This is a genomic window from Providencia sp. UF-224, assembly GCF_058245955.1.
Genome location: NZ_JBSICC010000019.1, coordinates 1 through 57671, shown reverse-complemented (window position 1 = coordinate 57671; position 57671 = coordinate 1). Strand labels below are relative to the sequence as shown.

Annotated in this window: 46 protein-coding genes; 18 read left to right on the top strand and 28 right to left on the bottom strand. The window is 40.4% G+C overall.

Translation table 11 applies throughout. From position 1 onward, the window contains the following. The first annotated feature begins 101 nt into the window (after positions 1–101). The 4 genes from AC4IFO_RS16480 to AC4IFO_RS16465 all read left to right on the top strand — a co-directional run bounded on the left by AC4IFO_RS16480 (position 102) and on the right by AC4IFO_RS16465 (position 4987). Complete coding sequence (locus AC4IFO_RS16480; RefSeq protein ID WP_490735988.1) at positions 102–908, top strand: protein bax; 807 nt, start codon at positions 102–104, stop codon at positions 906–908. 309 nt (positions 909–1217) lie between these two features. After that, positions 1218–2636, top strand: coding sequence for an MBOAT family O-acyltransferase (locus AC4IFO_RS16475; RefSeq protein WP_490735986.1), 1419 nt, complete (start codon positions 1218–1220; stop codon positions 2634–2636). Beyond that, complete coding sequence (locus AC4IFO_RS16470) at positions 2623–3789, top strand: SGNH/GDSL hydrolase family protein (protein WP_490735984.1); 1167 nt, start codon at positions 2623–2625, stop codon at positions 3787–3789. Before AC4IFO_RS16475 ends, AC4IFO_RS16470 begins: the two co-directional genes overlap by 14 nt. Further along, positions 3761–4987: an SGNH/GDSL hydrolase family protein gene (locus AC4IFO_RS16465; protein ID WP_490735982.1), complete on the top strand. Its 1227-nt coding sequence runs from the start codon at positions 3761–3763 to the stop codon at positions 4985–4987. The genes AC4IFO_RS16470 and AC4IFO_RS16465 overlap by 29 nt, the downstream gene beginning before the upstream one ends. 239 nt (positions 4988–5226) lie before the next feature. Here AC4IFO_RS16465 and gntU read toward each other — a convergent pair whose 3' ends face one another. The 3 genes from gntU to gntR form a co-directional block, all read right to left on the bottom strand. Next, positions 5227–6582 (bottom strand): gluconate transporter, encoded by a 1356-nt coding sequence (gene gntU / locus AC4IFO_RS16460; protein WP_490735981.1) that lies wholly within the window; start codon positions 6580–6582, stop codon positions 5227–5229. Continuing rightward, positions 6579–7121: a gluconokinase gene (gene gntK / locus AC4IFO_RS16455; RefSeq protein WP_490735979.1), complete on the bottom strand. Its 543-nt coding sequence runs from the start codon at positions 7119–7121 to the stop codon at positions 6579–6581. The genes gntU and gntK overlap by 4 nt, the downstream gene beginning before the upstream one ends. A gap of 469 nt (positions 7122–7590) precedes the next feature. After that, entirely contained in the window at positions 7591–8586 is a 996-nt protein-coding gene (gene gntR, locus AC4IFO_RS16450) for a gluconate operon transcriptional repressor GntR (RefSeq protein ID WP_490735977.1), read from the bottom strand. A 200-nt stretch (positions 8587–8786) separates the two neighbouring features. Between gntR and AC4IFO_RS16445 the strand changes: the two genes are divergently transcribed. From AC4IFO_RS16445 to AC4IFO_RS16410, 8 genes are all read left to right on the top strand, one after another. Next, entirely contained in the window at positions 8787–9824 is a 1038-nt protein-coding gene (locus AC4IFO_RS16445; RefSeq protein ID WP_490735975.1) for an ABC transporter substrate-binding protein, read from the top strand. Positions 9825–9832: 8 nt separating this feature from the next. Beyond that, on the top strand, positions 9833–10837 hold the full coding sequence (locus AC4IFO_RS16440) for a FecCD family ABC transporter permease (protein WP_490736034.1): 1005 nt from the start codon (positions 9833–9835) through the stop codon (positions 10835–10837). Next, positions 10834–11601 (top strand): ABC transporter ATP-binding protein, encoded by a 768-nt coding sequence (locus AC4IFO_RS16435; RefSeq protein ID WP_490735973.1) that lies wholly within the window; start codon positions 10834–10836, stop codon positions 11599–11601. The genes AC4IFO_RS16440 and AC4IFO_RS16435 overlap by 4 nt, the downstream gene beginning before the upstream one ends. An 11-nt stretch (positions 11602–11612) precedes the next feature. Continuing rightward, the gene (locus AC4IFO_RS16430; RefSeq protein ID WP_490735971.1) at positions 11613–12431 is read left to right on the top strand and encodes a class I SAM-dependent methyltransferase; all 819 of its coding nucleotides are present in this window, start codon (positions 11613–11615) and stop codon (positions 12429–12431) included. Beyond that, complete coding sequence (modD, locus tag AC4IFO_RS16425) at positions 12428–13273, top strand: ModD protein (protein WP_490735969.1); 846 nt, start codon at positions 12428–12430, stop codon at positions 13271–13273. The genes AC4IFO_RS16430 and modD overlap by 4 nt, the downstream gene beginning before the upstream one ends. Positions 13274–13406: 133 nt before the next feature. Then, on the top strand, positions 13407–15404 hold the full coding sequence (locus AC4IFO_RS16420) for a TonB-dependent receptor plug domain-containing protein (RefSeq protein WP_490735967.1): 1998 nt from the start codon (positions 13407–13409) through the stop codon (positions 15402–15404). Positions 15405–15844: 440 nt separating this feature from the next. Continuing rightward, positions 15845–16810 carry a winged helix-turn-helix domain-containing protein gene (locus AC4IFO_RS16415; protein ID WP_490735965.1) on the top strand — a complete coding sequence of 322 codons (966 nt, stop codon included), beginning with the start codon at positions 15845–15847 and terminating at the stop codon, positions 16808–16810. Continuing rightward, the gene (locus AC4IFO_RS16410) at positions 16811–17287 is read left to right on the top strand and encodes a FidL-like protein (protein ID WP_490735963.1); all 477 of its coding nucleotides are present in this window, start codon (positions 16811–16813) and stop codon (positions 17285–17287) included. Positions 17288–17391: 104 nt separating this feature from the next. Here AC4IFO_RS16410 and AC4IFO_RS16405 read toward each other — a convergent pair whose 3' ends face one another. The 9 genes from AC4IFO_RS16405 to AC4IFO_RS16365 all read right to left on the bottom strand — a co-directional run bounded on the left by AC4IFO_RS16405 (position 17392) and on the right by AC4IFO_RS16365 (position 26555). Next, positions 17392–18447: an isoaspartyl peptidase/L-asparaginase family protein gene (locus AC4IFO_RS16405; protein WP_490735961.1), complete on the bottom strand. Its 1056-nt coding sequence runs from the start codon at positions 18445–18447 to the stop codon at positions 17392–17394. Between the two features lie 83 nt (positions 18448–18530). Further along, positions 18531–19307: a fimbrial biogenesis chaperone gene (locus AC4IFO_RS16400; protein WP_490735960.1), complete on the bottom strand. Its 777-nt coding sequence runs from the start codon at positions 19305–19307 to the stop codon at positions 18531–18533. A 37-nt stretch (positions 19308–19344) separates the two neighbouring features. Further along, on the bottom strand, positions 19345–20577 hold the full coding sequence (locus tag AC4IFO_RS16395; protein ID WP_490735959.1) for a hypothetical protein: 1233 nt from the start codon (positions 20575–20577) through the stop codon (positions 19345–19347). A gap of 82 nt (positions 20578–20659) precedes the next feature. Beyond that, positions 20660–23215 (bottom strand): fimbria/pilus outer membrane usher protein, encoded by a 2556-nt coding sequence (locus AC4IFO_RS16390; RefSeq protein ID WP_490735957.1) that lies wholly within the window; start codon positions 23213–23215, stop codon positions 20660–20662. A gap of 114 nt (positions 23216–23329) precedes the next feature. Beyond that, positions 23330–24049 (bottom strand): fimbrial biogenesis chaperone, encoded by a 720-nt coding sequence (locus tag AC4IFO_RS16385; protein WP_490735956.1) that lies wholly within the window; start codon positions 24047–24049, stop codon positions 23330–23332. 10 nt (positions 24050–24059) lie between these two features. Then, the gene (locus AC4IFO_RS16380; RefSeq protein ID WP_490735954.1) at positions 24060–24623 is read right to left on the bottom strand and encodes a fimbrial protein; all 564 of its coding nucleotides are present in this window, start codon (positions 24621–24623) and stop codon (positions 24060–24062) included. A 15-nt stretch (positions 24624–24638) separates the two neighbouring features. Next, complete coding sequence (locus AC4IFO_RS16375) at positions 24639–25211, bottom strand: fimbrial protein (protein ID WP_490735952.1); 573 nt, start codon at positions 25209–25211, stop codon at positions 24639–24641. Beyond that, a complete protein-coding gene (locus tag AC4IFO_RS16370; protein WP_490735950.1) occupies positions 25186–25926 on the bottom strand; it encodes a fimbrial biogenesis chaperone in 741 nt (246 codons plus the stop codon). Before AC4IFO_RS16370 ends, AC4IFO_RS16375 begins: the two co-directional genes overlap by 26 nt. Before the next feature lie 77 nt (positions 25927–26003). Next, complete coding sequence (locus tag AC4IFO_RS16365; protein ID WP_490735948.1) at positions 26004–26555, bottom strand: fimbrial protein; 552 nt, start codon at positions 26553–26555, stop codon at positions 26004–26006. Between the two features lie 1100 nt (positions 26556–27655). Here AC4IFO_RS16365 and zur point away from each other — a divergent pair. Continuing rightward, positions 27656–28171, top strand: a complete 516-nt coding sequence (gene zur / locus AC4IFO_RS16360; protein ID WP_490735946.1) for a zinc uptake transcriptional repressor Zur — start codon at positions 27656–27658, stop codon at positions 28169–28171. A gap of 185 nt (positions 28172–28356) precedes the next feature. On the opposite strand, the gene lexA is transcribed toward zur, so the two are convergent. Then, positions 28357–28974, bottom strand: a complete 618-nt coding sequence (gene lexA, locus AC4IFO_RS16355; protein WP_490735944.1) for a transcriptional repressor LexA — start codon at positions 28972–28974, stop codon at positions 28357–28359. 136 nt (positions 28975–29110) lie between these two features. Beyond that, on the bottom strand, positions 29111–29485 hold the full coding sequence (locus AC4IFO_RS16350) for a diacylglycerol kinase (protein ID WP_490735942.1): 375 nt from the start codon (positions 29483–29485) through the stop codon (positions 29111–29113). Positions 29486–29611: 126 nt separating this feature from the next. Here AC4IFO_RS16350 and plsB point away from each other — a divergent pair, with 126 nt between their 5' ends. After that, positions 29612–32113: a glycerol-3-phosphate 1-O-acyltransferase PlsB gene (gene plsB / locus AC4IFO_RS16345; RefSeq protein WP_490735940.1), complete on the top strand. Its 2502-nt coding sequence runs from the start codon at positions 29612–29614 to the stop codon at positions 32111–32113. An 87-nt stretch (positions 32114–32200) separates the two neighbouring features. On the opposite strand, the gene ubiA is transcribed toward plsB, so the two are convergent. From ubiA to pgi, 3 genes are all read right to left on the bottom strand, one after another. Next, positions 32201–33055 (bottom strand): 4-hydroxybenzoate octaprenyltransferase, encoded by an 855-nt coding sequence (ubiA, locus tag AC4IFO_RS16340; protein WP_490735938.1) that lies wholly within the window; start codon positions 33053–33055, stop codon positions 32201–32203. Positions 33056–33204: 149 nt separating this feature from the next. After that, on the bottom strand, positions 33205–33708 hold the full coding sequence (gene ubiC / locus AC4IFO_RS16335; protein ID WP_490735936.1) for a chorismate lyase: 504 nt from the start codon (positions 33706–33708) through the stop codon (positions 33205–33207). A gap of 308 nt (positions 33709–34016) precedes the next feature. Beyond that, positions 34017–35663, bottom strand: a complete 1647-nt coding sequence (gene pgi, locus AC4IFO_RS16330) for a glucose-6-phosphate isomerase (RefSeq protein ID WP_490735934.1) — start codon at positions 35661–35663, stop codon at positions 34017–34019. 405 nt (positions 35664–36068) lie between these two features. Between pgi and lysC the strand changes: the two genes are divergently transcribed. Then, positions 36069–37445: a lysine-sensitive aspartokinase 3 gene (lysC, locus tag AC4IFO_RS16325; protein WP_490735932.1), complete on the top strand. Its 1377-nt coding sequence runs from the start codon at positions 36069–36071 to the stop codon at positions 37443–37445. 61 nt (positions 37446–37506) lie between these two features. Here the strand turns inward: lysC and AC4IFO_RS16320 are convergent, their stop codons facing one another. The 3 genes from AC4IFO_RS16320 to metH all read right to left on the bottom strand — a co-directional run bounded on the left by AC4IFO_RS16320 (position 37507) and on the right by metH (position 43492). Next, on the bottom strand, positions 37507–38976 hold the full coding sequence (locus tag AC4IFO_RS16320) for a tetratricopeptide repeat protein (protein WP_490735930.1): 1470 nt from the start codon (positions 38974–38976) through the stop codon (positions 37507–37509). A 174-nt stretch (positions 38977–39150) separates the two neighbouring features. Beyond that, positions 39151–39741: a hypothetical protein gene (locus tag AC4IFO_RS16315; protein ID WP_369511339.1), complete on the bottom strand. Its 591-nt coding sequence runs from the start codon at positions 39739–39741 to the stop codon at positions 39151–39153. A gap of 67 nt (positions 39742–39808) precedes the next feature. Beyond that, on the bottom strand, positions 39809–43492 hold the full coding sequence (gene metH, locus AC4IFO_RS16310) for a methionine synthase (protein ID WP_490735928.1): 3684 nt from the start codon (positions 43490–43492) through the stop codon (positions 39809–39811). Positions 43493–43698: 206 nt separating this feature from the next. Between metH and iclR the strand changes: the two genes are divergently transcribed. Continuing rightward, positions 43699–44529: a glyoxylate bypass operon transcriptional repressor IclR gene (gene iclR, locus AC4IFO_RS16305; RefSeq protein WP_490735926.1), complete on the top strand. Its 831-nt coding sequence runs from the start codon at positions 43699–43701 to the stop codon at positions 44527–44529. Positions 44530–44610: 81 nt separating this feature from the next. Here the strand turns inward: iclR and AC4IFO_RS16300 are convergent, their stop codons facing one another. From AC4IFO_RS16300 to AC4IFO_RS16290, 3 genes are all read right to left on the bottom strand, one after another. Further along, positions 44611–45504, bottom strand: coding sequence for an N-acetylmuramoyl-L-alanine amidase (locus AC4IFO_RS16300; RefSeq protein ID WP_490735924.1), 894 nt, complete (start codon positions 45502–45504; stop codon positions 44611–44613). Between the two features lie 573 nt (positions 45505–46077). Continuing rightward, positions 46078–46347 carry a helix-turn-helix domain-containing protein gene (locus tag AC4IFO_RS16295; RefSeq protein WP_490735922.1) on the bottom strand — a complete coding sequence of 90 codons (270 nt, stop codon included), beginning with the start codon at positions 46345–46347 and terminating at the stop codon, positions 46078–46080. A 428-nt stretch (positions 46348–46775) separates the two neighbouring features. Beyond that, on the bottom strand, positions 46776–47594 hold the full coding sequence (locus AC4IFO_RS16290; RefSeq protein ID WP_490735920.1) for an N-acetylmuramoyl-L-alanine amidase-like domain-containing protein: 819 nt from the start codon (positions 47592–47594) through the stop codon (positions 46776–46778). A gap of 295 nt (positions 47595–47889) precedes the next feature. Between AC4IFO_RS16290 and edd the strand changes: the two genes are divergently transcribed. After that, positions 47890–49740, top strand: coding sequence for a phosphogluconate dehydratase (edd, locus tag AC4IFO_RS16285; protein WP_490735918.1), 1851 nt, complete (start codon positions 47890–47892; stop codon positions 49738–49740). A 27-nt stretch (positions 49741–49767) separates the two neighbouring features. Continuing rightward, positions 49768–50409, top strand: coding sequence for a bifunctional 4-hydroxy-2-oxoglutarate aldolase/2-dehydro-3-deoxy-phosphogluconate aldolase (locus AC4IFO_RS16280; protein WP_490735916.1), 642 nt, complete (start codon positions 49768–49770; stop codon positions 50407–50409). 66 nt (positions 50410–50475) lie between these two features. Here AC4IFO_RS16280 and aceK read toward each other — a convergent pair whose 3' ends face one another. The 5 genes from aceK to AC4IFO_RS16255 all read right to left on the bottom strand — a co-directional run bounded on the left by aceK (position 50476) and on the right by AC4IFO_RS16255 (position 57619). Beyond that, positions 50476–52215: a bifunctional isocitrate dehydrogenase kinase/phosphatase gene (aceK, locus tag AC4IFO_RS16275; protein WP_490735914.1), complete on the bottom strand. Its 1740-nt coding sequence runs from the start codon at positions 52213–52215 to the stop codon at positions 50476–50478. A gap of 94 nt (positions 52216–52309) precedes the next feature. After that, a complete protein-coding gene (gene aceA / locus AC4IFO_RS16270) occupies positions 52310–53617 on the bottom strand; it encodes an isocitrate lyase (RefSeq protein ID WP_490735912.1) in 1308 nt (435 codons plus the stop codon). A 56-nt stretch (positions 53618–53673) separates the two neighbouring features. Further along, positions 53674–55272: a malate synthase A gene (gene aceB / locus AC4IFO_RS16265; RefSeq protein ID WP_490735910.1), complete on the bottom strand. Its 1599-nt coding sequence runs from the start codon at positions 55270–55272 to the stop codon at positions 53674–53676. A gap of 365 nt (positions 55273–55637) precedes the next feature. Continuing rightward, entirely contained in the window at positions 55638–56567 is a 930-nt protein-coding gene (gene metA / locus AC4IFO_RS16260) for a homoserine O-succinyltransferase MetA (protein ID WP_490735908.1), read from the bottom strand. Between the two features lie 929 nt (positions 56568–57496). Beyond that, positions 57497–57619: a hypothetical protein gene (locus tag AC4IFO_RS16255; RefSeq protein ID WP_490735905.1), complete on the bottom strand. Its 123-nt coding sequence runs from the start codon at positions 57617–57619 to the stop codon at positions 57497–57499. Positions 57620–57671: the final 52 nt, after the last annotated feature.

Here is a 57671-nt window from a genome sequence, read left to right as displayed (position 1 = left end):
TACAGCAGTTTCTCTAATGTCAGCGGGATATATGTAGCTCGTGAAAAATTATTCTGCTACTATTCGCTCGAATTTTGTTCAGAGAAACTTAGGAGAAGCAAATGCCCTCTCGAACGATGAGGACAAAAGCCGTCTTCGCTTTCTTATTTTTATTGTTATTTTCGAGCTTGAGTATCGGCTCCACCAGTACCAGCAAAATGCTCAGTAAAGACTACTCAAGTAGCACTGTGCAAAATGTCAGTCAGGCTAAAACTTCACTGCCTGATTTGCGAAAATATCCCTCTGGTACGCCACGAAAGAAAGCATTTTTGAAAACGGTTGTCCCTGTAATTGAAAAAGTGAACAAGCAAATTTTGGAAGAACGTAACTGGTTGTTATCCGTTCGTGCAAACAAGAAGTGGAGCGCTCAAGAATTGCGCCGTCTTAGCCAAATTTGTGATAGCTATGGTGTGAAATGTAGTAACCCTAAACGCATTAATTGGGACAAGCTACTTAGTCGTGTTGACATCATGCCAACGCACTTAGTTGCAACGCAAGCTGCAACAGAGTCTGGTTGGGGTACATCACAACTGGCTCTACAAAATGGTAATTTATTTGGTATGCGCTGCGGTAGCGGCTGTCAAACCAAACAAGGAAAAGTGAAAGGCTATTCCACATACTCTTCAGTAGAAGACACTGTGACGGCTTATATGAAGAATATGAATACCCACAATGCTTATGAATCTCTGCGCAGTTCGCGAGCAAAGCAACGTCAATCAAAAGATGAGTTAGATACCACTAAACTTATTAATGATATGAAAGGGTACTCAGAGTTAGGTTCATCCTATAACCGTTATCTACAAGAGATGTACGCGAGTAACGAAGAATTGATTACACAAGCTCAAAAAAGAGCATCCACTCGCATCTAAATTTTTGTATCACCAGGTACAAGACATAAAAAATCCACTTCGCTAAGTGGATTTTTTTTATTCTTTTTTTAAGCCGCATTTATTTGATTTTTTCAGATCTCAACAGTTGCTCTAAATAGTTAAAGTGGTGGCAAGGCGGCAAGAGAAGATATCCCTAGGAGCATACATAAGCATGTGACTAGGGTCGCTTTGTGAAGGCAACACCCCTGTAGCTCAAAGTATGACGAGCAAGATTCTGATTGCATACAACCAGATAATAAATATCATATGCTATCTTCTACCAAAATAATTAACATCTTTGAGTCTAATATGAATTTCTTCTCGTTTGAGTTTCTTGGCTCTTTTTTAATTTTTTTTCTTATTTATTGGGGCTGTCAACCCAGTGCAAAACTACAAAATGGCCTTTTAATTACTGCTAGCTATTTTTTTGTTTATTCTTTTAGTCCTGAATTTGCTTATATTTTATTTGGTTATACCCTTTTTATCTATTTATTAACTAACTGGGTAACGAACTGGCTTTCCAATCGTTGGATTTATGTCATTCTCGCCACAGGTATTATTGGGTGTTTTACTTACTTCAAATATTATTCTTTCTTTCAAGAAAGCATCCAACAAACCTTAGATAAATTCGGTTTTAGTGTTGGGCTACCTATTTTAGAAATACTGGCGCCGCTAGGGCTGTCTTTCTATGCCTTTCATTCCGTTAGTTATACGGTTTCTGTGTGCCGAAAAGAAATTCAAAAAGCAGATTTTTTTGACGTAACACTATACCTTGCATTTTTTCCTAGCATTGTTGCGGGTCCAATTAACCGCGCTAAAAACTTTCTTCCACAAATCCAAGCTGAAACTCGCACAATTCTCGATAGCCGCAAAGCAATCCTTTTAATTTCATTAGCCTTGGTAAAACTATTCTTATTTAGTTCTTATTTATCCGAGAATTTTGTGAACCCTGTTTTTGATGCTCCTGTGGGTTATAGCGCTGGTGAGATCCTTGTTGCCACCTACGCCTACGCTTGGAATATCTATTTTAACTTTTCAGGTTATACCAACCTTGTGACTGGGATAGCCTTATTATTAGGGTTCAGAGTACCCGTTAACTTTAATGCCCCGTATTTAGCCGCTAACTTAAAAGAATTTTGGGCGCGCTGGCATATCAGTTTATCCACCTTTATTCGCGATTATATTTACATCCCCCTTGGTGGTAACCGCAAAGGTTTTAGCCGAATGAATACCAACGTCTTCCTTGCGATGGTGATTTCAGGGCTTTGGCACGGTGCAGCAATGACATTCGTTGTATGGGGTGCGATTCATGGCTTAGGGATTGTGTTACTCAACCTTAAGACTTTGTGTATGGAAAAGCTGGGCTGGACAAACGTCATCCCCAATAAAACACTCTCTACTTGGGTTTCACGCATTATTACGTTCCATTTTGTCTGCTTTGCGTGGATCTTTTTCCGTAGCCAATCCTTTGATGATGCAATATTAATGCTTAACCAAATCATTGCACCGGGCTTTATTGCGTCTATTCAAGCCAGCCTTGGTTTATTGATTGCATTCTGGGTCTTATTAATTGCTTATCCTTATTTTGTGCAAGGCTACCATGCTGTCGCGAAACGTTATCAAGACGTGCCTTGGTATTATTACCCTATCCCCCTTGCCATTATTTTAACCATTATGTTTATGCTTTCGCCTTCAGGAATGCCGGGGTTCATTTATGCTAACTTCTGAGTTTAAAAAGACCCTTGTTAGAATGGTTCAGGTGCTGCTGATTGTCTTAGTGGCTGGCTTGCTATTAATTTGGCTCAACCAAGGCTCTCTAGAGCGTTTCTGGCAGCAAAAATACCACCAAGATACGCCATGGGCGAAAATGGCAGGTAACCCTGTCTGGGATTATGGTGCTTATTTGCATGATGGCGCGTTAGAAGCTGGCTCCACATTTGCTTACCATGCCTCAGGGCAAAAAGCCCAAGAAGATAAAGAAGCCGCACAGCTCGCACTGGAAAACCAAGGCAAAAAATTGGTCTTCCCAGCAGATTTCCAAGTGGGTCTGCACTTTCTTCATGGTTACACTTACCCAGCGGAAAGCTTGTCTGTCACTTTCCCTGAATTACTGAAACGCCCGCAAGCAAGAGAAAAAGCGAAAGGGGTGAATTTTGGCGGCTTTACTGTTAAAAAGAACCAGCCGATTGTTGCCAAACACATCGCCAATATCGAAAAAGGCCAGCAGGTTTTATTTGCGGGTGACTCCATGATGCAGGGGGTAGCACCTCATGTAAAAAACATGCTATTAAAAAAATATAATATCGATAGCATTAATTTAAGTAAGCAAAGTACTGGCCTCGCTTATCCACGCTTTTTCAACTGGCCACAAACGATTGCTAAGGCTTTGAATGACAATCCAAATATAAAAGTATTAGTCGTATTTTTAGGGCCTAATGACCCGTGGGATATGCCACCTCAAGCTGGTTATAAATACGTCAAATTTAAGAGTGAAGATTGGGAAAATGTTTACCGCGAACGGATTAGTGATATAATATCCACCGCTCGCCAGCACAATGTTGATGTTATTTGGGTTGGCCCCCCTAATATGCGTAAAAATACGCTATCTGATGGTATGAAATTCTTACGAAGCCTCTACCAATCTGAAGTCGAGAGCAACGGTGAAATTTACTTCTCCGTCAATGATGTCTTTAAATATAAAGGCGATACCTACTCTGACTATATCGGCGACGAAAGCAGCACAATTAAATTACGAAGTGGTGATGGCATTCATTTCAGCGGAAAAGGCCAACAGATCATCGCGGAAAAAGTGTTCTCACTGATCCACTTCGCAGAGGAAGAAAAGGAACCTCATGAAACTGAACAACCTGCGTCAAGCTAAGTCCAAAATTTTGGCTGGCAGCGTTATTGCGCTGCTGTCATTGGGCTTACTGTCTTGCCAGAACACATCAGACAAAGCACGAACACCTAGCTCGACAAAAGGTCAGAGCGCGGTTGAACGTGGGCAATTAGTGAATAATGCAGAACCAAACCTGCGTCAATTCGCCAATAAATTGCGCCAAGGCAACCAGCAAGTGCATATTGTCCAAATTGGTGACTCTCACACAGCGGCTGATTTTTTCAGTGGCAATCTGAGAACGTTATTTCAGCAGCGCTATGGTGATGCAGGCCCCGGCTTTATTCCGCCAATTTCGGTTCCGGGTCAACGCACTGCGACCATCAACCGCATGAGTGAGAAAAAAGAGTGGTCACTATCTTCAAGCCGTAAAGATGAACGCTTCGATTACCCGCTAGGGGGCTTTATTGCAGAGCCACAAGCCGCGAATAGCAATGTGTTATTGAAACCATTACAACCCGCGCTAGGGGCTTATCAGCTACAAGCGCTGTATCAAGGCTCAAGTGATTCACAAATGCGTGTATCTCCTGCGGTTTCCCCGAGTGTGGCATTACCCGCAACAGGGAACCAGTGGCGCTTCTCAACACCGGTCAATACCCAATTACCTGCGCAAGTTTCTGTGAGCAAAGACAACAGCTTGAAAATTGGTGGTTGGTTAGTTCGCTCAACAAAGCCTGGCGTGATGGTGTCTGCACTCGGAATTAACGGCGCAACCTTAACGATGGTCGATAAATGGCAGCCCCAATGGAGCGAAACGTTAGCGCAGATGTCCCCAGATATGGTGATTTTGGCCTACGGTACCAACGAAGCATTTAACGACACGTTAGATTTAACCGCTTATGAGCAAAACTTGCGGGCAAAAATTCGTTTAATCCGCCAGCAAATGCCAAATAGCGTGATTCTATTGGTCGGTCCGAATGATTCACTGAAATTTAGCAATGCAGCCAGCTGCCAAGCTCAAATGCCCGTGAATTTAATGAGTGTGATTCAAATTCAAAAAGCCGTCGCAGCGCAAGAAAATACGCTGTTTTGGGACTGGCAAGCCTTTATGGGCGGTCCATGCTCAATTCGTACGTGGGCAGCGCAAGACTTAGCGCGTCCTGATAACGTGCATTTATCTGTCGAAGGCTACAAGAAGAGCGCACAAGGCTTATACAGCCAGCTCAATCAGCTGTTACAGTAATTGCCTTTCGTGCATAAACAAAAAAAAGGTCAGCCTCATGTGCTGACCTTTAAGGTTGTTGACAAAGCAGGATAAAAGCGTGGTTTTTCCTGCTTTGTGTTATCAGCCAAAAATCAATGAATTGATTTTTCTTGTTTATTTTCAAAACCAATCCAACCTGCAGTCAAACCTAATCGGTTTGTCTGCAGTCTGAAAGGTCAGCCTCATATGCTGACCTTTTACTTTTTATCTAAATGAAATTATAAGAAAACGAAGAAAATCATTCCAACCACTGCCCCTGTTGTACCGAGGATAGTTTCCATTACTGTCCACGTTTTCAGGGTCTGTGCTTCTGTTGCACCGGTAAATTTACCGAATAACCAGAAGCCTGAGTCATTCACATGACTTAAAATAAGCGAGCCACCCGAAATACAAATCGCTAACGCAGCTAGCTGCGCGCCAGAATAGCCAAGCTCACTGATAACAGGTAGCACTAAACCGACCGTTGTTAGACACGCTACTGTTGCAGAGCCTTGGATCACACGCACCGCACCCGCTAATACGAAACATGCCACCGCAATCGGTAAACCCGCACCAATCAAAGAGTCACCCAGCGCAGGGCCGACACCTGAGTCCACCAGGATTTGTTTGAATACCCCACCTGCACCGGTAACCAGTAAGATGATCCCAGCTGGCTGAATCGCTGCCGAGCAGATCTCCATCACTTTTTCTTTATTTAGGCCATAACGGAAACCTAAACCATAGATTGCCACCAAACATGCTAACAATAGCGCAGTGAATGGGTGGCCAATAAATTCTAACCAATGTTCAGCGGTTGAATTCGCCTCAACAAAATGGGTTCCAATGGTTTTTAAACCGACGAGAACGAGTGGGAATAACACTAAACATAAGCTGAATCCAAAACCTGGCATCTTGCCATGCTCTGTTTTCGGCGCTTGGTAATCCGCAGGGATATCAATATGAACAAACTTACTGATAAAACTACCGAATAATGGCCCCGCTAAAATCATACTTGGGATAGCAGCACATAAACCGATTAAGATCATCCAGCCATAATCCGCCCCCATTTGCGATGCAACGAGCATTGGCGTTGGCCCAGGTAGTAAGAAGGCTGCCGCAGCCGCGACCCCAGCAAATAATGGGATTGCCAAGCGAACAACGTTATGGCCAGTACGGTTAGCAACCGCAAAAACAACACCAATCAATAAGACGATTGCCACATCAAAAAACAGAGGTAAGGCACAGATAAGCCCTGCGACACCCACAGCATAGTGCGCACGTTTTTCACCAAACAGGTTAAGTAGTTTATTAGCGACTTGGTCTAATGCGCCTGTTTCATGCAAAATTTTGCCAAACATGGCACCAAGTGCAACTACGATTGCCAAGAAACCTAGAGTCCCAGCCATCCCTTTTTGCATAGTTTCCGTGATTTGCTGCACAGGCATCCCTGAAAATAGACCCGCACCAATGGAGACAATCATTAAGGCCACAAAGGCATGTAAGCGCGCATACATCACTAAAAATAATAATAAGACGACAGAACCTACTGCAGTGAGCACTAACGTCAGTGTGCTAAGGGTTTCAACGGTATTCATACTTTATCTCCCGAAACAATCTGTGTAATCGTTGAGCAGGTATTACCGATGACGTCTTCAAGAGATTGACGAATATCCACAATATGCACATCAGTTTCTGCTTCGTTAGGTTCTTCTAAGGTTGCAAATTGCGTTTTGAGCATTTCAGGTTTGAAAAAGTGCCCTTTACGCGCTTTAAGCCGTTCTTCTATTACGTTAGCATCACCTTTTAAGTAGATAAAAAATAAGTTTTTATTATCTTCTCTTAAAATGTCGCGGTATTTTTTCTTCAGTGCTGAACACACCACTAACGAAATATTATTGGTTCTTTGCATCGCGAAAATGGCTTGGTTCAGTGCCACCAGCCAAGGCTGGCGGTCTTCATCATTAAGGGCATGCCCCGATGCCATTTTTAAAATATTTGATTTAGGGTGCAGAAAGTCACCATCCAAAAAAGCGGCTTGTAATAGTTGTGCAACCCCATTGGCAACCGCTGATTTACCGCTACCCGATACCCCCATTAGGACAAATGTGTAGTTTTGTTTTTGGGTATCACTCATAGGAAACTCCTCAGGCTTTATCGTTGTTCTATTCTTTTCATCATCCGGCAAAATGTTACCGGTAACTTTGTTACGGGTAACATTATTATCAGTACGGGTTTATTGCAATAAAATTGGCGAATAAGAGAACAGATCTGTGATGTTAATCTCAATCTGACTGAGAAAGGAAAATGAACGAAGAAAAGAAGAATGAAAGAGGTATAAAAATAATCAATCCTAGCCAATAATAAAACCTTAGTTATTTCAATGAAATGTATTAATTATCCTATCCCTACTAACTTTCTCAATTATATTATTCTAAGGGTTTCTTTGAATATATTACTTCGATAGATTCCTCTAAATAATTCGTGGTGTCGCTAGGCGGCAATCGAGCCAAGCCCTAGGAGCATACACCAGTATGTGACTAGGGTTGGTGAGTGCAGCCAACAACGCGACAGCGCGAAGTATGACGAGGAGCGACGGGAAATAATTAGATGCTCTCCCCCGAGAGTAGAGAAAACCCCACATCAAAATGCGTCTCTGTCAGTTTCTTACCCGTCATTCGCGCCAGCAATACCTCTGCCGCTTTACGTCCCATTTGGTCTCTTGGGGTAAGAATACTGGCCAACTTCGGTGTCATGACTTGCCCTACGTCGTGCCCGTGGAAACCTGAAATAGCTAAATCTTGCGGAATATTAATCCCCAACCGTTGGCACTCGAATATTGCCCCAATTGCTAAGTCATCATTGGTACAAAACAAGCCATCAGTATCAGGGTATTTTGCGCGGCAATCGTGTAATAATTGTGCACCTAATGAATAGGATGAGCTGACTTGCGTCATCACGTTACGCGGCTCGAGGTTGGCATCTAACATCGCTTGTTCGTAGCCTTTTAAGCGGATAAACGTTCTCTCATCATGCCTCGCCCCGATATACACCACTTTGCGACAGCCTCGCTCAATCATGGCGCGAGTCATTTGGCGAGAAGCTTCAAAGTTATCAATCCCCACCGCAATATCTAAGCAAGGGGAAACACTGTCCATGATTTCAACAACAGGGATACCCGCTGTTTTTAACATCCGCAATGTGCGTTCAGTGTGCGTTCGCTCTGCCAAAATAACGCCATCGATATTATACGATAGCAACGACGTGAGCCTTTCTTCTTCTTTTTCAGGTAAATAACCGTAGTGGGCTAACATAGTTTGATAACCATGGCGGTCTGTGACGGCCTCAATACCACGGATCACTTCCGCAAATACTTGGTTGGTTAATGAAGGAAGTAGAACACCTATCGCATGACTGGTTGCGTTCGACAAAATATCCGGCGCTTTATTAGGAATATAACCCAAGCTTTCGAGCGCTTCGGCAATTTTCTCACGCAGAGGCTCTGAAACTTGCTCTGGGTTGCGTAAAAAACGGCTCACCGTCATTTTTGTGACGCCGACTTGGTCTGCTACATCCTGCAACGAGGGTCTTTTCTTCTTCATAAGTCCAAAGTGATATTTATTAAGTTAACTTTCTCTATGTTCAGCTATCTTTTTATTGATAGCAATGTTTGTTACTGATTTACATCACACAAATGTCGAGTTTTTCTAACAACTCAACTTTTCAGGTTGACTCTCCAGTATGACTCCGCTAATTTTCGCGCTATATAACTATTATCATAACGAGCGTATTCACATTTATTATGGCAATCAATCGTAGACAATTTCTTCAATCCAGTGCCTTACTTGCTGCTTTCTACAGTTTGCCAAGTTTCGCTAGGGGTCAGCGTCTTGTCGAAGAAGCCCTCTTTGGCAAGCTTCCTGCGGCAAACCATATTCAACGCGTTATCAGTTCAGGGCCACCCTCTGATTTACTGATGTTTGCCCTAGCCCCTGAAAAAATGGTGGGGTTTGCCTCGATTTCATTGAAAAAAGGCCATACTGGGCTTTTTGCACAACAATGGCTCGATTTACCCGTTTACGGCCGCTTAGCGGGGCGAGGCAGCACGCTATCGTTAGAACAACTTTTGTCTTATAACCCTGACTTGATTATAGACACAGGTAATATCGATGACACTTATCGCTCACAAGCGGAAAAAGTGGCGAAACAGACCAATGTTCCCTATTTATTGATTGCTGGTGGGTTAAAAGACTCACCTCAGCAACTCACTCAGCTTGGTGAAACGCTTGGTGTTGAACTCCAAGCACAAAAACTCAGCCAGCTTGCCCAACGTTATTTGGATGATGCTGTTGCCTTTGCTCATAAACCGCAACAAAAACCGTTAAGTTTTTACCTCGCTCGAGGGGCAAAAGGGTTGGAAACAGGTGCCAAAGGCTCAATTCACACCGAGGCTATTGAAATGCTCGGTTTACGTAACGTCGTGGATATCCCAAATTTCCGTGGGCTCACCACTGTTTCCATGGAACAGCTCTATCAATGGAACCCTGACATCATTATAACGCAATATGATGAAGCCATTGAATTTATGACGACCTCCCCACTGTGGAAAGGGTTAGATGCCATTGCAAACCAACAGTTACTTGTCTTTACGGGTATGCCATTTGGCTGGTTAGATGGCCCTCCTGGGGTTAATCGCCTTCTTGGCATGCGCCGTTTACAAAGCCACTTTGATGACGGGATTGCCGCGACGATAAAGCAAGATATCGCTGAATTCTTTGAACTTTTCTATCATTCGCCATTAACCGTTGAGCAGGTTGATTTACTGATGGAAAAATCATGAGTGGAATGATGAACAAAGGGGTTAAACCCTTATTATTAATTCTCATTTTATTCGTTAGCTTAGTGATTGCTTTAACGAGTGGTAAGTATTCACTTACCCTCGATGAACTGTACCGCCTATTTGCCAATTTATTTTCTTCTCAAGCTGATGTTAGCGATCCGCGTAATGAAACCGTTTTTTGGCAAATACGTTTCCCTCGTACATTAGCTGCAATTATTATTGGTGGTGGATTATCCATTGCGGGTGCCGCTTACCAAGGCATGTTCCGCAACCCGTTGGTTTCCCCCGATATTTTAGGGGTATCCGCCGGTGCTGGCGTGGGTGCCGTTGTCGGGATTTTCTTCGGTCAATCACTGATTTATATCCAATTAGCCGCCTTTATTGGGGGCTTAATTACTGTGGCTATTGTGTGCTTTATTGCGCGCCTTGCTCGCCAACACGATCCCATTTTATCGCTAGTCCTTGTGGGCGTTGCCATCAGCGCTATTTGTGGCTCCGCCATTTCATTAATGAAAATCTTGGCAGACCCTTATACCCAGTTACCCTCGATTACGTTTTGGTTATTGGGCGGGCTGTCATCCATTACGCAGGAAGACCTTTTGTCTGTCTTGCCATTAATGTTAATAGGCATCATTCCGCTGCTATTATTACGCTGGCGCATGAATTTACTGAGCTTATCCGATGAAGAAGCCAAAAGCTTAGGGGTAAATGTGGGTTTAACACGCGCTATCTTTATCGTCTGTGCCACGTTGCTCACGGCAAGTGCGGTGTCCATTGCCGGTATTATTGGTTGGATAGGGCTGATTGTTCCCCATATTACGCGAATGATAGTGGGCGCTAACTTTCGTTACCAGCTCCCCGCATCACTGGCGATTGGGGCAATTATGCTATTGATAACGGATACCCTCGCTCGAACTATCGCCGCGATTGAATTGCCGCTGGGGATCCTCACCTCTGCGGTGGGTGCGCCGTTCTTTTTAGCAATTTTATTGCAAACAAGGCGGGTCAAATGAGCATAATGACCCTCAATAACGTTGCCATTGGCTATCACAACACCGCAATCATTGACGACATCAATCTTTCCTTGCCTGAAAAGGAAATTACTTGCCTGCTCGGTGCGAATGGTTGTGGCAAAACCACGTTAATGAGAACGATATTAGGTTTACTACCTGCGATCCACGGCGATATCTTACTCAATAATCAGTCTATAAAATCGCTAAAACAGCGGGACATCGCGAAAGTGATTGCTTACGTACCGCAAGCTCACGATACGCCTTTTACCTTTACTGTATTAGATATGGTGATGATGGGCTTAACCCCACATATTTCCCTATTTTCTGTCCCCGGTGACGCCGAAAAAAACCAAGCACTTCAACAACTCGAGCGGTTGAACATCCCTCACCTTGCGACTCGCCTTTACAGCACACTCAGTGGCGGCGAAAAACAATTGGTTTTAATCGCTCGTGCATTAATTCAAAAACCCTTACTACTGATTATGGATGAACCTGCCGCTAGCCTCGATTTTGGTAATCAAATTCGCCTACTTGAGCAAATTGAGAAATTGAAAGCCCATGGCATGACCGTGTTGATGTCGACCCATCACCCACAGCACGCCGCCGCCATCGCCGACAATGTCATTTTGCTGGATAAACAACAAAAAGCACGACAAGGCTTATCAAAAAGTATGTTAACACTTACTAACTTGGCAGCACTTTATAATGTGGATGAGCGCAGTATCCAAGCTCACTTCCAGCTTCCATCAACGTTTTCTTTTTAAGGTCAGGGATCATGTTAATCAACCAAATTGATTTTTCTAAAATGTACCAAGAACATATGCAACAAGCGCATAGAACTCGTAAGGAACCCGAGCATTGGGATAAAAAAGCGCAGCAAATGGCGCAAAATTGTGCCAACCCTAATGACCCCTACTTACTGCGTTTTCGTGAGCTGATGGATTTTACGGGCGCACAAACTTTGTTGGATGTGGGTTGTGGCCCCGGTTCGGTTAGTCTGTGCCTCGCTAATGAGTTTAAAGAGGTTATTGGTATTGATTACAGTGGCGGCATGTTAGAAATGGCGCGACTTCGCGCTAAAGAGCTCGGTATTACCAATGCTCACTTCGAACAACTGGCGTGGGAAGATAGCTGGGATACACTGCCTAAAGTGGATATTTCTGTCGCCTCCCGCTCAACGTTAGTCGATGATTTAAAAGCAGCACTGCTTAAGCTAAATCGCCAAACAAAACTGCGCGTTTATACTACGCATACCATTAATCCAACCTTTATTGATGAACATATTATCCGTGAAATTGGCCGTGAAGTAGTTCGTTTACCAACCTATATTTATGCGGTGAATATCCTGCACCAAATGGGCATCAATGCCCGAGTCGATTTCATTAAAAGCCCAAATAAAGGTGGCTTTGATAGCTTTGAAGCCTTTGTGGATAGCGTCAATTGGTCACTCAAAAATATCACACCAGAAGAAACCGATATTCTTCGCCGTTATTACGATATTCAAACGGCATCAGGTAAGAAAATATCTTACCCATCAAGGGACTGGGCGATGGTCTCGTGGGATGTCGTGGATGAATCGGAACTTACACTATGATTTATCTACCTGATGCATTAATTGACCAGCTTTTGTTAGACGACATTCAATATGGCGATTTAACCACCCGCGCCTTGGGGCTGCACTCCCAACTTGGTGTGATGACATTCGCCTCCAAGCAAGGGGGCTGCGTTAGTGGTATTCACATTGCAAAACGCATGTTAGAAAAACTCGGCATCGCGTGTGAATGTCTCTCTTTTGATGGGCAAATTGTTGAACCACAGAGTGTTTTAATTCGTGCGACAGGGCCGATTGATGCTTTACACCAAGGCTGGAAAGCGGTGCAAAACGTCCTTGAATGGTGCGGTGGTGTCAGCCATTACACCCAGCAAATGGTCGCTATCTTGCGCCAGTATCAGCCCAATGGGCAACTTGCCTGTACACGAAAAACCATTCCAAACACTAAGCCTCTTGCCTTAACTGCGATTTTGGCAGGGGGCGCCATTATTCACCGAACAGGCAGCGCGGAAAGTATTTTACTGTTTACGAACCATCGCCAATGCCTTGAAAACCCAGATGATTGGAATGCGCATGTGCAAGCTTTGCGCCAAAATGCCCCCGAAAAGTTAATCATTGTGGAAGCCGATGATTATCAACAAGCTGAACTTGCTATCAAAGCGCAAGCCGATATTGTGCAGCTCGATAAATTGCCAACAGAGCAAATTCAGCAATTACAGACTCTGGCTAACGCGCAGAATCGGCCTTGTCAGTTATCTTTAGCAGGTGGGATAAATTTGAAAACCATTGAGGAGTTCGCCAAAACAGGTGTGTCATTGTTGGTCACATCAGCACCTTATTATGCAGCGCCTCGAGATATAAAAGTGAAGATTTTTAAGCAGTAACCTAAGAAGTCTGCGTTAAAAAAGCCATTCGCTAAAACAGCCTACCCCCGTAGGTTGCATTAACTTATGGCTAATGACGCACATCGTTATATAAAAAATAATATATCGTAATTAATGAAACTGGAAAGACATAATGAAAATAAAACAAATAACCTATTTGGTTGGGATGGCTTTATTCGCAGCACAGGGGCACGCCGCGTCTGACCCTAAAGCAGAAAAAAACACCGACGTGATGTCTGTTTGGAGTACGCCATTAGCGGCGGATGCCAATGTCATCACGGAAGAACAAATGAAACAACTGAATAAAACCAACGTAGCGCAGGCGCTGAGTACTATGCCTGGGGTTTCTATTCAAAAATCAGGTAACCGTAACGAAACACAGGTTAATGTACGTGGTTTTGATAGCCGCCAAGTGCCTATCTTCTTTGATGGTATTCCGACCTATGTGCCTTATGATGGTACGTTAGACTTAGGCCGCTTTATGACTAGCGAGTTGGCGAGTGTTGAGCTGTCGACGGGTTATACCTCGTTACTGCAAGGGCCAAACTTGATGGGTGGTGCGATTAACTTAACCACCGCAACACCGAAAAAACCATTTGAAGCCAATATCAGCTTAAACCAAGGTTTTGCCCGCGGTGCAGATAATGCCCACAATATCAGTGCTCGCTTGGGTGGCCGCAATGACTTAGGGTTTATTCAAGTCAGTGGTAGTCAGTATAAGCAGCGTTTTATGGGGATCCCGGGATCTGAGAATGACAACCCATTAGCGGGAAGCAATGGACGCCGCCCTAACTCTGCAACAGATGACAAACGGATGATGGTCAAGGTGGGTTGGACACCACGTGAAGCCGATGAGTATGTTGTGACCTATCTTAAACAAGATGGTGACAAGAACAGCGCACCGAGTGTCACGAATAAAAAACAGCAATACTGGCAATGGCCCGCTTACGATAAAGAAAGTATCTATTTTAATGGGACAACTCAAGTCACTGACGGCATAGCCCTACAGAGCCGTTTCTATCACGACACCTTTAAAAATACCTTGCACCAATATAAATCGGTCAAAGATTACGAAAAAGGTATCTATAACTACAGCCGTTACGATGACTACAGCAACGGTGCTGACATGCGCGTTGATTTCACCGTACGTGAACTCGATATGCTGTCATTCGCCGCACACTGGAAAGAAGACGTTCACCGTGCTCGCGCAAGAAAAGATGTGCCTTTCGACCGCTATAAAGACAATACCTATTCCATTGCAACCGAATATCAATGGGTCGCTACAGATAACTTAGATATTATCGGCAGCATTGGTTATGACTGGCGTAAAAGCGCTGATGGTAAGCGTTATGATTATAATAAAGAAAATTTCGAAAAATACGATGGTAATAACCAACATGCCTTCAACTGGGAAGCCATGGCACGTTATCACTTAGCAAACGAAGATACAGTACAATTCTCTATTTCTGAAAGAAGCCGTTTCCCAACACAAAAAGAACGCTATACCAAAGAAAAAATGAAAAGTGACGATACCTTCGTCATTAACCCGCATATCGATGCAGAACGCGCCCTAACCTATGACTTAACCTATAAAGGGCATATCAACCCGAAATGGTCATATACCTCCAGCGTATATTATAACCACGTTACTGATGCCATCATGGCACACCGCGTAGGTGTTAATAAAAATGGCGGCAATATCCTTGAGAACCGCAATAGCGGAAAAGTTGATTATTTTGGCTTAGATTTAGGAACCACGGGTGAAGTAACTGATTGGATGGAAGTTGGTTTAAGCTACGGTTATATCCATGCCGACCCTAAACACTACAGCGTCAAACACGTTACTGAGCTGCCAACCCATAAAGCCTTTGCTTGGGTGAAATTCACCCCTTATGAGCCGTTTAGTATCACGGTGACTGAAGAAGCTAGAAGTTGGGCATTTAACTATGTGGATGATGACAGTAAAGTACGTGGATTTGCCAAAACTGACCTGCGTTTAGATTATGACTTAGGCCAAGGTGTTTCCGTCAATACTTCAGTAAATAACCTATTTGATAAATCCTATGAGTATACAAATGGCTATATTGAAGAAGGCCGTAACTATTGGTTAGGTATTGAATATAAATACTAGCCCATAATATATTAGGCAGAGATTTAATTCTTTGCCTAATATTTATTATCACATCCATAAAACACTGACGTTAATTATTAATTAAAAACCAAATCTATGTGTATATACCTAGGAATTATCCCAACAGGTAAGATAATTCCTATTATTGACAACTTTATAGTTTTTTATCTTTTTTTAACAACAAAAAAGATTTAAAAGCGAAATTAAAAATCAAAATTAAAAAAATACAGTTTTAAATAACAACAACGCGCTCAAATCAATAATTTTGCTAATTAGTAGTAAAATTGCTCATCCTACAATACTTGCAGTTAATTGATTCCCTAATTAGACTATAACAATAATAAAAGTAGATTTTATCTAAAATTAATTTAAGTTAATTTAGCTGCAATTTTTTGTAGCTTTGCTATTTCCATTTAATTAGAGAGAGCAAACGGAATTTTATGAATGAGTTACATGACTATACGATTGATGAAAAATATATTTTCGAACACAAAACAAGTTTAATTTACTTAAAACTTGATCGCAGTCAAAATGTCGAATTATCTAAACCAGCAGCTAGGTTATTTAGTGAAATCATATCGTTAAACCTAAAAAAAGGCATTGCAACCCGTGATGAACTTCTTACTAATGTTTGGGAAGAGCACGGACTTGTGGGTTCAAATAATAATTTAAACACCTATATTAGCGAAATAAGAAAAAAACTTGAGCTAATAGGGATAGACCCTCACTTAATTGTTACAGTTCCAAAGAAAGGCTTTCGCCTTGATGCCCCCGTTTCTTTTTATAAAAAAGAAATTATTAATCAAGATAATCACTATGATGAGGAAATACCCTATCACCATAACAAACTTGATTATGTCGAAAGTCTTACAAAAAAAACAGAAATATCAGTAACATCAGATTTTATTAATGAGCCAAATATATTAGTTTTAGAGCCTCCTTTGACTATTACCAATGAAAGTCATGAAGAAAACACTCCGCTAAATGACCTAATAACAATAGAAAACAAAGCACTAAAACAAGAAAGTAAAAACATTGGTAACAAAAAAATAAAGTTAATACTCTTAGCGGTTTCAACGCTAGCGGCTTGTTACTTGGTTTATTTATTAGTGTATGACTTTTCCACTAAAAAAATTGATACTAGTAATTACCTTACCGTTAGTACTCGAGACAACTGTGTTATACAAACACCTATTGATATGATAGGAAAAACCTCAGATGAAAATATTGAATTTATTAATACCAAGCTAGAAAAATATAACATTTCTTGTGCTGAACCTAAAAGAGTCATCCTGTTATCTGATTTAAATAAAACTTATTCATTTGATAAAAATGTGGCTATCAGCATCTGTAAGGAAATAAATAATAAATATGATTGTGTATCAATTAACGATCAGAGAATTTAAATGAAAAAATATATTGTTATCTCGTTAATTTTAGTAACCTCAGCCGCTATTACATCGTATGTTGTAAAAAAAGATAAAGAGAATATAAAAATTTGCCATTCTGAAATTGTATGGATTAAAGATAATGGAACACAAGATGGGCTAAACTTAAAATCTAAAGTGACCATTCAACTTGCAGAAGACAGTAATGGTAGAATGAATATGTATGGTTATATTAACAGCCATGAACTAACTTACCGATTAGACAGAGCCGTCTACTTTGATTATCAACAAGTTGACTATAAAGGTAACTTTTCCATAAACTTTACCTCTCTTTCTATCACTTCATCAGATAATACCCCACCTGATATATTTTCCAATTTTATTCAGTTAGAACAAGATAAAATAAAATATTATGTGAACATTACCAGAATGGAAGATAACGTTTATATTTTAAAAGATGAAGCCTATTCTTCGTTTACTTGCAATATGCAATGATAAAAAAAAGCCTACTAATCAGTAGGCAAAACCGTCAACATGGGAAATCATTTTTAATAATGGCGAAAGGCATAAAATAAATAGACTAGGATAGAAAAATTAAATCATGGCCCAAACATGGCTACTTGAGGGATCCCATCAGAACCAATCGTTCCACGGAACATGCCTTTAGTATTAAATTGCATAACAAAATTACCTTTGTTATCCACGGCAATAATACCGCCACTTCCCCCCATATCTTTTACTGAATTCAGCGTATTCATAGCAGCTTCCGCTAATGGAGTATCGCGATACTTTATTTGAGCCGCCACGTCATAAGCTGCCACCGCGCGAATAAAAACTTCACCTAAACCAGTTGTTGAAATAGCAATTGTGTTGTTATCTGCATATGTTCCCGCCCCCACAATAGGCGAGTCGCCAATACGGCCATAGTGTTTATTCGTACTTCCACCGGTCGATGTTGCTGCGGCTAAATTACCCCGAATATCAACAGCCACCGCCCCCACTGTGCCATATTTATAGTCATACATCAGTGGGTCTTGAAATAACGCAGCATCAATACCTTTTTCTTGGTCAATTTTATGACTAATTTCTTTAACTCTTTTTAACTGCTCAATACGTGATTCAATAATAAAATAAGATGGGTCGACAATATCTAACCCTTCAGCTGCCGCAAACTGTTCGGCTCCAATGCCCCCCATCAAGACATAAGGGCTTTTCGTCATCACCTTGTAAGCTGCCATAATGGGGTTTTTAATCTTAGAGACCCCAGCAACTGCACCTGCTTTATGGTCACGCCCATCCATAATTGAAGCATCCAACTCAACTTTATTATCCACCGTGAGCGATGAACCTTTCCCTGCATTATAAAGTGGGGAGTCTTCCATAATAATTACCGCAGCTTGCACGGCATCCAAGCTATCCCCACCTTTGGATAATATGTCATAGCCAGCTTGCAAAGCTTCCGTTAATTTGGCTTCGTGTTCTTTTTGTATTTCCGGTGACACCAGCTTTGAGGTGATATCCCCCGCCCCACCGTGGATAACGAGGCGGAAATTATTCTGCTGCGCCGCTGATGGGAACACAAAAATAATAGCTAATAATAAAAAAACATTAGTCTGATGTTTTAATGATTGTATTCCACTCACTAAACTATTCATTATTAACCATATATTAGGTACGTGTTGTTATACCGGTCTTAGTATAAATATGCTTAAAACCAATTATTCTTTTAACACTTAATTTATTGCAAAGTGCTTTCTTGTTCTTCCATTGGTAATACTAAGTCATTTAAAATCGCCCATTTAACTTTATCACCTTTAATTTTGCCGTTGATTTTAAACCGCTGTTCACTGAATGGTTTAAGTGGCTTAAACAATTCATTACTCTCTAGCTCAACGCCACCAACATTCACACGATCAAATGCAAGGTATATTGGCGAGTTATTCATAACAACTAATTCATTACCTACGGTCTTAAAAACCAATTTTTTTGCGGCATCATCAAAACTGTATTTTTCAATACTTTTAGGACGATAATAAAGTTTAAAGTGCAAGACTTGGATAGCATCAAATTCCGGATCATTTTTATCATCAGCAGTTACTGGTGTTGAAGGTGGAATAACCCGAAATTTGGCGATATACACAGTTTCCCTATCACTTGGCATCGTTTTAGCGTCCCCGATAAAAAGTACCCGCCAGTGATAACGTTGGCCAGGCTCCAGCTTATGAAGAGGAGGGGTGACCATAAAAGGAAAGCTGCCTTCTTTTTCTAATGTATTTACACCTGTTGTTTCATCAAGCTTCTCTACACTCGCCTGCATGAGAAAAGGTGTATGCTTTGTTGCGTTTCGCAAACGAAAAGAAACACTTTTCTCGCCTTCAATAAATGTTTTTCTTTCATATGGAAAAACAATCGTATCAGAGCTTTTACTATCAAAATCGACAGACCAAGAGGGCATTGCTCCTAATAATAGAAATAATGTTAACCCACCCCCTACAATAGCTTTCCAATATTTCATCGTTAACCTTTTAGTATTTCATCAATACAAATTATCATTAAACTTTAGTATAAACAGCAACCTCTACACGCGCACGGTATTTGCCCGGAATAACATTATTATTCGAACAAACAGCCCATTTAATATTTAATTTTTCAGTTTGGTTAGAGGTTGAGTTTTTGCCAACTTCAATATCATCATTATTAAACTTCATTAACCGCGTGTTAATTTGATCAGCACAAGATATTGTAGAATCATCACCATCTTTATATGGGAGGGCTAATAACCAAGGTGATTTGTTAGTATCAACCTCTGTGCCATCAACCTTATTAAATAATAATTTTCGATTATTGTTCGGATCGACACGGCCTTCTCTAGCAATACCAGAGATATAAATCGGCTTGTTATCCGCAGTGCAAGTATATTGGAAACTCGTTTGGAGAATTTCTTGGTCAGTTCGCCCCATAACAATATCAAACGTTGATTTAGTCACGTTTTTAATTTTACAAATCCTAACGATTTTGATGTTTGTCGTAAACGCTACATTTTCGTAAGCATACGCATCTAATGGACTACGTCTTGGTCCCATTGTCATTACAGAAACATTTTTAACTAATCTAAAGTTTCCAGGTCTAATCGTACTATTCGTATATAACTCAATTTTATCTTGAATGCTAAAATTGATCTGCTTCTGTAGAATTGGATAGCTAGATCTTTCCATCGCTCCATATGGGTGCATACAAATATTCCATGCAGGGCTAATCCCATCAGTCAAATCAGGATTCGGAGAAAAAAACTTACCATTATAAGTACGCTTTAGACCAGTCCAATTCTTAAAGGCGGCATCCTCACCAATAAAATTAACCTGATAGTTAAGCGCAGGGATAACCCATGCTTCCATATCTTTCGATAACTTCCCATCAGGTGTATAAAATTGAAGTTCAAAGCCATACTTATTTGTGGTATTAGGTATTGGTACCACAAAACCCGAGTCTGCTTTTTTACAGTATGACCCTGTCGCATCACTAAACCCGACCAGAGCCCACGCTGGATCCCAACTTTCACTTAAGTTGCCATATACAGTCTGGGCTGTAATCGTCGTTCTTCCCGTCAACCTAGCTTCAATAAGATAGGGGTCGCCTGGTGCCTTGGGTTCATCTAAATCTAATAGGCCTTCTAAAACAATATTCATGCCCTGAGAGTAACTTGCAAATAGCCCGGCTAAAAATATGACCGTACTTAACTTCAATGTTTTTCTAAGATTATTCTTACCCATAATATCTTTTTCCATCTGTAAAAAGGCTTGCTCATTAGAGGTGTCTTAACATAAAAATGTTAACTCAATAATAATGAACACATTGTAATGGTATGTATCACTGGCACATTGCTGATATCGTACGCACTGGCTGAGATGTGTTTACTTTAATTGCATCTAAACCAGAAAACGTCGCCGTACAACGCTGACTATTATTATTACCCCAGCTAATGTTTAGTTTACCGCTCGCGGGTAACCCACTCATAAATACTTGATTGTTGTCTCCCACAATCCCCGTATTTGCCTCAGTCTCATTCGCTGAAATTAACGTTGCGACTGCACCAAATGGAACAGGAGAACCTGATGGCGTTTGTAGATTAATGATGGCTTGAAGACCTAACTTAGTATCAAATTTAACTTTAACAATCGACCCCGCAGAAGGATAAACCGTCTTGCTGGTTTCTTTTAACATCACATCATTTGGTAATGTGTTGACGTCCAAATTAATAATATTTGCATTATAAGGTGAGGTATAAGGGTATAAGGCGTAACCCGAATTATTAATGACGATGTCCTTACTTCCAACCTCTGTTCCTGCTGCACCCTCAGCTTCGATGATTGCCATACTACTTCCCATCGGCCTACCAAGCAGAATTCCTCCAGAATGCGCTAACACGCCACCACTGAAACTTCCGTTAATATTGTTCGAGTTTTTGGTATAATTATAGCTCCCAGAAATATCCCCTTTAGAGCCAGAGTAGCCTGCACTCAAAGAACCACTATTCCCAATGCCTTTATTTTCATATCCCTGAGAAACCCCATAAGAGACTTTATTATCAAGGAATGTACCATTAACAGATAATTGGTTAGATACACGATTGTTTTGATCTTGTGTAAACGTGTACATACTGCTCATGTTCTGTGCCATTTCGTGGTTAGAAAAAATACTAAATGGCACACTGACATTGATAGATATCTGCCTATTTTCAGGCCAAGATGTCTTATCTTTAACTCGGTCGATGCTATAGCGAATAGAATAGTTAATTTTATCAATATTCCCGTTATAACCGACGGCAACTTGGCGAACTTCACGGTCAATTTCCCAATAGTCTGAAATACTGCCCGACAAGAAAACACTGCCATACTTACCTAAAGACTGAGTAATGGACGTTGTAAAACTCGCCCGCTGACGCTGGTTCAACCAAGGAGCAACATCATCCTTTAAGCGTCTGTCATAGTTATTAAAATCTGCAAAGCTAAAATAAGAACGGCTAGAATACCTTAGAGCGGTTAAGTCAACAGAAGTCCCTGTTGAGGTCATACTTTTCGAGTAGCGAAGACGATAGGATTGCCCAGCTTTATCCCCAAGCTCTCCACCCATATCCGCTGTAGAGTGAGTAATATCTGCAGATAATGCCCCAAACGTTCCTAATGAAACACCAAGTCCTGCGGCAACAGAAAAATAATCTTTCGCCATTAATAGTCCACCATATAGCGTACTATTGGTTGGCAAACCATAGATGAAAGAGCCTAAAAAGAAATCAGATTCTTTAGAGCTAACGGTGTAACCACCGTTATAGCGGCCTACACTTGTTTCATAACGATACCCGCCGGGACGTACCATCACAGGTAAGGAAGAGTAAGCGATAGTAAATGTTTTTTCGGTACCATTCTCTTCTGTGACTGTAATATCTAAGTCACCCGCATTTCCTGTCGCATAGACGTCTTTAAGACTAAATGCCCCTGGAGAAACATAAGTTTGGTAAACAATATAGCCGTTCTGCCTAACAGTAACCTTTGCATTAGACTGCGCTATTCCATTGATTTCAGGAGCAAAACCACGCTGACCACCAGGTAACATTTCTTCATCTGAAGCTAATTTAGCCCCTTTCATGGGCACACTATCAAAAACTTCATTTCCTGTATTAATCTCACCGACCATTAGCGTAGAGCGAATAGAGTGCAGTGCTCTCATAACATAGGTATTAGTAAAATTCGTTGTCGATGACGACCCGCCATCTCCGCCTGTATGAGAATAAGACATATTAGAACGTAAACGCCAAGGCCCTATATTTAAACCACTGGCTATCGTTGCAAAGACACTATTCGATCTCGTCTTGCCTATATAATCATTATCATTTCGAGTTTGGCTTCCGCTAACAAAATAGTTTAAAAATAGCGCAGAAACGCCGTTATCTAATAATTCAGGGTTAATATAGCCCTGAGCTTTATGTAACATCGCTATCTGAGGGATCTCAACACGAACTTTTAATTTAGACATATCCGTGATAACGGAAGCATCTTTAATAAAGTCACCAATATTTAAGATTTTAGTATTAGGTTCTAATCTATTTAAATTTGGGATAGCTTTGACATTTACACCCCACTCTTCAAGCAAAGCAGGGGTAATAACAAGCACGACGTCCCCACTCGCATTAGGTGCAAAAGATAGCGACTTATCTCCAAGGTTATTCGTGTTTACCTCAAGTTCTACACGATATTCCCCAGATGGAATGCTATTTGAACGGCTAAACTGCGAAAGGTCTAATTGATTAGGGTCTACACCTAATTGGCTTTCTAACATGCTTGGATCAAAATAGTCATCACCATAAGAATATAGAGATAGGCATATCAATGAAGATAGTAAGCTGATTTTAAAAAATTTGTTGTCCATTTCCATAGCCTTTATTTATCTTTATATTAGTTGATAATTAACTAACTTAATTAAAGGAGATATATTTAGATTTAATTTTATTAACGTATCTAAACCTTAGCTAAAACCCTATATTCACTCAACTTTAGGCTTAGGGGTTTTCACTACTTCCTTCCCTGTATTTATAACTTGTTTCTCTGTCATCACACCAAAATCATTTAAATAATACCAACTGACATCTGATATATTATTAATACTTTCATTAAGAATATGATTACTGAATGGTTTTAGTAACAGAGACTCTTTTTTCACTTTACCATCAATACTTAAACCTACCACGGTTATATAATATGGCGTTTTGTTCTCAAACTGCCATTTACCCGCATGCTTAGCCAAACTTATATTTTCATAATCTTCATTACTTGGTTCTTTTATCGATTCAGGTCGATAAATTAATTTAATAATAAATGCTGTCACAAAAACTAAGCTTGGTTTATCTTTTTCATCTTTTTTGGATGAAGGAATCGCTCTTGCCTTAAAATAAAAGATTGATTCTCTATCGTTTGGCAATTTACTTACATCGTTAGCTACAATACGTGTTGAAAACTCACTTCGATTCTCAACTTTAAAAAGCGGTGGTGTAACAATAAAATTACTTACTGAATTCCCTTCAATTTCTTGTAGAATAGATGTTTGAACAAGAATTGGAGAATCTGTATCGTTACGAACCTGTACTATTTGACCTTTATCTTTCTGTGAATAAATCACACGGCTTTGATTTAAAGAAATGCCATCAGCATTCACAGATACCATAAAGAAACAAGTAATCAAAATAGCTAGCAAACGAGATAACATGATATTTCTCTTAATCCGCAATTAGAGTTAACGTTAATGTTGATTTAAAACCACCAACATTCACATCATCCGCACACTCACTTTCTCCAGTTTTGCACATGACATAAGCATAAAACGTTTCAGTTACTGGAGTTCCAGTTATTTTCGGGATCAATTTATTATTAGTTTCTGTAAAAAAATCAGTATCACTTTGCTTGGCATTATCTTTTTTTGATATTCTTATCGCAAAAGTTTTAGTATCTTCATCTAAGTAACCATCATTATCTGCTATATAATTACCCGTTAAGGTAAGGTAAACCCCATCATAATTATTTGTTTTACAGTTTGATAATGTTACTGAAAATGGAAGTTTCACTTCACCGTCTGGTACATCACTTTTAAATTTACTAATCGGTATATTACCGAAATCAACGACATTATTAGACGTGCCTTCCACTTTCACATCACAAGTATTTTTAGGCACTGTTAAATTAAAAGTAAACTCATGAGCACCATTAGTTACAGCTTGACTATTAATCGATATACAGCTTAATAAAGAAACCGCAAAACCAATTAATATCTTATTATATTTCACTGTATATTCCTTTTATTATGGTTGAAGCAGCGTAATATCAACAGCAGCAACTAATTCCCCAGGCATCGCTTGATTTGTTCCTAGCTGAACAATACTCACTTCAAAATGGCTTTCTAAGTCACTATTTGCAGTAACCTGAAAGGGAATACGCCCCCCACCATTAATATCAACAATATTACAATTCGCTTTATTGTCATCACATTTCCTTAAGACAAAAGCTGCTTTTGTGTTATTTATTGTTGGGTAAATCTTATTACTCTGATCTACTGATGTACCTGAGCTCGCTGCGATCTTCATAATATAAGGAGCAGTTCCAGTAGAGAGATCAAACTCAGCACATTTATATTTTAAGGAAAATGGTTTAACAAACGTTTTATCATTAATATCAGACTTAACATCTGGAATAAATATTGGCGAACTGAATTTCACTTCCATGTTATCCACAGAAACTTCGCAAGTTCCTTTAATAACATTACCAATAATTTCTAATTCTACTGCTCTTGCATTATTCGAAAAGATAAATAGATTGATAGCTGCAAGAAAAAAAAACAGTTTATTTTTATTATTTAACTTGTCCAGTGTATACATCATCGCCCCCTAAATCATTAATTACCACCCACTTAGCAAGTCCCTTACGTCCATTTACTGGTGCTATATAATTAAATGAGTCATATGGTGCAATCATGGTATTGCGTTTTTTCATGCTCATATCAATCTTAACGCCATTAACACTTAGATTACTTAATGAAATATAATAAGGAGAATCATTAATAACAGTTATTCCAGTCGAATTTGATTCCACTCTCAACCTTTCATGAGCCTCTTTAGGTGATAACGGTAATTTAGATGGACGGTAAAATAATTTTATGACGTTATTATAACCAATATTAAGGGCTGTGCTTTCTAATGGGCCATTAGTTGCTGGGATCATCACTGCATTAAAATAAAATACAGATTCTCTATCTTTTGGTAGATTATTAGTTTGAGAATAAATCCGAATGTCCTGAGATTTACCACTATCAATTTTAACTAATGGCGGAGAAACCGTAAATGGTGCATCCCCTTTTAAACCTTCAGGTGATTTAGATACAATAAATTTAGCCAGATAATTAATATCTGTATTATTTCTAGCACCAACGGAAGTACTTTCACTACCTTGCAAGAAAACTATACGCGTAGCATTTAGCCCTACTCCAGCAGAATAAGCTACATTTGAAGTTAATGAAAACAGTAGAATTAAAAAATACCACTTCGCACTTATTAATTTATTAAAAAAAATGTTCTTATATTCTATTGTTTGCATTATCTCATCCACACATAAGCAAGATATTAAGAGGCTTTATGAATAAAGCCTCTTCTATTCAAATTAACTAATTGAAATTAGTTATAAGAAACAGTAAATGTTACTGGAACACTTAAGATGTCTGGAGCAACGCCATCAGCTTTAGTTAACAATAAAGAAGCTTTAACAGGGATAGATGCACCACCGTCTTTTTTAACTGCTTCAGCTAAAGTTACTTCTGCATCTTGGTTAGGCAGAAGTTTAACAGCACCTGATTCCAGTTTAACTGCTAAAGATTTAGCATCTTTGTTAGCAAATAACTCAGGGAAACCAGTTGCTTCTTGACCTTGTGCGTAAACGTTCATAGTTGTGTCTGAACCATCTTTAGAACAGTTAGTCAGAACCAAGCTAAAATCTTTCGCATCACCTAACATATCGTTGACTTTTTTGCCTGTAGTTTGGTCAACTGTGAATACACCCCAGTCAATTACAGAGCCTTTAGTAGTAGAGGTAACGTCACAAGATGCAGCACGTAATTGTGCTTTAAAAGTAACTTCTGCACCTTTTTTACCGTCTGCTGCTAATGCAGAACCAGCGACCATAGAACCTGCTAATACTGCTAAAACTGCTAATTTTTTGTTGAATAACATATGTAAATACCTCTGTATTTATGTCGTCATGTAAGTAGTGAAAGACACATTTTTTATTAAAAGCCAAACTCACAACATCCATTTACAGTACTAAAGTCATTTTTATGAGCTTGGCGAAGTTGCTGTTAACTTTATTCAAGCCAACATTAAGAGCATTAAAAATCCTTTTAATCCCCTTTGTTAAAACCAAGTCAGTAGAACTGGCTTTAAAAAAGAGCTATTTCTATATCGCCAAATTTGAGAGACCAGAATCAATATAGAAATAGTAAAGATGGACAAAAATTTAAAACATTAGAGAGTTCGATTAATTCTTATTACTTCCTATGCTAAAATCACGGGTCTATGTATAAACCACATAGCATTTAGTTACTCATTTCTGACTCAACCATTCCTATTTCAAACAACTAAAAATACTTGGCTAAGTTTTCAAACACTCTCCTGCTTTCTGAGAACAATTCTAAGACAACAATATTTATTGTCAAAATAACGCATTTAAAGATGCAGCAATAGCCAATAAACCTATAACTAAAAGCCAATATAGATTTAAATTCTTTATTATAAGTTTTATGATATGTTTGAGAGTGTTACTTAGGTTAATTTATATAAATCGAAATCCAGCTACTTATAATTATTTCAAGTTGTAAAAGGTTGTGTAAATGAGCATCATTTTATTTAATATCGAAAAATGGTAAATTTTATATATATTAATCCAACTGAATGAATAATGGTTACATTACCCCCATCGAGTTAGCTTAAAACCAGATTATTATCTCATACTGAACAATCCTCATAAGATAAGTCTTAATTGAAATTTACGTTAAATAACAAACAAAAAACGCATACTTTGTATTTGTTTTGTTAAAGCAAATAATCATTTTTGTTTCAGTTAAATTTATGTAATTCATCTGCTGTACTCGTTTCAACCAAGTCCATTTTCAGATAATCGTTTGCTTATGTTTACTTTTAAATAAAAATTATATAGATAACATATTTACTTAGTTATTTCCTGCCCCCTGAAAGCCAATGCGCTTTCAATATCAAAAATATGATAAACTTATGAGCAGTAAATTTTTGCGTTTTTCGAAGCTGGGGTCAGTAAAATGAAAAAAATGAGTGAAGAGAAAATACTTGTGATGGCAGAGCGCATTTGCCAATCAAGAGGCGTTAGATTGACTCCACAAAGAGAAACTGTGTTACGCCTTATCGCGCAACAACATGGCGCAATCAGTGCTTATGATTTATTAGACTTGCTACGCGAAGTTGAACCGCAAGCAAAGCCCCCAACCGTTTACCGCGGGTTAGAGTTTTTAATGGAACAAGGCTTTATTCATAAAATAGAGTCAACCAACAGCTACGTCGTTTGCCATCACTTTGATAATCCCAGCCATATTTCAGTGATGTTGATTTGCGATAATTGCGGGAGCGTAACTGAAAGTGATTGTGCGACAATAGAAGCAGCTATCATTAGTTTGGCAGAAACCAACCAATTCCGTTTACGCCATACTGTGGTTGAGAACCATGGTCTATGTAAAAACTGTGATGAAATTGATAGCTGCCAAGATCACGCGCATTGTGGCCATGACCATGAACACCCTGTCATTACCAAGAGAAAGTAATAAATGAGGTTGTAGAATCCATGATGTTACTTATATAAGAAAAGAATACGAAAAGTAATATAAAGAAAGGATATAAAAGAAAGGAAGTAAAGCAGGCAGATCTCTATACATCAATTTGAAATCTGCCAGCAATCATGGAAAAATCAAACAAGCAGCACACCGCTACCTACCTGATAATCTAAGAATCAATACCAATCGCTATTACGGATCACGCCAACAGCCAAGCCTTCAATAGTGAAGCTTTGTTCACGTAAATCGACAATAATCGGAGCAAACTCTGGATTTTCGGCGATTAATTCGACACGGTTACCTTGCTGTTTAAAACGTTTAACTGTAACTTCATCATCAATACGCGCCACAATAACTTGGCCATTATGTGCATTTTGTGTTTTATGTACTGCTAATAAATCACCATCCATAATACCGATATCTTTCATCGACATACCATTCACACGTAAGAGAAAATCTGCGTGAGGTTTGAAGAGTTCTGGATCAACTTGGTAGTGACTTTCAATATGTTCTTGTGCTAATAAAGGTTCGCCAGCGGCAACACGCCCAATCAAAGGTAGCCCTTGATCATCAGGTTCTTCTTCAAGAAGTAGGCGGATACCCCGTGATGCCCCAGAAACAATTTCAATTACACCCTTGCGTGCCAAGGCTTTTAAATGTTCTTCTGCCGCATTAGGCGAACGAAAACCAAGGCTTGCTGCTATTTCAGCACGTGTAGGAGGCATACCTGTTTGCGAAATGTGGTCACGCACCAGATCGTAAACCTGCTGTTGTCGAGCCGTCAGTGCTTTCATCCCGTTCCCCTGTTTGTTTATACAGTCAGACTGTGAGTATATACAGGTAAATGAAGATTTGAAACAGTTAAATCACTGAATTTAGTATTTGTTATCGATTTACTTTCTTTTCCCAAATTTCAATGGCTTTTCGTCGCTACCCCGCAAAATAACGTTGCCATAATACCAATGCCCAAATAAACAGTGCTAAGCCAATACTGACAAACACAGCGGCAGAGCCAATATCTTTAGCGCGCCCTGAAAGTTCATGATATTCACTACCAATACGGTCAACAACGGCTTCTATTGCACTATTGAGTAGCTCTACGATAGCCACCAGCACGACGGAGCTTATTAACAATATTCTATCCACATAGCTGATATCTAAGCAAAAGGCGATAATAATCGCAATCACCGCAGCCACAGATTCCTGACGAAATGCCGCTTCATTTACCCACGCTGCTTTTAGCCCTTTAAGGGAGTATCCCGCTGCTTTAATCACACGGGTAAAGCCCTTAGTTTGACTTGCCATATTTATTCCTTAAAAAATACAAACAATAATCGATTTTTACGGTCAAAGTGAATTGTCAGTAACAGATCTGCCAGTGGATTTCTGGTATGATTGCCCGGCATTGTTAACAAGAGGCTATAATCATTTATGTCACTATGGCGTAAAATATATTACAACACGTTGAATTTACCACTTAAATTATTGGTAAAAAGTAAACTAATTCCATCGGACCCAATTACAGAATTGCAGCTTGATACTAACAGGCCAACGCTGTATGTATTGCCTTATCATTCTAAGTCCGACCTCCTAACGCTACGGCATCAATGCTTGGCTATCGGTTTGCCTGACCCTTTGGTTGATAACGACATCAATGGCACCAAGCTTCCTGCCTATGTGTTTATCGATGATGGCCCGCGCGTATTTCGCTATTATTCACCGGATCCGCGTAAAGATTCCGTCAAAACATTCCATGCATATTTAGATTTGCACAAAAATAATCCAAATCTGGATATTCAAATGCTACCTGCATCGGTCATGTTTGGGCGATCCCCTGGTCGTGAAGGGCATACCCCTGCTCCCCCACTCAAGCTATTAAATGGGGTGCAAAAATTCTTCGCTATCCTATGGTTAGGTCGCGATAGTTTTGTTCGCCTATCGCCACCTGTTTCGATTGGGAAAATGGCACAGGACCACGGCACAGACACCATTATTGCCAATAAATTAGCACGTGTCGCCCGTATTCACTATTCGCGCCAACGCCTTGCGGCGGTCGGCCCGAAACTGCCAGCACGCTATGAACTGTTCAATAAGCTTTTGACATCAAAAGCGATTGAAAAAGCCGTCGAAGACGAAGCACGCAGTAAAAAAATTCCATTGAAGAAAGCGCAGCAAAATGCGGTGAATATGATGGAAGAAATTGCCGCTAATTTCTCCTATGAAGCAGTGCGTTTAACAGACCGCGTACTGAGCTGGACATGGAATCGCCTCTATCAAGGCATTAACGTGCAACATGCTGAGCGTGTTCGCCAATTAGCGCAAGATGGTCATGAAATTGTGTATGTGCCTTCCCACCGAAGCCACATGGACTACTTACTGCTTTCCTATGTCCTTTACCATCAAGGCTTAGTTCCCCCGCACATCGCCGCTGGGATCAACTTAAACTTCTGGCCTGCCGGCCCGATTTTCCGCCGTCTTGGCGCATTCTTTATCCGCCGAACCTTTAAAGGAAATAAACTCTATTCCACGGTTTTCCGTGAATACTTAAGCGAGCTGTTTGCTCGCGGCTATTCTATTGAGTATTTCGTTGAAGGTGGACGTTCCCGAACAGGCCGTTTATTGCAGCCAAAAACCGGAACGCTGTCGATGACATTGCAAGCCATGCTTCGCGGTGACTCACGCCCTATCACTATCGTGCCTATTTATATTGGCTACGAACACGTGATGGAAGTGGGTACCTATGCAAAAGAGCTGCGTGGTGCAGAAAAAGAGAAAGAAGGCTTATTTTCAATGATCCGCGGCTTGCGCAAACTGCGTAACTTAGGTCAAGGGTATGTGAACTTTGGTCAGCCAATTTCTCTTTCTCATTATCTTAATCAGCGTGTACCTGATTGGCGTGATTCGATTGACCCCATTGAGCCACAACGTCCGTCTTGGTTAAACCCAACGGTCAGCTCGTTAGCAGATAACATCATGGTGAATATCAATAACGCTGCTGCTGCTAATGCCATCAACTTGTGTGCCACCGCTTTGCTAGCTTCACGTCAGCGTTCATTAACCCGTGAGCAGCTCATTGAGCAAGTGGAATGCTATCTGCAATTATTGCGCAATGCGCCATACACGGCTGATGCAACAACGCCAAATAAAACCGCGGAACAGCTGCTCGAACATGCTTTGCAAATGGATAAATTCGAAGTCGAAAAAGACAGCATGGGGGATATTATTATTCTTCCTCGTGAAAATGCCGTTTTAATGACCTACTACCGTAACAATATCCATCACTTACTGGTATTGCCGTCATTAATTACCAGTATTGTATTGCACCATGAGCGCATCAGTCGCCAAGATATTCACCAACAAGTCAGCCAAATCTATCCGTTCTTAAAAGCTGAACTGTTTATGCGTTATAACGACGAACAGTTACGTGAAACGGTTGATACTCTGATTGATGAGCTGAATAATCAGAAGCTTATCTGCTTAAGAGACGACGAAATGGTGGTACTGAACCCGCGCCGTATTCGTCCATTACAGCTCTTAGCTGCTGGAGTCCGTGAAACACTACAACGCTACGCTATCACGCTGTCATTACTTAATGCCAGCCCTGAAATCAGCCGTAATACGTTGGAAAAAGAAAGCCGCATCCTTGCGCAGCGCCTTTCTGTACTGCACGGCATTAACGCCCCTGAGTTCTTTGATAAAGCGGTATTTTCAACGCTTGTTGATACACTTAGGGAAGAAGGCTATATCGATAACAATGAAAACGATATCTTCACCACTAACGCCCAAAAACTGTATGCGGTTCTTGCGCGGTTAATGTCACCAGAAATTCGTTTAACCATTGAAAGTGTTAGCCAAAGCGATGAGCTTTCAGAAGAGAAAAAAGTCACAATACCTGATGAATCAGCTCAAACCACAGAGCCAGAAAAAGACTAATCCGGTTTTGTAAGCCAATAAAAAGCAAAAAGGTAATGTTGAAAAACATTACCTTTTTTGTTGGGCCATTGAACATCAATTCACACGTTAAAAATAACTCACCATGATGCCAATAAACAAAATCAAGCCAACGAAGTTATTATTCATGAAAGCCTTAAAGCAAGGGGCACGTTCGCGATTCACCATCAACTGTTGCTGATAAACAAATAACCCCGCAACCAGCGCCAGCGAAAGATAATAAATTATTCCTAAACCTGCCAATAAACCCACGGCCACCAGCAAGCCAACCATCAGCAATTGCAGTAATCCAATAATCAGTTTGTCATACTGGCCAAATAAAATCGCCGTTGATTTCACGCCAATTTTTAAGTCATCGTCTCGGTCAACCATCGCATACTGAGTATCGTAAATGACAGACCAAATGATATTCACGATGAATAAAACCCAACATACCAACGGTAGCGATTCACCGACTGCCGAGAAGGACATCGGTATCGACCAACCAAACGCCGCACCCAGTACAACCTGAGGTAAGTGGCTGACCCTTTTAACAAAAGGATAAATCCACGCTAAGGCAAGCCCCGCAATGGATAACCAAATCGTCATTGAATTCAGTGTTAATACTAACAAGAAAGACACACCGACTAGACTAGCAAATAAAATTTTTGCTTCTTTTTCAGTGACATCACCACTGGGTAATGGGCGATGCTTAGTTCGCTCTACATGACCATCAAAATGGCGATCAGCAAAATCATTGATCACGCAACCCGCGGCACGCATAAAGAATACCCCCGCAGTAAACACGATCAAAATATGTAAATTTGGCGTGCTTTGAGCGGCTATCCATAGTGCCCAATACGTCGGCCACAGTAACAACAGTGAACCAATGGGTCTATCAATACGCATTAAACGGCTGTATGCATGCCATTTACTCAGCGTCATACTTCCCTCCACTTTGTCGTGCTCCTTTTCTCATTCCATCATACTTCAAAATAGGTAGGTGTTCACACTACTCAGTATGGTAAATCGCGGATTTTTGTATGTTTGTATCGCGTTTTGCCAAAATCTACAGTTTGAAATAACTTGGACAGTTAACGATATGCAGGTGATTCAGGTAAAAATATTTCGGTTAACAACAATGGCTTATCAGACAACCTTAATCGAGAGCGGCGAACCCAACGTTCTGCGCAACAACCAATATGGATATAGTCACGCGTTAGATTATCTCGACTAAATAAATAGCGTCCCAAGGGAATGCGACCAATATCCACCAATTGTTGGTCATCATCAGTCAATGTTTCTTCAGGAATGACCGTCCGGCCTAGCAACCATGGAATACCATCCCCGTACATAACCACTTCGCGTACCCAATAACGGTGACTTACTGGTAAATTTTGTACTTCTTCCGCACTTAGCAATGCTTGCGACACATAGCGTTCTAAATACGGTATGACGGTAACTTGCTGGCTGTGTTGTTCAAAACGTTTTGTCATGGAGCCAAGTTCGAGTAACCAATCGAGTGTGTTAGCGGGAACTCTTTCATCATCCTGCGCAATCCATTCGATTGGCTGCGAGGTAAATAGCGTTTCATCCATTACGTAAATTCCACCATGAATAACATGGTTATGATTTCTATATTTCTTGCCAAATAGGATATCACGTTGTTTTGCTACAAGGTTAAAGTTAGCTAACAATTTATATAAAAAGTCACAAATTCAACACAAATTGTAAAAAAACAGTGAAAAATTTTCCAATTAATAACAAGTTGTGAACAATAATAAAATTCATTAACATATTAACAATTAGGCTTATATCAAACCAATTTTATGATTTTAATGAAAAGAAAACGGGAAGTTGCTTACACGACTTCCCGCTTAATTTTCGACGTTATTTCAATGGATAATTAACGCCAGGCTTTATAGCTGTTAATCAAACCATTGGTTGAGCTGTCATGGCTGCTGACTTTTTCACTGTTTTCTAATTCAGGCAGGATGCGGCTCGCTAACTGTTTGCCTAATTCTACGCCCCACTGGTCAAACGTGAAGATGTTCAAAATCGCCCCTTGGGTAAAGATTTTGTGCTCATACATCGCGATTAATGCACCTAATGAATATGGCGTGATTTCTTTGAGTAAAATCGAGTTAGTTGGGCGGTTACCTTCAAACACTTTATACGGCGCAACATATTCCATATCCGCCACGGATTTACCTTGTGCTGCAAATTCAGCGTCCACTACTTCACGCGTTTTCCCAAATGCTAACGCTTCTGTTTGCGCAAAAAAGTTCGAAAGCAGTTTCTCGTGGTGATCACCCAGCGGGTTATGTGTGACGGCTGGCGCAATAAAGTCACAAGGGATCATTTTTGTCCCTTGGTGGATTAATTGATAAAACGCATGTTGCCCGTTTGTCCCAGGCTCACCCCAAATAATTGGGCCTGTTTGGTAAGAAACGGCTTTTCCATCACGACCAATGTACTTACCGTTAGATTCCATATTGCCTTGTTGGAAGTATGCCGCAAAGCGGTGCATGTATTGATCGTATGGCAGAATCGCTTCAGTTTCCGATTCAAAAAAATTGTTGTACCAAATGCCAATCAACCCTAACAATACTGGGATGTTTTTCTCCAGTGGGGTTTGGGTGAAATGCTTATCCATTGCATGGGCGCCGTTCAATAATTGAACGAAATTATCAAAGCCAACAGATAAAATGATGGATAAACCAATCGCTGACCATAATGAATAGCGACCACCAACCCAATCCCAGAACTCAAACATATTGTTGGTATCAATACCAAACTTAGCGACTTCTTCACCATTGGTGGACAACGCCACAAAGTGCTTAGCCACTTGGCTTTCATCTTTTGCGGATGCTAAGAACCAATCACGGGCTGAATGTGCGTTGGTCATGGTCTCTTGCGTGGTGAAGGTTTTGGACGCAATCAGGAACAATGTGGTTTCTGGATTCAGTTTTTTCAACGTTTCTGCAATTTGAGTGCCATCCACGTTAGAAACAAAATGCATATTCAGGTGGTTTTTATAAGGGCGTAATGCTTCAGTCACCATGAATGGGCCAAGGTCAGAACCGCCAATCCCGATATTCACCACATCAGTAATCGCCTTACCCGTAAAGCCTTTCCACTCACCGCTGATAATGCGTTGGCTAAACTGTTTCATTTTTTCTAGCACCGCATTGACGTCTGGCATGACATCTTTGCCATCCACATAAACAGGCGTATTATCGCGATTACGTAATGCCGTGTGCAGCACCGCACGGTCTTCCGTACGGTTAATTTTCTCACCGTTGAACATACTACTAATGGCATTTTCTAGCTCAGTTTCTTTTGCCAGTGCCAATAAATTGTCTAAGGTTTCTTGCGTTATTCTGTTTTTGGAGAAATCCACTAAGATTTGACCATCGAACGTTGCCGAAAATTTAGTAAAGCGGTCTTTATCTTGCTCGAACAAATCACGCATATGCACATCTTTCATTTGCGCAAAATGTTGCTCTAGCGCGCGCCATGCAGCCGTTTGGCTTGGATTAATACTTCTCATGGATAACACTCTCCAAACAATTTTTAATAGAAATAGATTGTAACCCGTCAAGGAAACAGGACTTATCGGTTTTCTGCGTTATATTGATATTCCCCAATTCTGCCGCACTTTTCCAGACTTAATTATCCCTTTTATTGAAATACGCACTTTCAATGCCATTTAATTGAAAAATGGCGACGGGTGCAGATAGACCGATAAATCGATAAAAGTCGTTGATTCGGCTATCTGAACGCAGTCAACACCCATGCAGCTCGATGGATGACGAGTATATTGAGTATATTGAGAAAACCGATAATAAATCCCCCATCATTAGAATTACTGATTTGCTTCGATTCTTGATTGACGCGCTTCTATTTACCCGATAAATCTATATAAAGTTTAGGTTTAACCAAAGGGATTGACACCATGAATATCGTAGCGTCTTCGTCAGACAACAATCAGTTTGTTATTGCAAAATTTGGTGGCACCAGTGTCGCGAACTTTGAGGCAATGAACAACAGTGCAAACATTGTTCTTTCCAACCCCAACGTGCGCGTTGTGGTTCTTTCCGCCTCCGCAGGCATTACTAACTTACTGATTGAATTGGCTGAGGGTTGTGACGCTGATAAACGCAATGAGCTGCTACAAAAGGTTAAAGATATTCAATATGCGATTATTGATAACCTACAGACCGCTGACGTTATTCGTGAAGAGATCAATCGCTTACTGGATAATATTGCCCATTTAGCGGATTCCGCCTCTCTCGCCACCTCTGATGCATTGACTGATGAAATGGTCAGTCATGGGGAATTAATGTCGACACTGCTTTTTGTCGAAGTTTTACGCCAGCGCAGTGCCAACTCACAATGGTTTGATGTGCGTAAAGTGATGAGAACCAATGACAGCTTTGGCCGTGCAGAGCCTGATCTCGATCAGTTAAAAGCCCTTGCCGAGCAACATTTACACCCTCGCTTAGCTGAGTCAGTCGTGATTACACAAGGCTTTATTGGCCGCGATGAAAAAGGCCGTACAACCACACTGGGCCGCGGTGGCAGTGACTATACGGCAGCGCTATTAGCTGAGGTACTGAATTTATCCCGAGTGGATATTTGGACAGATGTTCCTGGTATCTACAGCACTGACCCGCGCGTTGTGCCAAACGCACAGCGTATCGATGAAATCGCCTTTGATGAAGCGGCGGAAATGGCAACTTTTGGGGCTAAAATTCTGCACCCAGCCACCTTGCTTCCCGCGGTACGTGCCGGTATTCCCGTGTTTGTAGGCTCGAGTAAAGACCCAGAAGCCGGTGGAACCATTGTTAGTGACAAAACCACTAACCCACCGCAATTCAGAGCATTAGCATTGCGTCGCAAACAAACGTTATTAACGCTACACAGCCTGAAAATGCTGCATGCACGTGGTTTCTTGGCTGAAATTTTTACCATTTTATTACGCCACAATATTTCTGTAGACTTAATTACCACCTCAGAAGTCAGTGTTGCGCTCACACTTGATACGACAGGATCGACAGGCACCAATGGTAGCTTATTAACCAACGCATTGATGACTGAGCTGTCTGCGTTATGCCGCGTCGAAGTTGAAGAGAACTTAGCGTTAGTGGCAATTATCGGTAACGAGTTATCGCAAGTGAATGGCCTTGGAAAACAAATTTTCGGGGCATTAGAGTCTTTCAATATTCGCATGATCAGCTACGGTGCTAGCAGTCACAATATCTGCCTACTGGTTCCGGGTAATGATGCGGAAGATATCGTTCGGACATTACACAGTAATTTGTTCGAATAATTCACACCTCCCATTCCCAAAAATAAAAGGCGATCTTCATGATCGCCTTTTCATTGAGCATTTAACGCTTTTTCGCATTTTCCATCGACTGACTGATGTTATCGGTATAACGCAGCATCGAGGCTTTAACCTCTTTATTATTCTGCAAAAGTGCCAAATTACGTTTTGCCGTTTCATTCCCGAGTTCTGCGGCTCGCTCAAACCACATCACGGAGCGGAAAATATTTTTCTCCCCACCTTCACCGCGAGCGTACATCACCGCTAAGTTATTTTGTGCATCACTATTTTTCTTAAACGCGACTTTTTCTAGAAGCTGGCGTGCTTTTTGTGAATTCTGTGCAACGCCAGTCCCTGTTAAATAGAAAATCGCTAATTGGTTTTTCGCGTCAAGGCTATCATCTTCCGCCAGCTGCAACCAATTGACGATATCCTTGATATCCACATCATTTAATTCACCAGCAACATACATCTTCGCCAATTTAATTTGCGCATCATTAGCCTCATCCTTGGCTAATGCTTTATAGAGTTCGATGGCTTTAGCTGGATTTTTCGCAATACCGCCTAACCCTTTTTCATAAAATTCAGCCACTTTCATACCCGCATCCAGCGACTCATTTTGCGCAGCACGCTCGTACCAAACAAATGCCTCCGCTAAATCTTTCCCTACACCATCGCCTGACTCATAGGCATTTGCGATAGCCAGTTGCGCATCGACATTATTTTGCTGCGCTGCTCGTTTATACCAGTACATTGCTTGGTAGCCATTTTTTTCGATAAGTAGATGGCCTTGATGGTAAAAATCACCCATATTATTTTGCGCAATCGCAGAGCCCATATTGGCCGCTTGGCGATATAAATAAATAGCGGTTTCGTCATCTTTTTCAACACCTTCGCCATTTTCATACATCACAGCAAGGTTGTTGACTGCGGCGGCAATATTGTTGACAGCACTTCGCTCATACCATTCACGAGCTTTTTCATAATCCACGTTCCCACCAAGGCCGTCATGGTAAAAAAGCCCCATGGCAAATTGTGCATTGGCATGTTCTTGCTCTGCGGCTTCGGAATACCACACTTTGGCTTTCTTAAAGTTTTGTGTGACGCCGAGTCCGTGTTCATAAAAATAGCCCAACGCATATTGGCAATACGCATCACCTTTTTCTGCACCACGGCGATACCAACGCTCCGCTTGTTTATATTCCTCTTGGTTTTGTAACAACATACCGAGGTAATAATCCCCATCAGTATTATCTAAATCAGAGACCTTTTTAAACCAACGATAAGCCTCTTTATCATTAACCTGTAAAAAACCGGTCCCTTCCATATAGGCCAGCCCGACATCCACCATCGCATCAACATCCCCTTCCTTGGCTGATTTTAATTTTGCTTTAAAATCATCTGGAAGCACGACATCGTTAGTCTGCCCCGTCGTTTCAGCTGGCTTATTTTTGGTGGAAGGCGCTTCAGAAGTGGCTTGAGCCACAGATGCTGCACTCAAACAGACTGCTAGAAATAAATACCGTAATTTCATCACCATTACCCATTCATTGGCGTTATATCATTAACATAACATTCCGATAGGAAATCCATAAGGGATACAAGCTGAAAAAACGCGATTAGAAAGGAATTTCGGCGAAAAATTTAGGTGATGTTCATGTCTTGCTGAACGACCATCACCTAAATCCGAGATTAAACAATTAAAGGCTTAATTAACGCGGTAACCACCATGTTTGCTGGCGAATAAGTTGAACTTACCCCATTCAATCAGTAAATGTTCCAGCTTTTGATGGCTAATTTTGCACAATTCTGAAATTTGCGATACCACAAAGTGGTTTTCACTCACCAACTCGGGAGCAAAAACCTCTGCTATCCACTCACACTCTTTGGTCGTGACCAACCAACCATCATTAGTGGAAAACTTATGGACAGGGATCATGCCTTCTTTGCTACTTTCTTGCGATAGTAGTTTGTTTTCATCTACTTGCGCTTGATGAAATGCAGCAATTTCTTCTTGCGAAGGTACTGGCTCGACGGCTAGACGCTCTTCTAGAAACAAATAAATTTCTTCTGCACGGGCGGGTGTTAACTCGCTTTTTAACCAGATTTGGTTAAAACAGTGCTCATCAAGGGACTCATCGGTATCGAGTTTATCCATGATTTGTAAAATACTCATCATGGCACTGACCGCATCTTCGCTCATAAGAAAAGTGTCAGGCGCCGCACTGTTTTGGATCTGATAAGGAAATGCCACCGATTGCGGCAGTTCATTTTCAATAATAAATTCATAGCTCATCATTGGACCCCTTTAATGTCTTTACCCATAAGATGGTGCCGAACGCCTGAAAAATCAATACGCTGTTTCATCAATCTTCGGGGTCATACCCTAAATTAGGCGCTAACCAACGTTCCAGTTCCGTCACCGACATCCCTTTACGCTGCGAATAGTCCTCTATTTGGTCTTTTTGCAGCTGTGCCACAGCAAAATATTTACTGTCTGGGTGACTAAAATACCATCCCGATACCGCGGCTCCTGGCCACATCGCATAGGAGCTTGTCAGCTTCATCCCCACTTGGTTTTCAACGTCTAGCAACTGCCAAATTTTTTCTTTTTCGGTGTGCTCAGGGCAAGCTGGATACCCCGGTGCAGGGCGGATACCTTGGTAATTTTCGCGGATCAGCTCTTCATTACTCAAGTTTTCATCTGCTGCATAACCCCAATACTGGGTGCGCACTTGCTGGTGCAAATATTCTGCAAAGGCTTCTGCTAGCCTATCCGCCAGCGCTTTGACCATGATTTTATTATAGTCATCATGCTGTTTTTCGTACTCGTCCGCCAGCGCATCCTCTTCGAGGCCACCAGTCACAGCAAACGCCCCAATATAATCGGCTTTACCACTATCTTTTGGCGCCACAAAATCCGATAAACAATAGTTCGGAAAATCCGTCTTTAAGGTTTGCTGGCGTAGGTTCAAACTCAGCACTTTCACATGCTTACGCGTTTCATCAGTATAGACTTCAACGTCATCACCAACACGATTAGCTGGGAATAAGCCAAAAATACCTTTTGGTGTCAGTAAGCGCTCATCCTCGAGCTTATCTAACATCTCATTAGCATCATTCAATAACTTACGTGCTTCAGTGCCCACGACTTCATCGTCTAAAATACGCGGATATTTACCCGCTAAAGACCATGTCATGAAAAATGGCGTCCAATCGATATACTCACGTAATGTTGTTATCGAGGCGCTAACTTCTTGAACACCGAGAAATTTTGGCACAGGTGGCGGATAAGCTTGCCAATCAATATTCACCGCATTTGCGCGTGCAATATCCAGTGCAACTGGGGGTGTTTTCGGCCGTCTTCTACCATGTTGCAAACGTACTGTGTCATATTCACGACGTGTACGCGCCACGAAATCCGCCTTTTGTGTTTCAGATAACAGTGCAGCGACGACGCCTACAGTGCGTGATGCGTTCTGTACATAGGTCGTTGGCCCACTGTAATTCGGCTCAATTTTCACTGCTGTGTGTGCTTTCGAAGTTGTCGCACCACCAATCAATAATGGCAGCGTAAAACCTTGTCTTTCCATCTCTTTTGCTACGTGCACCATTTCATCAAGGGATGGCGTTATCAAACCAGACAGACCGATAATATCGACATTTTGCTCACGCGCCGTTTTTAAAATGGTTTCGCATGGCACCATCACACCTAAGTCAATGATTTCATAGTTATTACACTGTAAAACAACACCAACAATGTTTTTACCGATGTCGTGAACATCCCCTTTAACTGTCGCTAACAGCACTTTACCTGAGCTGCTACCTGATTGTTTAAGCTCTTGAATATACGGTTCTAAATAAGCGACCGCTTGTTTCATCACACGAGCCGATTTCACCACCTGTGGTAAGAACATTTTTCCTTCACCAAACAAGTCTCCGACCACGTTCATGCCGTTCATTAATGGCCCTTCAATCACTTCAATTGGGCTCGATGCACGTTGGCGTGTTTCTTCGGTATCTGGAATAATAAATTCGGTAATGCCTTTCACTAGGGCATATTCTAAGCGTTTTTCCACCTCCCAACTGCGCCATTCCGCCTGTTGAACTTGTTGCTCAACTGAACCTGAACCGCGATATTTTTCAGCCAGTTCCAACAAACGTTCGGTGCTATCATCACGGCGGTTTAAAATTACATCTTCGACGGCATCTTTTAGCTGTGCAGGCAGGTCGTCATAAATGGCTAATTGCCCCGCGTTGACGATCCCCATATCCATACCATTACGGATCGCGTAATACAGGAACACGGCGTGGATCGCCTCACGAACAGGATCATTTCCTCTAAACGAAAAAGAAACGTTGGAAACACCACCAGAGATCATCGCATGAGGGAGTTGATCTTTAATATCCTTACAGACCTCAATAAAATCAACGGCATAATTATTGTGTTCTTCAATTCCTGTCGCAACAGCAAAAATATTGGGGTCAAAAATAATGTCTTCGGGAGGGAAGCCAACCTCTTCTGTCAAAATTTGGTAAGCACGGCGGCAAATTTCAATTTTCCGTTCGCGAGTATCAGCCTGACCGACCTCATCAAATGCCATGACAACAACAGCAGCGCCGTATTTGCGCAATAATTTGGCGTGTTCAACAAAGGCCTCAACCCCTTCTTTCATTGAAATGGAGTTCACAATACCTTTGCCTTGTATGCACTTAAGGCCTGCTTCGATAACCTCCCACTTTGAGGAGTCGATCATGATTGGTACACGGGCAATATCAGGCTCCCCCGCGATCAGATTAAGAAAACGTACCATGGCCGAATGGGAGTCCAACATGCCTTCGTCCATGTTAATATCAATGACTTGTGCACCACTTTCGACTTGCTGGCGAGCAACATCTAAAGCTTCTTGGTAGTTCTCTTCTTTAATCAATCGCTTGAATTTGGCCGAACCTGTAACGTTTGTTCTTTCCCCTACGTTCACAAACAACGATTTCGCCCCAATATTCAGTGGCTCTAAACCTGAAAGACGGCATTCGACTGGCAAATTAGGTCGTTGGCGCGGCGCTATCCCTTCAACAGCCTCTGCCATTTTGCGAATATGCAGCGGCGTTGTCCCACAACACCCACCGACAATATTCAAGAAACCCGCTTTTGCCCATTCTTGGATTTGCTGCGCCATATTTTGCGCATCGAGGTCATACTCACCAAAAGCATTTGGCAGCCCTGCATTAGGGTGAGCACTCACATAACATTCGGCAATGCGTGATAGCTCTGCAATGTATTGGCGTAATTCATCAGGCCCCAATGCACAATTCAGTCCAAATGATATTGGTTGTGCATGGCGCAATGAGTTATAAAAAGCTTCCGTTGTTTGCCCAGACAACGTTCTACCAGAAGCGTCCGTTATCGTACCTGAGATCATAACAGGCAATGAAACGTTGAGCGCTTCAAGTTCCGTTTCTACTGCAAAAATGGCGGCTTTAGCATTCAACGTATCGAAAATGGTTTCGATCATGATCAGATCAACCCCGCCTTTCACGAGTGATCGCGTGGATTCTCGATAAGCGTCAACCAGTTGATCAAACGTGATATTACGAAATGCAGGATCGTTCACATCAGGGGAAATCGATGCGGTACGATTGGTCGGCCCTAGCACCCCAGCAACATAACGCGGTTTTTCTGGGGTTTTACGTGTCCATTCATCGGCACATTCACGGGCAATACGTGCAGCGACTTCATTAATTTCTGCGGAAAGCGCTTCCATTTTATAATCCGCCATCGCAATAGAGGTGGAGTTAAATGTGTTGGTTTCAACAATATCTGCGCCCGCTTCAAAATATTGACTATGTATTTCTCGAATAATTTCAGGCTGTGTGAGGACTAAGAGGTCATTGTTGCCTTTCAGGTCACTAGGCCAATCCGCAAAACGTTCACCACGAAACTGCTCTTCTGTGAGTTTGTGCTGCTGGATCATTGTCCCCATCGCACCATCTAATACCAATATACGTTTTTTTAATTCTTGTTCTAATTGATTCACTTTTTCGGACACTGCACTGCCCTCCTGATCGGAAACACTGAGAAATAAGTCAAATTTTTACACTTAACATCCTACCATAACTTTTGTGTTTGAAATTCACTGTTATGATGAGAGTTTCTCAGGTTATTTAACGATCACTTTCTCACTGATCCGATGAGTATTTTCAGCTCAGTTAGTTCATAATAGAATCAAATTTCATTACAGTCAGGAGAGGCTTAATGGCAACGGCACCAATTACAAAAAAACTTAAAAAAGCAAAAGGGCCAGCAAGTGGTGCAACCGCAGCAGGACAAGTCCAATCATTAAGCCGTGGGCTCACACTGTTGGAATATATTTCTGAATCCACTGGCGGCATCGCTTTAACAGACCTCGCATTGCAAGCGGGTTTACCTAACTCAACAACACACCGGCTATTAATGACCTTAGAACAACATGGCTTTGTACGCCAAACGGGTGATTTAGGCTTGTGGGTTATTGCTTCCAATGCCTTTATTATTGGCAGTAGTTTCTTAGAAAGTCGTAATTTATTAGCATTGGTTCACCCAATATTACGTCGTTTAATGGATGAGTCTGGTGAAACCGTCAATTTAGCAATTCTTGACCACACTGAGTACGATGCCGTTATTGTCGACCAAGTACAATGTAATGCATTAATGCGTATGTCCGCACCAATTGGAGGCAAACTCCCTTTACATGCTTCTGGCGCAGGTAAAGCGTTTATCGCTAATTTACCTGAAGACAAACTCATCCCACTTTTAAGCCGTAAAGGGTTACATGCTTATACCCCTTTTACCTTAACCAATCCTTCTGCATTAAAAGAAAATTTACAACAAGCCAAGAAGCAAGGGTTTTCTTATGATGATGAAGAGCATGCCTTGGGTTTAAGGTGTATTGGTGCCTGTATTTATGATGAACACAAAGAGGCTTTTGCCGCGATATCTATCTCTGGGCCATTATCTCGTATCACTGATGACCGAATTACAGAGTTAGGGGCGATGGTCATTAAAGCAGCGAAAGAAATTAGCCGAGAGTATGGCGCAAACCAGTAAGTTCGCTTCTAAAAGCACAAAATGCGGGGAAACCCGCACTTTTGATTAGTAATACAATAAAAAACAAAGGGAATTTAAAAATTAATCCCCTTGCTGGTTAGCCGGGGCATGTTCTAACTGCTTTGTTCGCTCAAAGACTTTAAATTTTGACATATCGCGATACTTTTCAATCAATGAAAGGGCAATAGCTTCTGTTTCTGCATCTGCTAAGCCCTCAATATCCCGCGGCCTGAAGTGTAATTGAAATGCACGTAAGGTTTTTTTCGTTTGTACATCCAACTGACCTGATAGCGGGATACCCGAATACCCATAAAACTTCAGTGCTTTTTGAATACGCAGTATATTTGCAGGTTCATTCACATTACGTCCTGCAAGATACTTATTGACGGTTTTAGGATCTGGCCAAGCACCAATACCTTGTTGTGAAAGGCGTTGCCATGGAAATGCCTTGCCGGGGTCTTGCTTACGTAGCGGGGCAATATCACTGTGACCGATAATATTTTCGGGAGGAATGTTATACCGCTGCATAATATCTTTTAGTAGCGGAATTAAAGCGGTGATTTGCGATTCATTAAACTCAGGCCAGCCTTTAGCCCCTTTTTTCTCGCCTTGGAAACCCGCATTCACAATTTCAATTCCTATTGAGGAATCATTCAGGCTAGTATGGTAAAGCCAACGGCTATCACCCGCATGCCAAGCCTTTAATTCCTCAGGAACAAGTTGTAATACAATCGGTTTTCTATCTTTATAATCTGGGTGGCTGGGAATTAAGTAATGGGAGCTGACCTTACCTTTCGTCAATATTTTAATAGAATGATCATCATCAGACACAGTATAGTGCAAAATAACATACTGAATGCGTTCACTGCTATTTTGGGAAGGGTAACGCTTATCGACGTAATAACCATTATTTGACGTAGGGGCAGTACACCCAACAAGTAAGAAAATGAGAAATATCCCTATATGTTTCAACATCAAAACTTAGCCTTATCCTACCTGTAGTGTGTTGCATATTTAAACACAAGGTTATCGATAACACTATAGAAACCGTGCTGCTTTTCTACAGTAGAACTGAACAAAAAAATTGTAGGTAATATAAATTAGCATAGGTTCATTTTTTAAAGCTTACCTATTCCTTCCTATCCTTTACAGAAAAAATAAGTAAGCTTAGTTTTCATACTATAACGCGTTTTTTAGTTCAAAAATGAAACAAAAAAGCTTTTCATCAACTACCGTAGCTCTTTTACAAATAGGCGCTTATTGACACCCACTTAGATAATTAAATAAAAACACAAAAATTTATTAAGAAAATATTAATCGTTTTCATTTGAAAAAATATTAATTCAATTAATTATAGTTGTGCAAAATAGACTTAAATATTTTTCACTCTTAAGAATTTATCATCATAACGATACTTATAATAGTAAGTATAATCCATTATTTTTATTCGGCAGCGCAATAAATGAAAAATTAGTTCCCTGTAGGTTGAATCACTTTTTAGTACAGCAGATTAATCATGAAAATTTATTAAAACCTCATAAAAAGTTTTTAACTCGGTATCAACTCCTTTTTTTCATATTCAACCTGCTTAATGATCAATTTAGTAATTTCATTAATATCAATATCTAAAAAAATGACAATTTCAATTAATTTATCTAAACTTAATTTGTTAATCCCTAACTCATAACGAGACACTTGTTGCTGGCTTAACTGAATAATTGAACCTAGCTCATTCCCAGATAACCCCTTGCTCACTCTAGCTTTTCGTAAATGATTTCCTAATAATGCATAAATATTTTTCTTGTTAACGATATGCATAACCATCTCCTAAATAAGAAAATAAAATTTAGCTAGTATTAATCATTATAAAATTAATTAGATACATTTAAAATAGTTATGAACAATCAAAACATTATAAATCGATAGGCAAACGCATTTTTTATATACAAAAAAAAGAGACCTTGGTATTATTTATAAAGCAATCCATTGCTTTATAAAAGTTTTTTTAAATCCAATAAAATTAAATTACATTGTGATATTTTATTGATCAAATCGATAATTTAATATCCTTTTACACTTTAAATGTTACTAGTAATAATTAGAAACTAATAAAAATAAGATTCTAATTTATATTATTTTTTATTTTTGTTTTTAAAAACAAAGCTAAATACGCTACAAATAACCTAATCTAAGTCAGATTATCCTTTATTTAGGCTAAATATTCAGAGTAAAAAATCAAATTATTTTTAATTTAGTCCGTTATCAAAATTTGTTCTAAAAACAACGATGCCTAATTTCCCATTCAAGTAACTGCGCAACTCACTATCACTAACCTTTAAGTTTCCTTTTAGTGATGATGCATTCCTAAATAAAACGGTGTCATTCTGACGGATCACAATGCCAACATGGGATACATCTAGCCCACTGTGCTTAGAATAAACCCCAATATAATCACCCGTTTTTAGATTTAAGATCAGCTTATCATCGATATAACTCACTGGTATATAGCTGATTAATCTATCTTTTATTGGCAAACCAGAAATAAATAAACTCGTATCATTTTTGAAGTTTAGTTTTTTATTTACAGATACAGCATGGGGGCTGATTTGTGTTGTAATATCCAACACAAGTGGATTAGGGCTTTGAGCCCAATCAGAAAAAAAATGTCGCCTGTTTGTAAACTGAATATCTTGATCTGTATAGCGAATTTTCGCTAAATTGGCGATAAATTGTTCGTAATTTTTCGAACGTTTAAAAGCCTCTGTGTATTCAATGAAAGTCATACAATCCATTGATTTTAAATTAATAATTAATGTTTCCGCCGAGAGTTGAGAATGATTTAATGTATGTTTGTTATACGGTGTTCCCAATAAAGAGCGAGTGATCACTTCTGTTTTTTCTTCTTGCTTATCAAATAAGCTCTGCTGGCTGAGTATATTCATTAAAATAGTATATGAACCAGCGGTGAGTTCTACCTTCCCATAAGTAATCGGTACAAATAACAGAATTACGCTAATAATAATCCACTTTAGCATTCCAACATGCCTGCAATTTTTATGATCCATCTTTTAAATCTATAACCCTAGAATGATATTAACTCTACAAAAAACGGCTTTATTTACCTCACTATAGCATGTCATTTGTATTTTTTCCGTACAGATGATCCCATATTGTAATTTTGATTCAGATCACAGTTAATGCTGAATCTCAATTTTGACGATTGCAAGTTAGGCAATTTCATTCAACAATGTTACCGGTAACATAAGAAGGGCATAGGAATATAAAAAAGTCAGTCCATCAAGGAATACCCTGAAACGAAGCAGAAAATATGATGTTTTTCTCTCTTCTGGAGCAATTATCATGAGCAAAAAGATCTCTGAAATGACAACACCACCTGCTATCCATAGTGGCTTAGCACAGATCACTCAACGTATTATTTTGCGATCCGCAAAAACACGCGCCGCCTATTTAAACCGAATTGAATATGCACGTAGTACCACTGTTCACCGTGCTTCCTTAGCTTGTGGTAATCTTGCTCATGGTTTTGCTGCCTGCCAAACAGAAGAAAAACAAATACTAAAAAGCATGACTCGTACTGATATTGCGATTATTAACGCCTATAACGACATGTTGTCAGCCCATCGTCCATACGATAAATACCCTGAGCAATTAAAAAAAGCTTTACTCGAAGCTGGCTCTATTGGGCAAGTTGCGGCTGGAGTTCCCGCCATGTGTGATGGTGTGACTCAAGGACAAGACGGCATGGAATTATCGATGCTCAGCCGTGATGTTATTGCAATGTCTACAGCGATTGGTTTATCTCATAATATGTTTGATGGTGCTTTATATTTAGGTATTTGCGATAAAATTGTTCCAGGATTAATGCTTGGCGCCCTATCATTTGGCCACCTTCCCGCCATTTTTGTTCCCGCAGGTCCCATGTCTACAGGGCTGCCCAATAAAGAAAAAGTACGTATTCGCCAATTATATGTGGAAGGAAAAGTAGGCCGAAACGAATTATTAGAAGCAGAATCAGCCTCATACCATGGCATTGGAACCTGTACTTTTTATGGAACAGCCAATTCGAATCAAATGGTTATGGAGGTCATGGGCTTACATTTGCCAGGCGCATCCTTTGTTCCCCCAGAAACGCCTCTGCGTGATGCTTTAACCAATGCAGCTGCACGGCAAATTACTCGACTAACTGAGCAATCAGGCCAATACTTGCCGATCGGGCAGTTGGTTGATGAAAAAGTCATCGTGAATGGAATTGTTGCCTTACTTGCGACTGGTGGTTCAACAAACCTCACCATGCACCTAGTTGCTATTGCTCGAGCTGCAGGGATTATCATCAATTGGGATGATTTTTCCGACCTATCTGCAATCGTCCCGTTAATTTGCCGTATCTACCCAAATGGGCAAGCAGATATTAACCAGTTCCAAGCCGCAGGCGGTGTCCCGTTGCTCATTTATCAGCTACTACAAAAAGGGCTGCTACACGAAAATGTAAATACGGTCGCAGGCTTTGGTCTTTCTCGTTATACCTTAGAGCCTTGGCTAAATGATGGGCAGCTAGAATGGCGAGAAGGCTCTAAAGATTCATTTAATCCTGAAGTGATTGCTCCAATAGAAAAACCATTCTCTCACCATGGTGGAACTAAGCTATTATCAGGTAACTTAGGTCGTGCAATGATGAAGACATCAGCCGTTCCTGAAAAAAACCAAATTATTGAAGCACCTGCTGTGGTTTTTGATAATCAAAATGATATTGCCGCACAATTTGAATCCGGTGAACTAAATCGTGATTGTATTATTGTTGTGCGTTTTCAAGGGCCCTCTGCTAATGGTATGCCAGAACTCCATAAACTAATGCCGCCACTTGGCGTACTGATGGATAAAGGCTATAAAGTTGCCCTCGTGACTGATGGCCGACTATCGGGGGCATCAGGTAAAGTCCCTTCAGCTATCCACGTGACCCCTGAAGCTTATAATGGTGGCCTGCTCTCAAAAGTCAAAGATGGCGATATGATCAGAGTGGACGCAATAACTGGCGAATTGCAACTCCTTGTTGATGACAAAGAACTCTCCCAACGCCAGTCCTATAAGCCAAACCTAAGTTCCGAGCACATTGGTTGTGGAAGAGAGCTTTTTGGTGCACTGAGACGTAACTTATCGGATGCTGAACAAGGCGCTTGTAGCATTGATTTCTAAACTATTTTTATTGAATGGGAATAAAATATGAAGAATTGGAAAATGACAGCTGAAACCGTTCTAAAGCAAAGTCCTGTGGTTCCAGTCATTGTTGTCAAAAAACTAGAACAAGCCGTGCCTCTAGCAAAAGCCCTCGTTGAAGGTGGTATCAAAGTGTTAGAGGTGACTTTAAGAACTGAGTGTGCAATTGATGCAATCCGTTTAATTGCCCAAGAAGTTCCAGAAGCCATTGTCGGAGCTGGTACAGTCATTAATGCAAAACAGCTTACGGAAGTTTCCCAAGCTGGCGCTCAATTTGCTATCAGCCCAGGATTGACCGACGAACTATTAGCTGCCGCAGTTCAAGGAAATATTCCTTTAATTCCAGGTATTTCGACTGTATCTGAATTGATGCTTGGTATGAATTATGGCTTGAAAGAATTCAAGTTTTTCCCCGCAGAAGCGAATGGTGGCGTGAAGGCATTAAAAGCGATTGCAGGCCCATTTTCGCAAGTGAAATTCTGCCCTACGGGTGGAATATCATTAGCTAACTATCGTGAATATCTGGCGCTAGATAGCGTACTTTGTATTGGTGGATCATGGCTAGTGCCTGAAGATGCGCTAAATTCGGGTAACTACGAAAAGATCACACAGTTAGCTCAAGAAGCAGTGCAAGGCGCAAAAGCTTAAAATCGTTAGCGGCTCGGCGATAACCGAGCCATTAACCCACTTAAGTTACCTTTATAATTTAATAAGTTAACACAACGCCACCCCATTAAATTGGTGACAGAAACGTAATTCTTCACGGTATGCATAAACATCTTCGACATAACCATCCAAAATGCGTTTTTGCAGTTTTTGCCAATAATCCGCTGAAAATAAATCCCCATGATGTTGCTGTAAATAATGTCGAATCTGTGAATTTTGGCAAATAAATGACGCAAATTCTTCAGGGAAAACATCATGCTCCCCTATGCTATACCAAGGCTCCCCAGATAATTCCTGCTCGGGGTACAGCGCCTCTGGTATATGGCGAAAATTTACCTCTGTCATATAACAAATTTCGTCATAGTCATAAAATACAACTCGCCCATGCCGCGTCACTCCGAAGTTTTTAAAAAGCATATCACCCGGAAAAATATTTGCTGCTGCTAACTGTTTAATTGCCCACCCGTATTCATTCAATGCATTATTTAGCTGCTCGCTATTTGCGTTATCCATATAGATATTCAGCGGCACCATCTTTCTTTCCATATATAAATGGCGAATTAATATCTTATCGCCCAGATCCTCAATTTGTGATGGTGCCTCGTTTAATAACGCCATCATCAATTCGTGACTCACGGCACTTTTATTTATCACAAAGTTTTCAAACTCTTGCGTATCTGCCATTCGCCCTACTCGGTCGTGTTCTTTGACAATCCGATAACACTCTTGAACTCTTTCTTTTGTCACATTTTTTTGAGGGGCAAATGTATCTTTAATGATTTTAAATACACGATCAAAAGCGGGTGCAGTGAACACTAACATCACCATGCCTTTAACCCCAGGCGCAATGGTAAATTGTTCTCTAGCAAAGTTAATATAGGCTAAATACTCCCTATAATATTCAGTTTTCCCATGTTTTTGGCACCCGATAGCCATATAAAGTTCAGCAATTGACTTACTTGGTAGTATTTCTCTTAACCAAAACACCAATGCGGCGGGAAAAGGGGCATATACCATAAAATAAGAACGTGCAAAACCAAACACGATGCTCGCCTCATCAAATGTAGTTAAACAAGTATCAATATATATTTTATGATTATCATCGTGATGAATTGGCAATAAAAAAGGGTACACTTCATCATCAATGTAAATTTTGCCTACCAACCAAGCTGCCTTATTGCGGTAAAACAGTTCATTTGCAATATGTACTCTACATTTTTGCGTATTAATATGTAAAAAGCGATATTGCAGAGTTTCTATAATGCATTGAATATCAAAATTTAAATCTCTCCAAGGCAACCTTAAAGGTAGCCCACTTAAAATAGAGAATAGTAAAGGCGCTAAATTGCCTTCCACCTGATATTCTCGCGAGAGAGGCCGCGGGGACGTCGAAAAACGCCTCATGGGCTGAGAGGTGAAGATAAATAAGTTATCTTGGGTCAGTTCTCTATGCTGAAATAATCGACAATATACAGAGTTAAAAAAACTTTCTGCAATTTCAAACCGCGGATAATCAGGCAGTAATGTTTTATAAACATGCTTAATTGACGCCAATTTATCAGGAGTTAATGATTGTACTAACCCCATAAATTGCAACTGAGCTACCACTAAGCCAACATGGTGGTCATAAAGTTGAATACGCTGCTTCATTGCTGATTGTATGGCATGCCAATCGGCTTGCTCAAACCGCTCTTGAGCTCCAGATGTTATTTCAAGGAAACGTCCATATTGTGCATCAAACCCCTGCAAGATTGTCTGGGCGATGACCTGTTCAGTTGTCAGTATCATATTTGCTCCCATTTAATAAAAAACAGGCACTTACGTGCCTGAAAGTTAACCGATACATCAAATAAACAGAGACACCGAATAAAGGAAATATTGACTAGAATTGTTCTTCTTCTGTTGACCCCGTTAAAGCGGTTACTGAAGAAGTTCCCCCTTGGATAACTGTTGTTACTTTATCAAAGTACCCCGTACCCACTTCTTGTTGATGTGAAGAGAAGGTATACCCCTTATCCATCGCAGCAAATTCACACTCCTGAACTTTTTCTACATAATGGCGCATACCCTCGCCTTGTGCATAAGAGTGAGCGAGGTCAAACATGTTAAACCACATACTGTGGATACCCGCTAATGTAATAAACTGGAAGCGATACCCCATAGCAGCAAGTTCATCTTGGAATCGAGCAATCGTGGCATCATCTAAATTCTTCTTCCAGTTAAACGACGGAGAGCAATTATAAGCCAGCAATTTGCCTGGGTATTTCGCATGGATTGCATCTGCAAACTGCCTTGCCGCTTCTAAATCAGGTTTCGATGTTTCACACCAAACAAGGTCAGCGTAGGGTGCATAGGCCAAACCACGGCTGATCGCTTGATCGATACCAGCATGGGTACGGAAAAAGCCTTCAGAGGTACGCTCTCCCGTCACAAAGTCTGCATCATAGTCATCACAATCTGAAGTCAGAAGATCAGCAGCATCCGCATCCGTACGAGCAATTAAGATAGTCGGCACACCAGACACATCCGCCGCTAATCGAGCAGCAACCAATTTTTGGATAGCTTCTTGAGTTGGCACTAAAACTTTGCCCCCCATATGTCCACATTTTTTTACCGCCGCAAGTTGATCTTCAAAGTGTACCGCAGCAGCACCTGCCTCTATCATATTTTTCATTAATTCAAAGGCGTTTAGCACGCCACCAAAACCTGCCTCCGCATCCGCAACAATGGGTAAAAAGAAATCAATGTATTCTTTATTATCTGGCCCAATCCCATTTGCCCATTGAATTTGATCAGCTCGGCGAAAGGTATTATTAATTTTCTGAACAACCGAAGGAACTGAATCAACAGGATAAAGTGATTGGTCCGGATACATGCTCGAAGCGGTATTAGCATCCGCAGCAACCTGCCAGCCTGACAAATAAATCGCTTCAATACCTGCCTTTGCTTGCTGCAAAGCTTGCCCACCCGTTAATGCGCCGAGCGCATTAACATAACCCTTTTTGGATTTTCCGTGTAGCTGATCCCAAAAACGTTCAGCGCCTTTACGTGCTAATGTATGTTCAAGGTTGACTGAACCACGTAGCTTAATGACTTCTTCCGCCGAATATGGGCGTGTAATACCTTTCCAACGTGGTTTTTTCCATTCATTTTCTAATTGGGCAATTTGCTCTAAGCGCGATGTCGTCATGATCCACTTCCTTTATAAGAATATGTAGGGTTTATCGAATGTGATGTTTGCTATTGTTAGTCTAATAATTGGTATCCAGGGATAGTCAAAAACTCAATGAGCTCATCTTGGGTTGTGATACGTCTCATTAAGTCTGCAGCCTCCCTAAAGCGTCCACTCTGAAAGCGTTTATCGCCCAGTTCTTTTTGAATAACTTGAAGCTCTTCATCTAGCATTTCTTCGAAAAGGACTTTGGTCACCTTTTCACCGTTTGATAAAGACTTACCGTGTCTTATCCATTGCCATATAGAGGTTCTTGAAATTTCAGCCGTTGCCGCATCCTCCATTAACCCATAAATAGGGACACAACCATTACCGGATATCCAAGCTTCGATATACTGCACCGCAACACGGATATTTGCTCTCATTCCAGCTTCAGTTCTTTCACCAGAGCAGGGTGTTAAAAGTTGTTCAGCTGTGATTTCAGAGTCAAAGTCGCGCGACACATCCAGTTGATTTGCCCGCTCACCAAGTGCTTTATCGAAAACCTCCATGACAACATCTGCTAAACCTGGGTGTGCGACCCATGAACCATCATGACCATTTTTTGCCTCTAGCTCTTTATCAGCCCTTACCTTGGCTAAAATCGTCCGATTTTCTTCTTCATCTTTACTTGGAATAAATGCAGACATCCCTCCCATCGCAAATGCACCACGATGATGGCATGTCTTAATTAATAAACGAGAATACGCACTTAGAAACTCTTGTGTCATGGTGACAATCTGGCGGTCAGGTAACACTCGGTCAGAGTGCTCCTTTAATGTTTTGATATAGCTAAAGATATAATCCCAACGACCACAATTTAAGCCAACAATATGGTGGCGCATGTGGTAAAGAATCTCGTCCATTTGGAATACCGCAGGCAATGTTTCAATCAAAACAGTTGCCTTAATTGTTCCGCGAGGTAATCCTACAAAATCTTCGGCTGTGCTAAATACATCGCTCCACCATTTTGCTTCCTGCCAAGACTCTAATTTTGGAATGTAGAAATAAGGGCCACTGCCTTTTTTTAACAAGGCTTGGTAGTTGTTGAAAAAATAGAGTGCAAAATCAAATAACCCACCAGGGATTGGTGTTCCACCAAATAACACGTGCTTTTCGTCAAGGTGTAAACCTCTAACACGGGCAATCAGCACAGCAGGGTCTGATTTCAGTTGATAAACTTTGCCGTTTTCATTGGTATAAGAAATATCCCCATTAATGGCATCACTTAAGTTGATTTGCCCATCAATTAACTTTTCCCAAGAAGGGGAAAGAGAATCTTCAAAATCAGCCATAAAAACTTTAACGTTAGAGTTCAAAGCATTAATAACCATCTTGCGTTCAACAGGGCCAGTAATTTCAACCCGACGATCACGTAAGTCCTCTGGGATGTTTTGTATTTTCCAATCGCTATTTTTTATGGAATTCGATTCCAAAATAAAACTCGGTAATTTGCCAGCATCAATCTTAGCCTGTCTTTCTAACCTTTCTTGCAGCAATTGATTTCTGCGAGGTAAAAAAACCTCAACTAAATGAGAAATAAATTCAATAGAATCATTATGTAATACTCTATAATCTTGATGAGGTATTTCTTTAGTAAATATTAAATCTGATGCTAATAATTGATGTTCCATTGATCAGTCCTCATTCATATCGGGTTATGAATTAAGCTTAAGATCAAAATAAAAATAAATCAAAAACGATTTCCATTTTAATAAAATAACCACTTAACACCATGATAGATATATATTTTTAATAAGCAATTTTTTAAGTTTTGATTTTCATTATCAAAATGAAATATGTTAAATAGCCGTTAAATCAAGCAATTACTAAACATTTTTTCGTTAAAGTAGTTTGTCTGAAAAACAAAAAAAGCAGCCACTGAGTAGCTGCTTTTATACTGAAAAAGATTTTTAAATCGGAATTTAATTCCAAGATAATAAGTAAAACCCCATATCTTCAATGATTATTAAAATATCAGCAAAATAAAGGTTCTTTTTTAGTCTAGTGTCGGTTCCATGTGGCTAAGATCGAAAGGTGTGATCTGGTACACATAATAATTCAACCAATTTGAAAAAAGTAGATGTCCATGACTGCGCCAACTGATCAAAGGCGGGTTAGTTGGATCATTATTTTTAAAATAATTACATGGGATCTCTGGCGAAAGTCCTGCATCAAAGTCACGCCAGTACTCTTGAGCTAGTGTATCTTTATCGTATTCAGGGTGACCTGTAACAAAGGCGAGACGTTTATCTTTAGAGCCAAATAAATAAGCTCCAGCCTCTTCAGAACTCGCTAATATTTCTAAGTCTGTATGCTCACGGATAAGGTCCTCCGGAAAATCAGCATATCGTGAATGAGGTGCATAAAATGAGGCATCAAATCCTCGAGTTAATAATGCATGTGGCTCTAACGTATCATGCTGATAAACACCCGAAAGTTTTTCCTTACGTGTCCATTTTGGTAAATCATAAAGCACTTTTAAAGCAGCCTGTACCGCCCAACAAACGAAAAGTGTTGAGGTTACATGCTCTTTAGCCCATGCAATTACTTTTTCTATTTGGCTCCAATAACAGACATCATCAAATTCAACTAAGCCCAAAGGGGCTCCAGTGACAATTAAGCCATCAAAGTTTTGCTCTTTGATATCCTCAAAATCACAATAAAAATTATTCAAATGTTCTGTTGGTGTATTTTTAGATTCTCTTTGGTCGATTCTTAAGAGTTGGATATCGACCTGTAGAGGCGTATTTGATAGAAGTCTTAAAAACTGGTTTTCAGTTTCTATTTTTTTTGGCATCAAATTCAATATCAATACTTTCAAGGGACGGATCTCCTGAAGGCTAGCTCTTGTCGTTGTCATGACAAAAACATTTTCTTCTCGTAAGAAATTCACTGCAGGTAACTCGTCTGGTAAACGAATTGGCATCGTTCATCCCCTTTTTATACTTTTATACGTTTAGACTTCTAGAATGCTAAATAATCTAACCAATGTTACGCACCTTGTCGAGTATTTCAAGAGTGATTGAAATAATTTCATGCAAAGCCGCTTGCCATGAGTCCTTTTCAAATATAACTCACATGTAATCTACTGATTTTATATATTTTTTATTTACTCATATCATTTTATAGATGCACATTTAACTTATATATTTTTGATATAAATTAGAACTAATTCAATCGCCTTTTCTCTAATTTATATCTATGGCTTATCCTAACTTAGCAACTATGTTTTATATCTCTTAACTCTATTTCCATATTGAAACGTTAAATCTACCAAATCAAAAATTATCCATTAGTCCAAGTAAGCTACCAAAATCAAATACTTCAATAGAAATAGGTAAGACAGATAGGATGAGTTGGATAACTTGTAAGTATCTATAAAGAATGATAATCAGCTTCATAACTAGGTACAGTCAACACAATACGAATAAAATTAATAAATTAGTGTCTCTATCAAGAAGCAGTGTTTGTAACTAACAGCCACTCTTACCTAATGAGGTGCTAAAAGTCGCAATAAAGAGAACTGATACGATAAGAAAAGAGATAAAACACCTGTTAATTGCCAAGCGGATTATTGATTAACAATGAAAAAAATCCCTAGATAAATAAGTTAATTGCCAAGTGAACTACTGATTGGCTTATGATTAACTAACGAGAGGCTTTATCGCTTCATCTTCAGGCCTTACCAACGCTAAAAAGACAAAGGGCGATTTTGGGTAGGAAAAGAGGCTATGATCGGAACTAACATGATGAAAATCGTAGTACTCCCGATAATTGCTTAGCCGATTATTGATTAATGATGATAAAAAGATCCCTAGATAAATAAGTTAATTGCTAAGTGGATCATTGATTAACTTATGGCATTTGAGCCGCTTCCTCTTTCAGCCATAAAAAATAGTGGGCAGGGTTAACAAAACGAAGCACACCACCGTAATTGCGCCACTTCCCGTTTCCCCCAAACGCAAAAAAGCCACCCATTGGGTGGCTTTCTCACTAATTTAATGTCTGGCAGTTCCCTACTCTCACATGG

Excerpts from the sequence above, each read along its gene's own strand:
- AC4IFO_RS16295 (WP_490735922.1), bottom strand. The coding sequence starts at position 46,347 with ATGCATATCGTTAACAAGAAAAATATTTATGCATTATTAGGAAATCAT.
- AC4IFO_RS16320 (WP_490735930.1), bottom strand. The coding sequence starts at position 38,976 with ATGAAATTACGGTATTTATTTCTAGCAGTCTGTTTGAGTGCAGCATCT.
- AC4IFO_RS16290 (WP_490735920.1), bottom strand. The coding sequence starts at position 47,594 with ATGGATCATAAAAATTGCAGGCATGTTGGAATGCTAAAGTGGATTATT.
- AC4IFO_RS16445 (WP_490735975.1), top strand. The coding sequence starts at position 8,787 with ATGGCAATCAATCGTAGACAATTTCTTCAATCCAGTGCCTTACTTGCT.
- AC4IFO_RS16470 (WP_490735984.1), top strand. The coding sequence starts at position 2,623 with ATGCTAACTTCTGAGTTTAAAAAGACCCTTGTTAGAATGGTTCAGGTG.
- metA (WP_490735908.1), bottom strand. The coding sequence starts at position 56,567 with ATGCCAATTCGTTTACCAGACGAGTTACCTGCAGTGAATTTCTTACGA.
- AC4IFO_RS16435 (WP_490735973.1), top strand. The coding sequence starts at position 10,834 with ATGAGCATAATGACCCTCAATAACGTTGCCATTGGCTATCACAACACC.
- gntR (WP_490735977.1), bottom strand. The coding sequence starts at position 8,586 with ATGAAGAAGAAAAGACCCTCGTTGCAGGATGTAGCAGACCAAGTCGGC.
- AC4IFO_RS16400 (WP_490735960.1), bottom strand. The coding sequence starts at position 19,307 with ATGAAATATTGGAAAGCTATTGTAGGGGGTGGGTTAACATTATTTCTA.
- modD (WP_490735969.1), top strand. The coding sequence starts at position 12,428 with ATGATTTATCTACCTGATGCATTAATTGACCAGCTTTTGTTAGACGAC.
- zur (WP_490735946.1), top strand. The coding sequence starts at position 27,656 with ATGAAAAAAATGAGTGAAGAGAAAATACTTGTGATGGCAGAGCGCATT.
- AC4IFO_RS16255 (WP_490735905.1), bottom strand. The coding sequence starts at position 57,619 with ATGGGTGGCTTTTTTGCGTTTGGGGGAAACGGGAAGTGGCGCAATTAC.
- ubiC (WP_490735936.1), bottom strand. The coding sequence starts at position 33,708 with ATGGATGAAACGCTATTTACCTCGCAGCCAATCGAATGGATTGCGCAG.
- lexA (WP_490735944.1), bottom strand. The coding sequence starts at position 28,974 with ATGAAAGCACTGACGGCTCGACAACAGCAGGTTTACGATCTGGTGCGT.
- AC4IFO_RS16300 (WP_490735924.1), bottom strand. The coding sequence starts at position 45,504 with ATGTTGAAACATATAGGGATATTTCTCATTTTCTTACTTGTTGGGTGT.
- iclR (WP_490735926.1), top strand. The coding sequence starts at position 43,699 with ATGGCAACGGCACCAATTACAAAAAAACTTAAAAAAGCAAAAGGGCCA.
- aceK (WP_490735914.1), bottom strand. The coding sequence starts at position 52,215 with ATGATACTGACAACTGAACAGGTCATCGCCCAGACAATCTTGCAGGGG.
- AC4IFO_RS16315 (WP_369511339.1), bottom strand. The coding sequence starts at position 39,741 with ATGATGAGCTATGAATTTATTATTGAAAATGAACTGCCGCAATCGGTG.
- AC4IFO_RS16480 (WP_490735988.1), top strand. The coding sequence starts at position 102 with ATGCCCTCTCGAACGATGAGGACAAAAGCCGTCTTCGCTTTCTTATTT.
- AC4IFO_RS16395 (WP_490735959.1), bottom strand. The coding sequence starts at position 20,577 with ATGGAAAAAGATATTATGGGTAAGAATAATCTTAGAAAAACATTGAAG.
- AC4IFO_RS16375 (WP_490735952.1), bottom strand. The coding sequence starts at position 25,211 with ATGTATACACTGGACAAGTTAAATAATAAAAATAAACTGTTTTTTTTT.
- edd (WP_490735918.1), top strand. The coding sequence starts at position 47,890 with ATGAGCAAAAAGATCTCTGAAATGACAACACCACCTGCTATCCATAGT.
- AC4IFO_RS16410 (WP_490735963.1), top strand. The coding sequence starts at position 16,811 with ATGAAAAAATATATTGTTATCTCGTTAATTTTAGTAACCTCAGCCGCT.
- AC4IFO_RS16385 (WP_490735956.1), bottom strand. The coding sequence starts at position 24,049 with ATGTTATCTCGTTTGCTAGCTATTTTGATTACTTGTTTCTTTATGGTA.
- aceB (WP_490735910.1), bottom strand. The coding sequence starts at position 55,272 with ATGGAACATCAATTATTAGCATCAGATTTAATATTTACTAAAGAAATA.
- AC4IFO_RS16350 (WP_490735942.1), bottom strand. The coding sequence starts at position 29,485 with ATGGCAAGTCAAACTAAGGGCTTTACCCGTGTGATTAAAGCAGCGGGA.
- AC4IFO_RS16415 (WP_490735965.1), top strand. The coding sequence starts at position 15,845 with ATGAATGAGTTACATGACTATACGATTGATGAAAAATATATTTTCGAA.
- gntK (WP_490735979.1), bottom strand. The coding sequence starts at position 7,121 with ATGAGTGATACCCAAAAACAAAACTACACATTTGTCCTAATGGGGGTA.
- lysC (WP_490735932.1), top strand. The coding sequence starts at position 36,069 with ATGAATATCGTAGCGTCTTCGTCAGACAACAATCAGTTTGTTATTGCA.
- AC4IFO_RS16440 (WP_490736034.1), top strand. The coding sequence starts at position 9,833 with ATGAACAAAGGGGTTAAACCCTTATTATTAATTCTCATTTTATTCGTT.
- aceA (WP_490735912.1), bottom strand. The coding sequence starts at position 53,617 with ATGACGACATCGCGCTTAGAGCAAATTGCCCAATTAGAAAATGAATGG.
- AC4IFO_RS16365 (WP_490735948.1), bottom strand. The coding sequence starts at position 26,555 with ATGTTATTCAACAAAAAATTAGCAGTTTTAGCAGTATTAGCAGGTTCT.
- AC4IFO_RS16430 (WP_490735971.1), top strand. The coding sequence starts at position 11,613 with ATGTTAATCAACCAAATTGATTTTTCTAAAATGTACCAAGAACATATG.
- pgi (WP_490735934.1), bottom strand. The coding sequence starts at position 35,663 with ATGAGAAGTATTAATCCAAGCCAAACGGCTGCATGGCGCGCGCTAGAG.
- AC4IFO_RS16370 (WP_490735950.1), bottom strand. The coding sequence starts at position 25,926 with ATGCAAACAATAGAATATAAGAACATTTTTTTTAATAAATTAATAAGT.
- AC4IFO_RS16405 (WP_490735961.1), bottom strand. The coding sequence starts at position 18,447 with ATGAATAGTTTAGTGAGTGGAATACAATCATTAAAACATCAGACTAAT.
- ubiA (WP_490735938.1), bottom strand. The coding sequence starts at position 33,055 with ATGACGCTGAGTAAATGGCATGCATACAGCCGTTTAATGCGTATTGAT.
- AC4IFO_RS16390 (WP_490735957.1), bottom strand. The coding sequence starts at position 23,215 with ATGGACAACAAATTTTTTAAAATCAGCTTACTATCTTCATTGATATGC.
- AC4IFO_RS16420 (WP_490735967.1), top strand. The coding sequence starts at position 13,407 with ATGAAAATAAAACAAATAACCTATTTGGTTGGGATGGCTTTATTCGCA.
- gntU (WP_490735981.1), bottom strand. The coding sequence starts at position 6,582 with ATGAATACCGTTGAAACCCTTAGCACACTGACGTTAGTGCTCACTGCA.
- AC4IFO_RS16465 (WP_490735982.1), top strand. The coding sequence starts at position 3,761 with ATGAAACTGAACAACCTGCGTCAAGCTAAGTCCAAAATTTTGGCTGGC.
- AC4IFO_RS16475 (WP_490735986.1), top strand. The coding sequence starts at position 1,218 with ATGAATTTCTTCTCGTTTGAGTTTCTTGGCTCTTTTTTAATTTTTTTT.
- AC4IFO_RS16280 (WP_490735916.1), top strand. The coding sequence starts at position 49,768 with ATGAAGAATTGGAAAATGACAGCTGAAACCGTTCTAAAGCAAAGTCCT.
- plsB (WP_490735940.1), top strand. The coding sequence starts at position 29,612 with ATGTCACTATGGCGTAAAATATATTACAACACGTTGAATTTACCACTT.